Below are 57,671 nucleotides of genomic sequence, written 5' to 3' on the forward strand. Positions count from 1 at the left end.
AAAATCGGCGCCGAACAGCTGGAACAGCTCGACGTGGAAGTGGCGCTTGTGGAAGGCGTCCCGCAGCGGGCCCGGCGCGAGAAAGCGGCAGGTGGTCTCGAACAGCCGCTCCGCACAACGCAGCCGGGTCGGGGGCGGGGCCTGATACGTGATGTTGCTGGAGTCCGCGCGGCGGACGGCGAAGTAGTGCGGCTGGTCGGCCAGCACGGAGATCCGGGCCGCGCGTACGCAGGCCTCCAGCACGAACGGCTGGTCGCTGAAGGCCGGCATGGTCTCGTCGTAGCGGATCCCGTGCTGCTCGATCAGGGAGCGGCGGAACAGCTTGGTGTTGGACAGCGCCCACGGCAGCCCGTCGCCGATCAGCCTGATGGCCGGCGCTGTACGGCTGAACACCCCGGTGGGTACCGTGCGTTCGCCGACCGGGACCATCTTGCACAGCAGCACGTCCGAGCGGCAGTTGTCGGCCATGGTCACCATGCGCTCCAGCGCCTCGGGCGCCAGATGGTCGTCGGCGCCGAGGAAGAAGACATAGCGCCCGCCGGCCAGCTCCAGACCCCGGTTGCAGGGGGCCGCGGGGCCGCCGGAGTTGGGCTGCCGGAGGGTGGTGAACAGGCCGGGGTGCAGCGCGGCGAAGCGTTGGATCTCCTCGGCGCTGCCGTCGGTGGAGCCGTCGTCGACGACGATCACCTCCATCCGCCGCTGTCCGATCGTCTGCTCGACGAGCGAGGAGAGGCAGCGGGTGAGGTACGGCATCGTGTTGTAGACGGCGACGACGACGCTGACGTCGGGACCCGCGTCGGGATCGGCACCGGGGCCAGGGTTCATGCGCGCACCACCCCCCGTCCGGCGCCGTCCCCGATGACCACCCGCCGCACTCCGGCCCACAGAGCCGGATCGGTGATCCGGCGGCCGTCGACCAGCACCCGTACGCCGGGCAGCCGGTCGGCGGACAGCTCGCGGTAGGCGGCGTGGTCGGTCTGCACCACAGCCGCGGTGACCGACTGGCCGGTATGCGGTCGCAGCCCCAGGTCGGCCAGCTCGTGCGGCTCGAACAGCGGGTCGGAGACGTACGGCCGCGCTCCCCGCTCGCGCAGCGCCCGCACCGTGGGGAAGACGCCGGAGAACGCGGTCTCCTTCACCCCGCCCCGGTAGGCCGCGCCCAGCACCAGCACCTCGGCCCCGGTCAGATCGCCGTAGGCGTCGGCGAGGAGGTCGACGGCGTGCTCGGGCATGGCCTCGTTGGTGCCGCGGGCGGCACGGACGACGTCCGCGTCCGGATCGTTCCACAGGTACATCCGGGGGTAGACGGGGATGCAGTGGCCGCCCACCGCGATGCCGGGGCGGTGGATGTGGCTGTAGGGCTGGGTGTTGCAGGCGTCGATGACGGCCTCGATGTCGACTCCGGACCGGTCGGCGAACCGGGCGAACTGGTTGGCCAGCGCGATGTTGACGTCCCGGTAGGTGGTCTCGGCCAGCTTCGCCAGCTCGGCGGCCTCAGCCGAGCCGAGGTCCCACACCCCGTTGGGGCGGGACAGCTCCTCGCGGACGTCGAAGTCCAGTACCGACTCGTAGAAGCGCACCCCGTCCTTGGCCGAGTGCGGGCCGATGCCGCCGACCAGCTTCGGGTAGCGGCGCAGATCGGCGAAGACCCGCCCGGTGAAGACCCGTTCGGGCGAGAAGACCAGCGAGAAGTCCCGCTCGGGCAGCAGGCCCGAGCCCTCGGCAAGCAGCGGCGCGAAGCGGTCGCGGGTAGTGCCGACCGGCAGCGTCGTCTCGTAGCTGACGAGGGTGCCGCCGCGCAGCCCGGCGGCGATGGCGCGGGTCGCGGCGTCCATCGCGCGGAAGTCGGGCGTGCCCCGTTCGTCGACGAACAGCGGTACGACCACCACGACGGCCTCCGCGTCGGCGACCGCTTCCGTGGTGTCCGTCGTCGCCGACAGCCGTCCCGCCGCCACCGACTCGGCCAGCAGTTCGTCCAGCCCCGCCTCACCGGGGAACGGCACCACTTTGTCGTTGACGCTCGCGACCACGCGCGCGTCGGTGTCCGCGCCCGTCACCCGGTGTCCCTTGGCCGCGAACTGGACGGCCAGTGGCAGCCCGATCTTCCCGAGCGCCACCACACAGATCCGCATTCCCGTCTCCTTCCGGCTGGTCCTGCTCCGGTCGCTCCTGTGCTGCCGTGTGCAGCAGCTGTGTGTAGATCCGGTCGAGCGTGCGGGCCTGCGTCTCCCAGGTCCACCGCTCCAGCAACCCCTGGCGCTCGTAGACCGCGCGGTAGCGCCGCGGGTCGCCGAGCACCGCCTGTACGGCGCGTACGTAGTCGGCGGTGTCCTCGGCACGGAAGACCTCGCCCTGGCCGGTCTCCAGGGTGGTGGTGGCCATCGTCTCGACGTCGCTGACCACCAGTGGCAGCCGGGCGTGCGCGTACTCGAAGAACTTGGTGATCAGCGCGATCTCGTGGTTCGTCCAGTGGTGCAGCGGAATCGCGCCCGCGTCCGCCTCCGCGAGGAAGGGGACCACCTGCTGGTAGGGCACGTACGGCAGCACATGCAACCGCTCCGCCACCCCCAGTGCCGCCGCCCGCGCACGCAGTTCACGCAGATACCCGGCGGCGGGCTTGGGCACCACCAGCGCCGTGTGCACGCCTGGCAGTTCGGGCAGCGCCTCCACCATCGTGGCCAGGCCGCGCTGCGGGGCGGCGGCGCCGCTGTAGACGACCAGCGGCGTCCCGGTGCCGATGCCGCACAGGGCACGCAGGCTGGGGACCCCGCCGGGCGCGCTGCGCCGGGTGGTGTGCGCCTCGGGCGCGTTGAGGACGACGGCCGGGTCCTCGGCCAGCCCGTGACTGCGGCGCAGCAGTTCGGCCGCCGTACGGGAGACGGTGACGGCGGCGTCGGCGTACGGCACGTACTCGCGCTCGTGCGCGATGTGCGCAGGCCGCCAGCGCACGTCGTTCGTCCACGGCCGCACCCCCGGCAGATACTCGTGCGCGTCCCACACCAGCTTCACCGGCCGGCCCTCGGCCATCGCGCGGATCTTGGCGCGTGCGCCGACGCCCACCATCCGGAAGTCGTTGGCGTGGATGATGTCGGGCCGCAGCTCGTCCACGACCCGGCCGTAGGCCAGTTCGAAGTCGTAGAGGCTCGGCCACAGCATGCGCCAGCAGCGCTCTTTGAGGGCCCGCTGCCAGAAGGCGACAGCGGCGCGGTCCAGCGGTCCTGCACCGCGCCGCCGGCAGCCCGTGTCGAGCTGTCGCTTACGGAAGCCCACCCAGCGCTGTACGAGCCGCGCGGCGGCGCGGGGCAGGGCGAGCTGCGCGGTGCCGTACACCCGCCGGGCGCCGTGCGCGGCCTCGGCTGTGAGGGCGGCGCGGCGGGTGCGCAGTTCGTCCCGCCACGCCTTGACGCGCTGCACGCGATAGGGGGCGGTGCCCGGCTTGTAGGCCAGCGGGCGGGTCAGCAGCGGGCGGCGGGTGGTGCGGGGCGGGTGGGCGAGCGGGGTGGGTACGGGCAGCAGCCGCACCTCCGCGTCACCGACCCGCCAGGAGGCGGGCCGTCCATCCGGTGAGCGGCCCAGCAGCGTGACCTCCCATCCGGCGTCGGCGGCCGAACGGGCCGTCTTCTGCACCCGGGAGTCGCCCACCACCCCGTTGCACACCAGCATCACGATCCGGCCCCGCCGCGGCCGGGTGGGCCGGTCCGGCGCCGGAGTACGGCTCGTCGCGGGGCCGCTGTCCAACTCCACAGGCTTCCCTCTCTGTTGTCGACTGCCGGCCGTCCCGGCGCTCAGCGCAGGAAGCCGTCCAGTACGTCGGCCGTGTAGGCGCCGTCGTGGTAGGTGCGTACGTACTCGGCGGACTCCTGCGCGGTCCGCATCGCGAGGTCCCGGTCCTCCAGCAGGGATTCCAGGGCACTGCGCAGCGTGCCGGGGGTGGCGTTGACGATGGGCGGGCGGATGCCGACCGACCGGTGCAGCCGCTCGTCCAGGAACGCGATGACGGGCCTGCCCGCGGCCATCCCCTCGCAGGCGAACGTCCCGTAGGTGCCGACCGCGAACTGGTCGACGACGATGTCCGCCTCCTTGACCAGCTCCCGCACCTCGGTCCAGGGCACCCCCGTCACCATCCGGAACTCGATCAGACCGCGCCGGTCCAGCTCCTCCAGCACCGGCACCACCTGCTCGGTGCCCTTCGTCCAGCGCTTGGAGGGCGCGTGCACCACCACCGGGCGGGCCCGCTCCATGGCGGGCCGCTCGCTCGCCCAGCTGTCGACGTCGACCACCAGCGGCGCCCAGCGCGCGCCGGGCAGCTCCTCCAGCAGATCGGGGGTCGTCACGAACTGGGGCAGCCCGCTCTGCGCCGCCATCCGCCGGTTGCGGGCGCTCTTCTTCGCCAGCGCCTTGAGTATCGTCTCGTCGGCGGCGTGGAAGAGGGAGTGCTCGTAGCGGCTCATGTGCCGCTGCGGGTCGCGTACGTCGCTGCCGTGCGCGAGCAGCGCCACCTTGATCCCGGCCGCGGACAGCGAGGGCAGGTCGTCCTGGATGTGGCCGCCGTTGAGCCGGCCCAGCGCCGGGGTGAAGGAGTCGGCGAGGTAGTGGGTGTAGGAGCCCAGCACCCGGCGGGCGCGGTCGAGTTGGAAGCCCAGGTCGCCGGTGCGCTCGCCGATGGCGTAGATGTCGGCCGGGTAGATGACGCTCTGGTCGTGGGTGTGCATCACGACCTCGGCCGACAGGTCCTGCCGCCGCTCGCACAGCGCCCGCGCGAACCCGGCCAGCTGGCCCGCCGAGTTGGCGCAGCCCAGGCCGAGCCGTACCGGGGTGCTGCCCAGCGACCGCCAGCCGGACGGCATCCCGCCCGGGGCGGCGGCGTCCTGGGACCGTGCCCGGCCGGGGGCGGCCAGTCCGGGCTGTTCGGAGGCCGACCATGGCACGCTGCGCGGCGCCAGCCGGGCCGCAGCGGCGGGGCCCGCGAGGCGCTCGTAGAGGTCCAGCAGCCCGGCCGACTGCTGCTCCCAGGACAGCTCCCGCAGCAGCGGCTCGGTGATCCGTGCGGCCAGGGTGCTCCGTCCGGCGAGGCCGCGCTGCACGGCGGCGACGAAGGAGGCGACGTCCTCGGTGACGAACACCTCGCCCACACCGGTGCGTTCGACGAAGTTGCGCAGCGTCCGCACCCCGCTGGTGATCAACGGCAGTCCGGCGTGCAGATACTCGGCCGCCTTGGTGGGCAGCGAGATCTCGCAGTTGGGCACGTGCCGGAAGCAGATCAGCCCGAGGTCGGCCGAGGAGAGATAGTCGGGCACCTGTTCCTGCGGCACATACGGCACCACATGGACCCGCTGCCGCACACCCAGTTCCTCGGCGCGGGCGAGCAGCGCCTGGAGCGTGGCGTTCTGTTTGCCGGCGACCAGCGCGAGGTGGGCGTGCGGCAGTTCGGCCAGCCCCTCGACGGCGGTGTCCAGGCCGCGCTCGGGGCCGATCCAGCCCGCGTAGACGAGCAGCGGCACGTCCGGGCTGAGCCCGCAGGCGTCCCGTACGGAGACGCACTCGTCGGCGCAGGCGCTGACGGTCTCGCGCACCGGCGCGTTGGCGACCACCAGCGGCTCGGCGGGCAGCGCGTAGGCCTCCCGCAGGATGCCGGCCAGCTCCCCGGAGACGGTGACCACGGCGTCGGCCCGGCCGATGAACTCCTCCTCCACACCGGGGAAGGCGCTGGCCCGCACCGCGTCCGGCCACTCGACCCCGCGAACGTACTCGTGCGCGTCGTACAGCCAGCGGGTGGGCAGGCCGCGGGCGCGCAGCCGGGCGGCGCTGCGCGCACCGACGGCGATCATCAGATGGTCGTTGGCGTGGATGACGTCCGGCTCGATCTCCTCGATGACCGGGCCGAACGCCAGGTCGATGTCGAGGAGTTCGGGCCAGTCGGTGCGCCAGTCGCCGGTGGGCTGCGGCGCGCCCGCGACCCGGCGGCGCTCCCACCGGTAGGCGCGCCCCCGGCCCTTGTGCGCGTAACGGCGCACCCGCACCCAGCCCCTGAGGGCTTCGCGGGTCAGCTGCCGGGCGAGCGCGGCCCGCAGCGCCTCTGGCGTGCGCGGACCCTCCGGCGCGGGCCGCCCGGCCGGGGAGGGGGCGCTCAGCCAGCCCACCCGCGCCGTGTGCTCGCGCACCCACGCGGCGTGCGCGGCGCGTGCCCGTACCCAGGCCGCGTCGTCGGGCAGCCCGAACTGGGTGATGCGGCTGCGCAGCTGGGGGCGGCGGCGCTCGGCGGCGACGACGGCCCGCATATGCGCCGAGACCGGCACCTTGATGACGCGGACCGGGCCGAGCACCGACTCCTCGCGCCGCTTGGACGGGCTGCGGCCCACCAGCGTCACGTCCCAGCCCGCCCGGGCCGCGGCGATCGCGGTCTTCTGCACCCGCGAGTCGCCCACGATGGTGTTGCCCACGACGACCGCCAGCCGCGGCCGGCCCCGGGGGCGCTCCGCACCGGCGCGCGCGGCGCTCTCGCCCATCCGCCCCTCGGCCGCGTGGGGCGCCTCGGGTGCGTTGCTGCCGCGCGCCGACAGGCGCCGGATGATGCGGTGCGTCTGCTTCATGCCGGGTGCTCCGCGATGGTGGGTGCCGACGGGTCACGTTCGGGGACGGCGGCCGGGGGCGGGGTGAGAACGGCGGAGGCGATCCCCAGGGGCGCCACCGGCTCCACGGACTCCCCGGGCGCCACCGGTTCCGCGGACTCGACGGACCCGACGGGTACGGCCGGGGCCGCCTCGCGGGCCGACTCCAGCACCGCGGCCGACACCTGTACCGTCCGCAGCCCCTCGCGGGCCGTGACGATGCCGCTGCCCTCGCCCGTGCCGCTGCGTACGGCGTCGCGGAACCGCTCGTGCTCGACGACCAGCGGCTCCCGCTTGGGGAAGGCGTAGCGAACGGTGTCGCCCTCGGCCACCCCGCGGAAGGCGCGCAGGGCCTCCCACTCGGTGGCCACGGCGCCGTTGGCGTGGAAGGTCAGATCGGCGGTGAGGGTGTCCGCGACGAAGCAGCCCCGCTCCCCGGTGACGGCGGTGAAGCGCTCCTTGAGCGGGCTGAGCCAGTTCACCAGGTGGCTGACCATCGTGCCGTCGGTCAGCGAGCCGACGACCGCGACCATGTCCTCGTGCTCCCGGCCGCTCTTGGAGACGGTACGGGCCGACAGCGAGGTGTACGCCTGCCCGGTGATCCAGCTCGTCAGATCGATGTCGTGGGTGGCCAGGTCCTTGACCACGCCGACGTCGGCGATGCGGTGCGGGAAGGGCCCCTGGCGGCGGGTGACGACCTGGAAGACCTCCCCCAACTCCCCCGCCTCCAGCCGCGTCCGCAGCTGCTGCAGCGCCGGGTTGAACCGCTCCACATGGCCGACCCCGGCCACCAGCCCGCGCTCCTCGAAGGCGTGCACCAGCCGCCGCGCCGCCTCCGGCGTGTGCGCCAGCGGCTTCTCGATGAGCGCGCACACATCGTGCGCCGCCAGTTGCAGGCCGACCTCCTCGTGCAACGCCGTCGGACAGGCGACCACCGCGTAGTCGACGCCCAGCACCAGCAGATCGGCCACCTCGGGCAGCACCGGTACGCCGAGCATGACGGGCACGTGTCCGTGCGGGTCGCCCGCGGGATCGACGACGCCGACGAACTCCACGCCGTCCAGCGAGGCGAGGATCCGCGCGTGGTTGCGGCCCATCGCACCCAGCCCGATCAGCCCGGCCCGCAGCCGCCGCCCGCCGGGGCGATGCTCGATCAGCTGCTCGGCCGGTACGGGAGGGACATCCGGCTCGGGTCCGTGCGTCCGCCGGGGCGCGTCGGCGGTCTTGGGGGCGTTGGCCGTGGGGGCGACCGGGGCTTTCGTCGCCGTGGTCGCAGTCGTTTCTGTCGCCGTGGTCGCAGTCGCTCCTGTCGCAGTCGTCGCAGTCGTTTCTGCCACCGTCGTCGCAGTCACTTCTGTCGCCGTCGTCCCAGTCGTTTCTGCCGTCGTCGTTCCTGTCGCCGTCATCGCGTCACTCCCGCCTTGCTCGCCGCGCTGTTGGCGGCCGCCACGATCTGGTCCAGGTCGCCCGGGGTGAGCGAGGGGTGTACGGGGAGGGAGAGCACCTCGGCGGCGGCCTGGTCGGTGACCGGGAGGTCCGCGCCCAAGTGCGCGTAGGGCTTCAGCCGGTGGATGGGCGTCGGGTAGTAGACGGCGCACCCCACGCCCGCTGCCTGCATCTCGCGCTGCACCGCGTCCCGTACGGCAGCACCACCGGGGACCCGCACCGTGTACTGGTGGTAGACGTGCCGCGCGCCGTCGGCCACCCGGGGGGTGATCAGCCCGCCGGTCAGGCCCGCGTCGAGCGCCTTGGCATTGGTACGGCGCTGCTCGGTCCACTCCGGCAGCCGTTCCAGCTGGACGCGGCCGATGGCGGCCGCCACATCGGTCATCCGCATATTGGCGCCGACGATCTCGTTCTCGTACCGCTGCTCCATGCCCTGGTTGCGCAGCAGCCGCAGGGTGCGGGCCCGCTCCCCGTCGGGCACGACGACGAGGCCGCCCTCCAGGGTGTGCATGTTCTTGGTCGGATAGAAGCTGAAGCACGCCGCGTCCCCGAAGGCACCCACCGGGCGGCCGTGCAGCGCCGCCGCGTGCGCCTGGCAGGCGTCCTCCACGACGGCCAGCCCGTGCCGCTGCGCCAGCTGGGTCAGCCGGCCCATCGGCGCCGGATGGCCGTACAGATGCACCGGCATCAGTGCGGCCGTACGCGGCCCGACGGCCTCCGCTGCGGCGTCCGGGTCGAGACAGTAGGTCTCCGGATCGATCTCCGCGAAGACCGGTTCGGCACCGGCCAGCCGTACCGCGTTGGCCGTCGCGGCGAACGAGAACGAGGGGACGACCACCTCGTCGCCCGGCCCGATGCCGAGCGCGAGCAGCGCCAGGTGCAGCGCGGAGGTGCCCGAGTTCACGGCGACGCACGGGCGGCCCTCGACCAGCGCCGCGAACTCCTCCTCGAACGCCGCGACTTCGGGGCCCTGCACCACGCGGCCGTCGCGCAGCACCCGTACGGCCGCGGCGACCTCGTCGTTACCGATCACGGGTTTGGCGGCCGGGATCGCGGGCCTGGCAGTCGTGGGCTCGGCAGCCGTCGTCATGTCTTTTCGCAGCCCTTGCATGGCGGATGCCCTCCGGTTCCCCCGGCAGATTCATCCCTATGTGGACCCGGATCCGGCCCCCCTCTTGCATGATTTGCGTACAAATCACCCGTATTGCCCAAGAGGAGGCCCAGAGCGAGGGCTGCGACCTCTACGCACCGTCACTTCATGGGCTACACCTCGCGGAGCGTGACGGCGCCACCGGCGCCCCCGTCCCCGCCCTGCTCCGCGCACTCCTGGTACCGCTCACCCGTCCTGGGGCACTCCCACTCCCCCGGCCGCTCCGGCACCGGGCGCAGCCGCACCCCCGCCCGGCCCACCCAGCCGATACGGCGCGCCGGCACCCCCGCGACGAGGCCGAAGTCGGGCACGTCGGCAGTCACCACGGCGCCCGCCGCCACCATCGCCCAGCGGCCGATCCGCACCGGCGCCACACACACCGACCGCGCGCCCAGGGAGGCGCCGTCGGCGACCGTGACCCCCACCGCCTCCCAGTCGCCCGCCCGCTTGAGCGCACCGTCCGGGTCCACCGCGCGCGGGGCACGGTCGTTGGTGAGGACGACGGCGGGCCCGACGAAGACACCCTCGCCCAGTACGGCCGGTTCGTAGACGAGGGCGTGGTTCTGCAGCTTGCAGCGCGCCCCGATCCGGACGCCCGCGCCGATGTAGGCACCGCGGCCGACCACACACTCCGCGCCGAGTTCGGCACCCTCACGCACCTGGGCGAGCTCCCACACGGTGCTGCCGTCGCCGACGACGGCCTGCCCGGAGACCTGCGCACCGGGCATGACGCGGAAGCCACCGGGGCGGGTGTGGTGCGGGGCGCTGAACGAGGAGGCCGGGGCGGGGGTCGGAGTGGGGGGCGGGGTGGGGGTGGCGTCGGCGGCGGTCATGGAGGGCTCGCTTTCTGTTGCGTACGGATCGGGAGACGGCCCGGTTCGGTTCGTTCGGATTGAGATCCGATTCGGTCGATTTGGGAGACGGTCCGAGCCGAGAATGGCCACGCCCCCCGGCGTGTCCGGCGACCGGCGCGCCGCGCGGTGCGTCGACTCCGCCCGCTGCCCCGGGTCACCGTTCCGCCAGCCGGGTGAGCGCCGCAGAGAGGCGCGCTGCACGCGTGGTGGTCCGGCTGAGCCGGAGGGAAGGTGACGGTATGTCCCGACCCGATGAGCTCCCCGCCCCCCAACCGGCTGAAGGACCACGGGCATTCGCCCTGCCCGGCACGCTGGCCCAGCGCTGGAACGCGCTCGTTGTCGCCGCCTGCGGTGCGACGGTCCTCGTCCTGGGGTACCGGCACCGCTGGACGAACGACGACGCGCTGATCTACACCCGCGCCGTTCGCCAGATCCTCGCCGGGAACGGTCCCGTCTACAACGTCGGCGAACGCGTCGAGACCTCCACCGGGACACTGTGGCAGTGGCTGCTCGCGGCGGGCAGCACCGTTCCCGGAGTGGACGACCCGCTGCGGCTGGCGGTGGCACTCGGACTGCTGCTGACCGTGGCGGGCTTCCTGCTCGCCCTGGACGGCACCCGCCGGATGATCCGGCTGCGCCGCCCCGCGGGCGCGCTGCTGCCCGCGGGCGTGCTGGTGCTGCTTCCGCTGACCGCGACCTGGGACTACGCGACGTCCGGACTGGAGACCGGGCTCACCTTCGGCTACCTGGGCGGCTCCTGGTGGCTGCTGGTCCAGGCCAGGGCGGCACCCGGCCCGGATGCCGCCTCCGGTGGCCGGTCGCTCCGGTCGCTGTACGCGATCGCGTTCGCGCTCGGTCTCGGCCCGCTGGTGCGGCCTGACCTCGCGCTCGTCAGCGCGGTGTTCCTGGTCGCGCTGTGGCTGATGCGACGGCCCACCCTGCGCACCACCCTCGGCTGGGCGGCCGCCGCGCTGGCGCTGCCCGTGGCGTACGAGGTCTTCCGCGCCGGGTACTACGGCGTGCTCGTCCCGCTCCCGGCCATCGCCAAGGAAGCCTCGGGCACCCAGTGGGAGTACGGCTTCGGCTATCTGCTCAACACCCTCGACCCGTATGTGCTGTGGGTACCGCTCGGTCTCCTCGCCGCGTTCGGGCTGTACGAGCTGGTACGGGCCCGGGTACGGCACGCGCCCGGCCGGCCGGCGCCGGACGCGCGCACGGCGGACGCCGCGCTGAGGGGGGCTCCCGTGCTCGCGGGGCTGCTGTCGGCGTTCTTCGTCGTCAAGGTCGGCGGCGACTTCATGCACGGCAGGATGGTGCTGCCCGCGCTCTTCCTGGTGCTGCTGCCGGTCTTCCTGCTGCCGCTCGGGCGCGTGACGGCAGGGCTGGTCTCAGGGGTGGGAATCTGGAGCCTCGTCTGCCTCTTCGCGCTCCGTCCGCCGTACGAGAGCCCCGACGACGGGCGGATCATCTTCGACTCGCACACCGTCTACCAGATTGCCCTCGGCGCACGGCACCCAGTGAGCCAGCACGCCCACACCACGAAGCCGCGCGGCTTCAACGAGGCGGCCCGCCGCGCCGTCCGCGAAGGCAAGCACACGCTGGTACTGCGGATGGGCAACGCCAGCTACCCGCTGCTGCCGCTGGCGCCGCATGTGAGGGCACCGGTCGGCGGTGCGGAGGCGCGGCTGGGGCTGGCCGGCGCCTCGCTCCCCCTGGACGGACTCGCCGTCGACCTCCTCGGCCTGGGCAACCCGCTGGGAGCCCACACCGAACCGGTCACCCACACCAAGGCGGGGCACGAGAAGCCGCTGGACCGCGCGTGGATCCTCGCCGACCTGACGGCACCGGGCACGCCGGTCCCCTCCGGGGTCGACCCGCGCCGGGTACGAGCCGCCCGCCACGCCCTCACCTGCGGCCCCCTCCCCGACCTCCTCGCCTCCGCCCGCGCCCCCCTCACCCCCACCCGCTTCTTGACCAACCTCCGCGGCGCCTGGTCCCGCACCCACCTCCGCATCCCCCCAAACCCGATGGACGCCGAACGCCATCTCTGCTGACCCCCCTCGCGAGAGAGAGCCGCTCCATCCCCCTCAATCCCGCCGCGACGGCGGCGCACCCCAACGACGCGGATCGGCGGTGCCGGACTTCCCGCCCTGCGGGTCGGTTCGGCACCGCCGATCACGTCCGTCGGACGACTCGCCGCTGCGGCGGGAAGGGGGTGGCCGCAATCTCGGTGGCCCCATAGAGCGCGGCGAAACGGGCGGAGGCCCGCTCAGCGGCGGGCGCGGCGGAGGGCGCGGGTCATCAGTGGGGGGAGGAGGTCGGCGGCGAGGCGGCGCGCGGCGGCCGCGCGGGGGGCGAGTTTCGCGGCGGCGGCGCCCGCAGCAGCGGCGCCCGCGGCGGAAGCGTGCCGCGAGACGGGCAGGCCCGGCGGGTCGGCCTTGCGCGCTCCCACCAGCAGCAGCCGTTGCCCCGCGACCTCCTGCCACTGCAGCCAGCACTTGCCGCGCGCCCGCAGCTCCGCGTGCAGCGCGTCCTGCCAGGGCCGCGCATCCCCCCAGGTGCCGTAGAACTTGTTGCTCGAGACGCACACCGGCCGCAGCCCGCTCTCCAGCACGGCCTGCCAGGTGGCGCAGGCGACGCCGGGTGTGTGGTCCGAACGGTAGTCGTCCAGTACGACGAGCCCGTCAGGAGCGAGGACGTCCCGCGCTGCCGCGATGTCCCCGTGCACGTGCTCGTACAGGTGCGAGGCGTCCACATGGACGAAGCGGCAGCTGCCGTCCTCGACCTCGCCTGGCACCACTGTCGTCGGCGCCTGCAGGATCCGCGGCAGCTCGTCGTGGAACGACAGATAGTTGGCCTCGAAGGCCCGCCGGGTGAGCGTCGAGTACGAGTGCCGCATCTCGCGACCGTTGGCCTCGTCGGGCGCGGCGTCGGAGTCGAACAGGTCGCAGACGGTGAACCGTTCCCCGGGGGTGTCCAGGTAGGCGCCCATGAGTACGGCGCTCTTGCCCATGTAGGCGCCCATTTCCAGCAGGTCGCCGCGGAGTTCGAGGTCCCGCTGCCGGGACAGGAACCAGTCGAAGAGGATCAGGTCGGTGCGGTAGAACCAGCCGGGCACCTCGTCGAAGGTCCGGGGCTTGGGCAGACCCTGGGGAGCGGCCGGGGGAGCCTGGTCGGACGTGGCTGTGGTCGTCATGGGGAGGGGGTCTCCTTGGGACGGGTACGTACGTGGGGGGCGTCCTCGGCCCTGTATAGGGGGCCGCGGCGACCCGGCGCACTCCCGGGCGGCGCCGATCGGCAGAGCTTCGGCACGCCGCCGTCCGAGGGCCATCCGGAATTCAGCCACCGTTCGGTGCCCCTTCCGGCCCGCAGACCCCACCCGCCAGGGCCGCCGAAGCGGAGCCCCGCCATCTCGGAGCAGCCACCCCGCGGACCCGCCATCCGCCGCAGAACAGCCATGCACCCCGGGCCTGCCGCCCCCTGCGGATCAGCCCTGCGTCTCGGACCGGCCACCCACCTGCGGACCCGCCATCCCCCCACCGCACGGCAACCGCACACAGCGGACCCGCCGCCCACAGGTCACCCGCCCATCGCAAGCCAGTCGCCCGTGGGCCGGCCGGCTGCCGGGATACCGCCACCCGCCACAGACCGGCCACCGGCGTCCGGCCCCGCCGCGCCGGGCACCATGACGCCCGGGCCCGGGGCGCCGGGCCCCGCAGCGCCCGGCACCATCGCCCCGGACACCGTCGCGCCCCCGCCCACCCCGCCCGGCGCCCGCACACCCGCGCCCGCGCCCGCGCCCGGTCCGGCACCCGCCTCCGCACCCGGCGCGCCCGGCGCCGCCGCTCCCGCCGCCTGCGCATCCGGCGTCGCCCCGTCGGCCCGTACCGGCCGTCCGCGCAGCCACCCGGGGAAGGGAGGTTCGACGAGCGGCCACAGCACCTGCCGTACATGGGGCAGCCCCAGCAGCACGGCGAGTCCGCAGGCCAGCACCGTCGTGCCCACCACAGCGAGCAGGCCACCGGTGAGTACGGCCTGGTATCCGCCGGCTTTCTCGACGGCCTTGACGACGAGTCCGTGCAGCAGGAACGGATACAGTGCGCAGGCGCCCAGCACGGTGTACCCGGTGCGGTGCGCGGGGACGAGCGCGAGGAACGCGGCGACGAGCACCGCGCCGACGGCGAACAGCCCGAGCCGTACGCCCACGTACAGCAGCGGTCGCATGCCCAGCTCGTGGGCGCCCGCCTCCATCAGCAGCCAGTCGAGGCTCACCCGGGGCGCCGCCCACCAGGCGCCCACCGCGGCGGCGGCCATCACGGGCAGCGCCCATCTGCGCGCGGCACGGTGGCGCAGCGGGCGCAGTTGGTCGGCGCGCAGCCGCAGGCCCAGCACGAACCAGGGCCAGTACATCAGCAGCTGGGGCAGCGCGAGCTCGTTCCCCAGGTCAGTGAACCCGGCGCCGACGGACAGCGCAGCGGCGAAGACCACCGGCCAGCGGACGGCCCGCCACAGCGGCGCGGTCAGCCGCCAGACGAACAGCGCCGCCAGGAACCAGCACACGAAGGCGGGCCGGGTGGGGGTGACGGTGAACGGCCGGTCCCAGAACAGTGTCTCCATCCCCGCGTAGGCCGCCTCGAAGACGAGATACGGCACCAGCACATGGGTCAGCAGTCTGCGGATCTGGTCCGGCCGTGCGGTGAAGCTCCGGGAGAGGTGGCCGCACAGCAGCGCCAGTGCGGGCAGATGAAAGGAGTAGACCAGCAGCGAGGCCGCCTCGACGCCGCGCATCGCGTCGGCGACGGGCGTCCAGTTGTGCCCCAGGACGACGAGGACGACGAGCAGGAACCGCGCGTTGTCGAGGAAGGGGTCGCGCCCGCCCGGCCGGCCCGCCGCCGACGCCCCGTTGGGCCGCCGTACCCGCGCTCGTCCCGGCGTACGCGAGGACTCCGGGCCCGTCCGGTCGCCGCCGCGTGGCCCGCGCACGCCGTACGACTCCCACAGGGCTCCCGCGTCCCGGCCGCCGCGCGGACGCCGGGCGCCCGAGGACGACGGCGCGGACGCGGGGGCGGGGAGCCCGGATGCGGGCGGATGCGGTCCCGGGGGCACTTCGGGGTCGCCGTCCGCCGGGCCCGGGAAGGGGCGCGCGGACTGCGGGAAGGGCCCCACGGCGGACGCCGCGGGGGCGGCCGGCGCCGAGGCGAAGTGGTCCGGTGGCGCCCCGCGCGGCGGGGCCGCCGCGGGAGAGGAGGGCCGGGCAGCGGCGTCGTGCGCCGTGCTACCGGGCATCGCGAAGCTGTCGGTGAAAGGATCCCAGGCCATCACGCCGTCCTTGGCTCACTCGTTCCGGGCGAGCTTCCCCGGCGCCGCGACCCGTTCAGGCCCGGCACCGGTGGCTCGATGAGGGGCCGCGCGAGCCGCCGTACGGGCGCGGTCGACAGCAGTACGGCGACGGCGGCTCCGCAGGCCGTCAGCAGGGCGACACCGAGAAGGCCCAGTGGGCGCAACGGTGCGTCCCAGCCGTAGGCGTGCGCGGCAGTGGTCAGCAGTCCGTGCAGCAGATACGGGTACAGGGTCACGGCCCCGAACGCGGTCAGCCATCGGGTGCGCCGGGGCACCAGGGCCAGGAAGGCGCCGGTCATCAGCGCCGTCACCGCGAACAGGCCGAGCCGTACCAGCAGATAGGGCAGGGTGCCCACCCCCAGCTCGGCCTGTCCGTAACTCATCCACAGCCAGTGCACATCGGTGAACGGCGCCACCGTGTACGCCGCGAGGCCGCCCGCCACGAGCACCGGCGGGGCGCACCAGCGCAGCACCCTGCTCTCGCGCAGCCGTGCGAAGTGGGCGGGCCGCAGGGCCAGCCCGAGCACGAACCACGGCAGGAACATCAGCACCCGGGGCAGCGCCAGGTCGTACGCCATGGTGGAGGTGCCCGCCGCGAGCGAGACGAGCGCGGCGACCGGCACCGGCCAGGGGATCACCCGCCACAGGGGCACGGTCAGCCGCCAGACGAACAGCGCCGCCAGGAACCAGCACACGAACGTGGGTTCGGTCAGGGTGAGCCGGAACGGCTTGCCCCAGACGGCGGCCTCGACCGCGCTGTAGAGAACCTCGAAGACGAGGTAGGGCACCAGCACCCCGGCCACCAGCCTGCGCAGCTGCGCGGGCCTTCCGGTGAAGCCGCGCGAGAAGTAGCCGCTCAGCAGGATGAAGGCGGGCATATGGAAGGAGCAGATCCACAGGTACCCGGCCTTGACGGTGCGGGAGCCCTCCACCAGTCCCATCGGCCAGGTGTGGCCGATGACGACGAGCACGATCAGCAGGAACTTCGCGTTGTCGAGGAACGGATCCCGAGCCGGCCGACCAGCGCCGTCCGCCTCCCGCACGACGACCCGGGCCGCATCCTGCCCGACGGACTCGTGTACCGCGGACTCGGGCCCAGCGGCCCCGGGCCCCGCGGACTCGGGCCCGCACTCGTGTCCCGCTGTCTCAGGCCCCGCCGTCTCCGCCCCCGCAGCGCGCGGTTCGCCGGACGGCGTCCCCGTGGGCACGCCGTCCTCGGCGGGCACGCCGCTGCCGCCCGCTCCGGCTGGGTCGATGATCTTCGAGGCCATTGATCTGACAGTAAGCGCGGCTCGTCCCCATTCGGTCGCGGCATGCCGCCCGGGGGGCCGAACGAGGGACATACGAGTGTTAAGAACGCGTCCACCCCCTTTCCGCACCTCAAATAGTCGGTGGGAAACGGCTGATGTCGAGCGTGCAGCACAGAGAAGGGGAAGCCGCGGATGAAGATCGTGTTCCTGCTGGACAACGCCTATGGAATCGGCGGGACGATCAGGTCGACGGTGAACCTCTCCGGAGCGCTTGCCGAGCGGCATCAGGTGGAGGTCGTCAGCCTCCGCAGGTCGCGCGAGGAGCCCGCCCTCGCCTTCGACCCACGTGTCTCCCTGACCTCTCTCATCGATCTGCGCCGCTCCTCCCCCGACTACGACGGGGACGACCCGGACTACCACCGGCCGAGCGAGCGCTTCACCGAGGGCCGCGACCACTTCGAGCGCCGCATCGCCACCCGGCTGGGCGATCTGCGGATGCGGGAGCTGCTGGAGAACCTGGAGGCGGACGTCGTCATCGGCACCCGGCCGAAGATCAACGACTATCTCGCCGGGTACGGCACCGACCGCTACGTCCGCATCGGGCAGGAGCACCTCACCCACTCGATGCACAGCGACCACGTCCGCACCCACCAGGACGCCGCCCTCGCCCACCTGGACGCGTTCGTCACCGTCTCCTACGCGGACGCCGCCGACTACCGCGCCGCCCTGCCCGACGTACGGACCGAGATCGTCTGCGTGCCCAACGCCGTGCCCGCGCCGCAGGTCGAGCCCTCCGACGGGCAGGCCAAGCTGATCGTCGCCGCCGGCCGGCTCATCAAGGTCAAGCGGTACGACCGGCTGCTGCGCGCCTTCGCGCTCGTCGCGGACAAGCACCCGGACTGGACGCTGCGGCTGTACGGACGGGGCCCGCAGCAGAACGTGCTGCGGACAATCCTGAACGAACTCGGCCTCTACGACCGCGCGTTCCTGATGGGCGCCCACTCCCCCATCGAGACGGAGTGGGCCAAGGGCGCCATCGCGGCCGTCTCCTCCGACGGCGAGTCCTTCGGTATGACCCTGGTGGAGGCCATGCACTGCGGCGTCCCGGTCGTCAGCACCGACTGCCCATACGGCCCTGGCGAGATCATCGCCAACGGTCAGGACGGGCTGCTCGCCCCGCTGGGCGAGAACGAGGACGTGACCGTACGCGCCTACGCCGACGCCCTGCTGCACCTCGTCGAGGACCCGGCCCTGCGCTCCGCCATGAGTGCGGCGGCGCTGGAGAAGGCAGCCCGCTACTGCCCCCAGCGCATCGCGGGCGAGTACGAGAACCTGATGACCCGCCTTCTGGCGGGCCGCCCCGGCGCCGGAGCACGCGCGCCCGCTCCGGTCCCGGGCAGGACCGGAGCGGACACCGCGCCGACGGCCGACATGCCCCGTAAGCGCGCCGCGCCGGCCAAGTCCCGCACCCCCACCTCACGCAGGGGCGGACGCGCACGCGTCGAACGGACCGTGCGCCGCCTCACGCCCCGCGCCCTCTTCCCCGCCCTGCGCCCCCTCGTACGCACTCTGCGGCAGGGCCCGGGCGCGCGACGGGCGAGCGGGATCAAGGGACTGCCGCGCCCGCTCGCCCACGTGAGGGTCGAGGGAGACGGGGCGCTGCTGGTACGGCTGCACGCCGATTCCCTCCCCAGCAGCGCGGCCGTACTCTCCCTGCGCCCCCAGCGGGACGGTGCGGAGCCGGTCCGCGTCCCGCTGCCGCCGCGCGACCGGGCGGACGCGGACGGCTGGGCCGAACTCCGGCTGACGCGCGCGGAGGTGGAGCTGTTCGAGGGGCGGTGGGACGTCTACGTGGAGCGCACCTCGGACGGTGCGAGCCAGCAGATCAAGGCGCTCATGGTGGAGACGGCACGGCTGCTCACCCTGCCCGAGCCGCTCGACCCCGACGGCATGCTCCGGTCCTGGATCCCGTACGCCACCGGCGACGGCCACCTCGCCCTGCGCAGCTGGTCCCGCGCCCGGCACGCGGAGGTCACCTCGATCGCGCTGGGCGAGCACGGCTACACGCTCACGGCGCGGCTGTACGGAACGTTCCCGCGCCCCGCGCTGTCGCGGCGGACCCGCGAACTGTGCGGCGGGCCCGTGCTGGTGGCGGTGCCGCGCGACAACCCGCGCCAGGCGTTCGAGTTCCCCGGCCGCTGGGACGGCGACGAGGAGAACGCCACGGTGCGCATGGAGCTGCCCTACGAGCTGCCGGCCGCGTTCTCCGACGGCTGTCCCGAGGGCGTGTGGGACCTGTCGCTGCGCCCCGGGCTCGGTCCCGAACGGGTGCGGCTGGGACGGGTGCTGGGAGACCTCGCGGACCGCAAGAAGACCGACGTCACCCCGCGCGCCCGGCTGGGCGACACCGACCAGGTCGTCCAGCTGTACTTCTCCGTCAACAACAACCTCGTCCTGACGCTGAAGACCCTCCCCGCGCCCAAGCCGGAGCAGGCGGAGCAGACGGAAGAGAGTGCTACTGCCGCGGACGCGCAGAGCCCTCAGAGCCGCTCGTCCTCCCCCAGCACCTCGGCCACCGCCTGACCCTGCTCGGACTCCACCGCCTGACCCCGCTCGCTCTCCCCCGTACGGCACTCGGCCGCCCGCATGCGCTGCTCGCGGGCCTCGGCCGCCTGCGCCAGTGCCTGGACCGCGCGGTTGAAGCGGACGAGGGAGGGCGGCTCGGCCGGGCCGAGCAGCCGGACCTTCAGCGCGGCACGCGCCGGGGCCAGCGTGTCCTCCTCCGGGTGGCGTACGGAGTGCAGCAGTCCGGGAATGCCCGAGCCGTCCGGGCCCAGGATGGTCGCCGCACGGACGGTGGGGCAGGCCGAGCGGAAGCTGTCGTCGTCCATCCCGCTGGTGTTGGTGACGGCGTACGGCTTCTCGCTGCTGAGGTAGTCCGAGACGACGGAGGAGACGTCCGAGACCAGCACATCGGCCTCGTTGAAGCAGCCGAACAGGCTGGGCCGGGAGCGGGTGATGACGCGGTGCTGCCAGGGGGGCTTCGCCGCCCAATACGCCTCCTCCCACGTCCGCAGGGCCTCGGCCGCCACCTGGGCGCGGCCCGGCTCCGGCGCCGACTGGCGCAGCATCCGCTCCACCTCGTCGGCGTGCCGCCGCACATCGGCGCGGGTCAGCGCCTTCAGTTCGCGGGCCGCTTCCTCCAGCGCCGCGACCGCCTCCGGGCTCGGCTCCTCGCCGTCCCGCTCGGCGTTGGCCTCGCGGACCAGCGCGCGGATCCGCCGGTCGGCGGCCCCGGCCCGCGGGTCGATGGTGCCGGTCATCGGGTGCGGCTTGTACAGCAGCCGTACCTTGGGGTCGGCCAGCAGCGCCTGGACGATGTTCTCACCCGCCAGGACCACGGAGGTGTGGCCCGGATCGTCCGTGTAACCCTCCCAGGTGGGGGCGTAGAGAACGGTGAGATACCCGGCGCGGTCGCCCACCGCGCGAGCACCGGCCGGCTGGATGGGCGCGAGCTGCGGGCGGCCCACCTCGACCACGTCCTTGTCCTCCACCCCGATGCACGCCTGCGCGTACCGCTCCCGCGCGGCTTCCCCGGCAACCCACACCTGGTCGTACGCCTTGGCGTACGGGTTGCAGGAGGAGAGCTTGTCGGACTCCCCGTGGTTGATGAAGGCGTGCTTGAGAGTGGGGATACGCAGCACCTGTGCCGTCTTGCCGGAGTTGGCCGGGTGCAGCAGCACCTTGAGCGTGGAGTGCTCCAGCCGCATCAGATGCGTGACCTTGGGGATGCAGACGATCGGGATGTCGGTGGCGTCGATCTTCTGCACCATGAACCGCTCACGCAGCACGATCAACGGCCGCCCGTCCAGCTCGGCCAGGGTGCTCAGCCACATGTTCGCCTGGTACGCGGATGACGCGCCGCCGGAGAAGTACATGCCCACGGTCGGTCTGTACTCCGCCAGCCACTGGTCCAGCCACGCCAGCGCCTCCTCCTCGCCGACGACCTGCTTGCCGGGCAGCAGCCAGGTGGCCAGCCATCCGGTACCGGCCAGCACCCCGACAGCGCAGCTCCAGACGGCGGCCTGCGCCCACCCCAGCTCGCCCGTCATTGCCGAGGCGCCAATCCCGGCTGTCGTCAGCACCGAGACGCCGGTCAGCCGCAGCGTCGCCCGCTTCACGAACAGCGCGGGCGGCGAGGAGGACAGCCGCAGCGCGGAAGCGTCGATGTTGCGGGTGACGACCGGCAGCCGCCGCCGGGTACGCACCGCACCCGCGATCGCCTGGCAGAAGAAGTGCAGCGCCCAGCACAGCAGCACGGCGCCCAGCAGCAGCGCACCGGCCCCACCGGGACGCAGCACATCCAGCCTGCCGAGGCCGCCGAGCAGCAGTGCGTCCCGCAGCATCTGCCGTGCGGGCGGGGTGAACTGCGCCCGGCGCAGCTGCCGCGTCATCTTCCGGGCCCGGGAGGGCATCAGCACCTCGGTCAGCAGGCCGAGCACCGCGCCGAAGACGACGAAGGGGGCGTGCGCGTCGACGATGCCCGCCACCTGGAGCAGATAGCCGCCGCCCAACAGCAGCAACGCGGAGACGGACTTCGACCGGCGCCGCGCCAGGGCGGCGCGGCGCTGCCGCTGGAGGGCGGTTTCGATGCTCTCCGCCTCGCCCTCGTCCCCGCTCTCGCCTTCGCCGCCGTCGCGGTGGCCGTCGCCGCCGGTCGCCGCGGCGGAGCGGCTGCCATCGGCCACCGGGTCGAGCACCAGGGTGTCGGCCGTGTTCGCGGCATCCGCAGCGCCGTCCCCGACAGCGCCGCTCTCTTCGTTCGCGCCGCCGTCGTCGTTCGCGTCGTCCACACCGTTAACCAGCGCACCCACACTTCACGGTAGGCAGACCCGGAGTGGCCCGTCGCGCCGCAGAGGGCCGAACGCGTGACCGCCGCTGGGGCCGGCGTTGTCGGCCTTCTGCGGGCACGTCGTGGTCGCTCGCGCAGTTCCCCGCGCCCCTTCCGGGGCGCGGGGAACAATCAGCGGTTGCTGCGAAGCAAAGTGCGCATTGTCCGCATCGCCACCGACAGGTTCGCCAGGTCGAACGTCTCCGACGACTGGATCTCGTCCAGGGTGGCCCGGGCGCGGACGAGGATTGCGTGGTTCTTCTCCTCCCACGCCTTGTACCGCTGCTCCGCCGTCGCGGCACCGTCGCCGGCGCCCAGCACATCGGCCGTCAGCAGCTGGTGTGCCGCGTAGAGGTCCTCACGAATGGAGGAGCGGGCCATGGACTGCCAGCGGTCGGCGCGCGGCAGCTCGCTGACGCGGCCCTGCAGCTGGGTGATGCCGAGCCGGTCGGCCAGGTCGAAGTAGACCTCGGCGACGTCCATCAGGTCCTTGTCGGTACGGCCCGCGACGGCCACCACGTCCAGCGCGGAGAACGCCGCGGCCGAGCCGGCGATGCGCAGCGCCAGGTCCCCGGGGACACCGGCGCCCGCCAGCTTGTCGTAGACCCGCTGGTGCCACTTGAGGTCGTCGCCCTTGAGCAGCTTGGGCAGCTCGGCCCAGACCGTCTCGACCCGGTCGGAGAACAGCTCGATGGTGTCGGCGAGCGCCAGCGGCTGCGGACGGTTGTTGAGCAGCCAGCGGGTGCCGCGCTCGACGAGCTGCCGGGAGCGCAGCCGGATGTCGGTGAGCACGCCTGCCGCGACCTCGTTGTCCAGCGCCTCGACCTCGTCCCAGATGTCGCCGAGCCGGAAGATGGCCCGCGCCGCGGTGTGGGCGCGCACGATCTCCTCCGTGGACGCCCCGGACTCCTCCTTCATCCGGTGCACGAAGGTCGAACCCGCGGTGTTGACCGTGTCGTTGACCAGCAGCGTGGTGATGATCTCCCGGCGCAGGGCGTGGTTGGCGATCTGCTGGGCGAACCGCTCGCGCAGCGCCTCGGGGAAGTAGGCGTACAGCAGCCGTTCCAGATAGGGGTCGTCCGGCAGCGAGGTGCCGATCAGCTCACCCGTGATGTTGATCTTGGTGTAGGCGAGCATCACCGCGATCTCCGGCTGGGTCAGCCCCTGGCCGTTGCCGCGCCGGTCACGGATCTGCCGGTCCGAGGGCAGGAACTCCAGCGCCCGGTCGAGCTTGCCCTCCTTGGACAGCCTGCGCATCTGCCGCTGGCTGGCCAGCAGCAGACTCGGCGCCTGGGCGAGGGAGTTGGCCAGCGCCGCGTTCTGCGCGTAGTTGTTGCGCAGCACCAGCGCGCCGACCTCGTCGGTCATCTCGGCCAGCAGGGCGTTGCGCTGCTTGACGGTCATATCGCCGTCGGCCACCACGGAGTTCAGCAGGATCTTGATGTTCACCTCGTGGTCGGAGGTGTCCACACCGGCGCTGTTGTCGATCGCGTCGGTGTTGATCCGGCCGCCGTTCACGGCGAACTCGATCCGGCCCAGCTGGGTGCAGCCGAGGTTGCCGCCCTCGCCGACGACCTTCACCCGCAGATCCTGGCCGTCCACCCGGATCGCGTCGTTGGCCTTGTCGCCGACATCCGCGTCGCTCTCCGTCGACGCCTTGACGTAGGTGCCGATGCCGCCGTTCCACAGCAGGTCGACGGGGGCGGTCAGGATGGCGCGCATCAGCTCGGCGGGGGTCATCTTGGTGACGCCCGCCTCGATGCCCAGCGCCTCGCGCACCTGCGGGGTGATCGGCACCGACTTGGCGCTGCGCGGGTGGATGCCTCCACCGGCCGAGATCAGCTCGGGGTTGTAGTCCGCCCAGGACGAGCGCGCCATCTCGAACAGCCGGCGGCGCTCCGCGTAGGAGGTGGCCGCGTCCGGTTCGGGGTCCAGGAAGATGTGCCGGTGGTCGAAGGCGGCCACCAGCCGGATGTGCTCGGAGAGCAGCATGCCGTTGCCGAACACATCGCCCGACATGTCACCGACGCCGACGACGGTGAAGTCCTCGGTCTGGGTGTCGTGGCCCAGCTCGCGGAAGTGCCGCTTGACGGACTCCCAGGCGCCGCGCGCGGTGATGCCCATGCCCTTGTGGTCGTAGCCCGCCGAGCCGCCGGAGGCGAAGGCATCGCCCAGCCAGTAGCCGTAGGCCTGGGCCACCTCGTTGGCGATGTCGGAGAAGGTGGCGGTGCCCTTGTCGGCCGCGACGACGAGGTAGGTGTCGTCCTCGTCGTGCCGCACCACGTCCTTGGGGTGCTCGACCTCCCCGGAGACGAGGTTGTCGGTGACGTCCAGCAGTCCGGAGATGAACGTCTTGTAGCAGGCGATGCCCTCGGCCTGCCAGGCGTCGCGGTCGGTGGCCGGGTCCGGCAGCTGCTTGCCGACGAAGCCGCCCTTGGCACCCACCGGCACGATGACGGTGTTCTTCACCTCCTGCGCCTTGACCAGGCCCAGGATCTCCGTACGGAAGTCCTCGCGCCGGTCGGACCAGCGCAGACCGCCGCGTGCGACCTTGCCGAACCGCAGGTGGACGCCCTCCACGCGGGGCGAGTACACCCAGATCTCGAACTGGGGCCGCGGCGCGGGCAGGTCCGGGATGGCCTGCGGGTCCAGCTTCATCGACACATAGGTGTGCGGCTTGCCGTCGCTGGCGAGCTGGAAGTAGTTGGTGCGCAGGGTGGCGTTGATGACGGTGAGGAAGGAGCGCAGGATGCGGTCCTCGTCCAGGCTCGCCACCTGGTCCAGCGCGCCGTTCAGCTCCTCCAGGATGCCGTCCGTCAGCTCGTGCCCGGCCCACCTGCGAGCCGGGTCCAGCCGGGCCTCGAACAGGTTGACCAGCAGCCGGGTGGTGTGCACGTTTCCGCGCAGGGTGTCCTCGATGTAGGCCTGGCTGAAGGTCGAGCCGGCCTGCCGCAGATACTTCGCGTACGCGCGCAGCACCATCGCCTGCCGCCAGGTCAGCCCCGCGGAGAGCACCAGCGCGTTCAACCCGTCGTTCTCCGCACGCCCTGTCCACACCGCGGCGAACGCCTCCTGGAAGCGCTCGCGGGTCTCCTCCTCGAGACCGCGCCGGCCGTCCGGCATCCGCAGCCCGAAGTCGTAGATCCAGGCGTGCGAACGGTCGGCGCAGCGCAGCTCGTACGGCCGCTCGTCCACCACCTCGACGCCCATCGCCTGCAAACCGGGCAGGACGGCCGAGAGGGAGACCGGGCTGCCGGTCCGGTACATCTTGAACCGGCGCTCACCGGGACCCGCGCCGACCGGCTCGTACAGGCTGAGCGAGAAGTCGTTCTCCTTGCCTCCCTGCACCAGCTGTTCCAGGTGCTGGAGGTCGGCGACGGCGGCGCGCGGCGAGAAGTCCGCCTTGTAGCCCTCGGGGAAGGCCCGCGCGTACTTCTGCGCCAGCTCGGCGGCCTGCTCCTCACCGCACTCGGCGACCAGCGCCTCGTTGAAGCCGTCCGCCCACGAGCGCGCCGCCTCGGCCAGCCGCGACTCGATCCGCTCGATCTCCGCGTCCGTCAGCTCCGCGAGCTGGGCCCCGGGCTTCACCCGGATCACGAAGTGCAGCCGGGAGAGCACCGATTCGGTGTTCCACGCGGTGAAGTCGACGCTGGTGCCGCCCAGCTCCTCGGTGAGGATCTCGGTCAGCCGCAGCCGCACCGCGGTCGTGTAGCGGTCGCGGGGGAGGTAGACCAGCGCCGAGTAGTACCGCCCGTACTCGTCCTTGCGCAGGTAGAGCCGCAGCTTGCGGCGCTCCTGGAGGTAGAGGACGGAGGTGACGATGGACCGCAGCTCCTCGACCGAGGTCTGGAACAGTTCGTCGCGCGGGTACGTCTCCAGGATCTGCAGCAGGTCACGCCCGGCGTGGCTGTCGGGTGTGAAGCCCGCGCTCTCCAGCACGTCGGCGACCTTGCGCCGCACGACGGGGACCCGGCGCACCGACTCGGTGTAGGCGGCCGACGAGAACAGACCGAGGAAGCGGCGCTCCCCGATGACGTTCCCCGCCTCGTCGAACTTCTTGACGCCGACGTAGTCCAGATACGACGAACGGTGCACTGTCGCGCGGCTGTTCGCCTTGGTGAGCACCAGCATCCGGTGCTCCCGCGCCTTGGCCCGCGCGTCGGCGGGCAGCCGGTTGAAGGACGGTGAGACCGGGTGGCTGTCCTCCGTGCTGCGCTGCGGGTCGGCGCGCAGGATGCCAAGCCCGGTGCCGGGCAGCGGGGCGAGGCTCAGCTCCTCGCCGTCGGCGCCGGCCTTCTCCCGCTCGCTCGTGACGTCCAGCTCGTACTCGCGGTAGCCGAGGAAGGTGAAGTGGTCGTCGGCCAGCCAGCGCAGCAGCTCCCTGGCCTCCTCGATCTCCTCCTCGGGGAGCTCGTCGGTGGGCTCGTCGGGCAGGTCGTCGGCGATCCGGAGCGCCGCGCCGCGCATCTTCTGCCAGTCCTCGACGGCCTCCCGCACATCGGAGAGGATCCGGCGCAGGTCGGCGGCGATCTGCTTGAGGTCGTCGCGGTCGGTCTCGCGGTCGATCTCGACGTGGATCCAGGACTCGACCAGCGCGTCGTGCGGCAGCTCGCCGCCCGCTGCCTTCTTGTCCTTGCCCTTCTTCCTGGCCGTGGCCTTCTTCGCACCCTGGGTGGCCCGGGTGTCGGGAAGCTGGGTGTCCGGCATCTGCCCGAGGTCGTCCCGGCCCGCCGAGAGCACCTCCAGCAGCTTTCCGGTCAGATCCCGCCGGACCACCATCTGCGGGTGGATCACGGCATGGATGCCGCGGCCCTGCCGGGAGAGCTCGTTGGTGACCGAGTCGACCAGGAACGGCATGTCGTCGGTGACGACCTCGACCACCGAGTGCGTGCACGACCAGCCGTTCTCGTCGATCGACGGCGAGTACACGCGGACGTTGGCCGTGCCCTGCGGCCGCTCCTCGGCGAGCCGGTAGTGGGCGAGTGCGCCGCCGAGGACGTCGACCGGGTCGCGGTCGGTGAGGTCCTCCGGCGCCGTGTGCAGGTAGTACCGCTGGAGATACGCGCCAAGGGCGTCGTCCTGGGGCCCCTGGACCGGGTGGCGCCCCTGGGCCGGGCTTCGTTCAGCCACCCGGGCGGCTTCCGCCAGCCGCTCGGCTTTTGCTTCATCCAGCTTGCTCTGCATGTCCTCTGGCTCCTGTCGCGCGCCGTTGCGTGACGTCGGGAAAATGAAGGCACGGCACCGGAATGACGCGGGGTGTCCGCTCGGGTCCGCCGCTGTGCCGGGAGAGACGACCAGCGGCGCCCCACCCGCGGTCACGCGAGGGGCGCTGTACGGAGGGGCGCCCTGAAGCGGATCCTCCGGTGGATATCGCGCTGATCACGTAGGTAAGGCTATCGCTCCTGGGCACCGGAGTGTCATGGGCCTTGTTTGTACAGATAGCGAGCGCAATTTGTACGGATAGCTGGCACACATAGATCATCTTCGCCGATCCGACCAGCTGGGGAAGGGCCGGGGAAACTCTTGGCAAAACGGCGATCGCGGGGCACGTTGACACAGACGGTACCGGCACCCCGGGCGGTTCCCGTCCGGGGCGCCCCCCGGGAGGTGGAGGCAGCATGACGGCGAACATCCTGCTCGTGACCGGCGACGCGGCCGAGTCCCTGGAGGTGCTCTACCCCTACCAGCGGCTGCGGGAGGAGGGCTACACCGTGCACATCGCCGCGCCCACCCGCAAGAGGCTGCGCTTCGTCGTCCACGACTTCGAGGAGGGCTACGACACCTACACCGAGAAGCCCGGCTACACCTGGCCCGCCGATCTCGCCTTCTCCGAGATCGACCCCGGGCAGTACGCGGGCGTGGTCATCCCCGGCGGCCGGGCGCCGGAGTACCTGCGCAACGATCCCGAGCTGCGCAAGGTGCTGAAGGCGTTCTTCGACGCGGACAAACCCGTCGCCCAGATCTGCCACGGGCCGCTGCTGACCGCCGCCGTTGGCGTGCTGAGCGGGCGACGGGTCACCGCCTACCCGGCGCTGGAAATGGACATGCAGACGGCGGGCGCCGACTTCCAGGACGCGGAGGTCGTCGTGGACGGCCCCCTGGTCTCCTCCCGCGCCTGGCCCGACCACTCCGCCTGGATGCGGGAGTTCCTGACGGTACTGCGGGCGAGGGAGTGAGCCGAAGAGGAGGTGCCCCTGTCCGCCGTCCGCGGGCTGCGGGTGCGTCGTGGCCGGTCGCGCAGTTCCCCGCGCCCCTTACGGGGCACAGCCCCTACGCGGGGTACGCAGCTGCTAGAGGGCCGCCAGCTCCTCCGCCGTCTCGACGGCCTCATGCAACGTGTCGACCACCGGCACCCCCGCCTCCTCCAAGCTGGCCCTGCTGTGCGAGCCGCCGGTGAACAACACCGCTCTCGCCCCCGCGTGCGCAGCAGCCAGCGCATCGTCCACCGCGTCCCCGATCACCACCGTCCGGGCCGGATCGACACCGCTCAGCGCTGCCAGGTGGCGCACCATCTGGGCCGCCTTGCCGCCGCCGGACGGCCCGACAGCGCCGTCGACGCGGTCGAAATGCCCGTCGATGCCGTACGTACGCAGCAGGGGCAGCAGCCTGTCGTGCGGGGCCAGCGAACACAGCGACTGGGTGCGGCCCGCCTCGCGCCGGGCCGCCAGCAGCTCGGCGGCGCCCTCGGCCAGACCCGCGGCGGAGACCCGGGCCCAGTAGTGCCGGTGGAAGGTCTCGTCCATGATCTGCCACTCGCTGTCGGTGGGCAGCCGGCCGATCAGCCGCTCGTAGAAGCGCGGCACCGGGACGCAGTACAGCTCCCGGTATCTCTCCAGCGTGATGGCCGGAAGACCGAGCTCGTCGAACGCGGCGTTCGTCGCGTCGAGGACAGTGTGGATGTCGTGCAGCAGCGTGCCGTTCCAGTCCCACACGATGTGTGCGGACCTTGTTTTTCGCCCCAAGACCATGCCTTCGACGGTAGGAGAGGGCACTGACAACGCGACACCGATTTCTGGCCGCCACTCGCCGGGGAAACCGGAGAAGCCGCTGGTCAACCGCTGATCAGCCGACCAGCGCCGGGATCTCCTGAGTCGCGAACCACAGCAGTTCGTGGTCATCGGCGCGGTCCACGACCTGCTGCGCCTTCTCGTCACCGCGCAGAGCGGCGGACAGCGCGCCGACCGCCGCCGTCACGTCGTCGACCGCTTCCTCGGCGTCGAGATGGACGGCCGCGGCCTTGGTCAGCGGGACAGCGGCGGTCAGCCGCACCCGGCCGACTCCCTCGTCCCCGTCCGCGCCGTTCCCGGCCTCGTCGCCCTCATCGGCCCCGGCGACGGCCGCGTCAGCGGCCTCCGCCACGACGACCACCCGGCGCCGCGCGGCCTCGTGCTGCTCGGCCAGCAACCGCAGCGAGGCCCCCGCCGCCTGCCGCAGCGCCGCGTACTCCAGGTCTTCCTCGTCCTCCGCACCCCACCAGGCGCGCAGCCCGGGAGTGACCGCGTACGCCTCGACGGGCGCCGGTCCCAGCTCACCCGCACCGTGTGCCTCGCTCAGTGCGGGCAGGGTCAGGGGGACATAGACACGCATGGGCTGCCGCTTTCGTGTATCGCCGGGGACCGTATGCCCCGTCAGCATACGGGCCGGGCGGCTGCGCAGCCCTTCCCGACGGCTCCACGAACCCGCAGGTAGCGGTGGTGCGACGTCAACGCAGAACGCCTGCACCCACCGGATAGGGGAACTTCCCGCACCCCCTCCCGCACCCTCCCCGGCGCATTGCGGCCCGCCGCACTCCGCGGCTACAACCGTTCCCGTCAGCCAGTTACCGCCCGGTATCAATCCGCCGGGCCCGGCACACCACCACGGGGGACCCATGACGAGGCCCGTCTCCGAGTCGGCATCCGGACGCCAGCCACGCAGGCGCACCCCGCGCACGGCACCCTCCCGGCCGCCGACCCGGCGGGACAGCCGCCGCCCCGCCGACGCGGCCCTGCGTGCCGCCGCACACCGCGCCCGCGAGCGCCGGCCACCGTTCTGGTTCGCGCACCGCCTGCTGCTGGTGCTGAGCGGTCAGAGCCCGGTCCACACACTGCTCGCGCACGCCAGGGGCCCGGCGTACGACCGGCTGACCGCCCTCGCCCCACTGGCACCCCTGCGCCCCCGCGGCTCGGACCGTACGACGCCCGTCGTACTGGAAGCACGCGGCACCCAGCCGCGCGACGGCGTCATCGAAGCCTTCGCCCGCATCGCCACCGGCGCCCACCAGCGCGCCATGGCCTTCCGCCTGGAGTGGTGCTCCGACAACCGCTGGCGCTGCACAGCCGTCGAGCTGGACGTTACGCCCTGACGCGGTGACGTGCCCGGAAAGGGGCGCGGGGAACAACGCGACAAGCCACGACGATCCGCAGCCCGCGACCGACAGAAAGGGGCACCCTCTTGCCAGCAAAAAGGGCCGGGCACCAAGTGCCCGGCCCTCACGCTGTGCGGCTACTTCCGCTTCTTACGCCCCTTCTGGGCCTTCCGCCGCTCCGCGCGGGTGAGGCCGTCGGCAGGCGAGCGGACCGGGCCGCCGTCGTCCGCCGGGGTGCCGTTGTCCGAGGTGTCGAGGTCGCGCTCGACCACGCCGCCCTCCGCGGTGGGCGCCGAGAAGTGCAGCCGGTCGGGACGCTGCGGCTGGTCCAGCCCCTTCGCATGGATGGCCGGAGCCGCACCGGCGGGCACCGCGTCGCGCGGGCCCTCCTTCTCCAGGGACGGCGCCGGGGCCGCCTCCTCGACCGGGACCTCCTCGACCTGCTGCTCGACCTGGACCTCCAGGTTGAACAGATAGCCGACGGACTCCTCCTTGATGCCGTCCATCATGGCCTGGAACATGTCGTAGCCCTCCCGCTGGTACTCGACCAGCGGGTCCTTCTGGGCCATCGCACGCAGACCGATGCCCTCCTGGAGGTAGTCCATCTCGTACAGGTGCTCACGCCACTTGCGGTCGAGCACCGACAGCACCACGCGCCGCTCCAGCTCGCGCATGATGTCGGAGCCCAGCTCCTTCTCCCGCGCGTCGTACTGCTCGTGGATGTCGTCCTTGATGGCCTCGATGATGAAGTCCGCCGTCAGACCCTCGCGGTCGCCCGCGGCCTCCTCCAGCTCCTCGATGGTCACCTGCACCGGGTAGAGCTGCTTGAAGGCGCCCCACAGCCGGTCCAGGTCCCACTCCTCGGCGAAGCCCTCGACGGTCTCGGCCTGGACGTACGCCTCGATCGTGTCGTCCATGAAGTGCCGCACCTGCTCGTGCAGGTCCTCGCCCTCCAGGACGCGGCGGCGCTCGCCGTAGATGACCTCGCGCTGCCGGTTGAGCACCTCGTCGTACTTGAGGACGTTCTTCCGGATCTCGAAGTTCTGCTGCTCGACCTGGGACTGCGCGGAGGCGATGGCGCGGGTCACCATCTTGTTCTCGATCGGGACGTCGTCCGGGACGTTCGCCATCGCCATCACGCGCTCCACCATCTGCGCCTTGAACAGCCGCATCAGGTCGTCGCCCAGCGAGAGGTAGAAGCGGGACTCGCCCGGGTCGCCCTGGCGGCCCGAGCGGCCGCGCAGCTGGTTGTCGATCCGGCGCGACTCATGCCGCTCGGTGCCCAGCACATAGAGGCCGCCCAGCTCCTTGACCTCGTCTACGGCGGCCTTGACCGACTTCTCGGCCTTCTCCAGCGCGGCGGGCAGCGCGGCCGCCCACTCCTCCGGGTGCTCGTTCGGGTCGAGACCGCGCTCGCGCAGCTCGTTCTCCGCCATGCCCTCGGCGTTGCCGCCGAGCTTGATGTCCGTACCACGACCGGCCATGTTGGTGGCGACCGTCACGGCGCCCTTGCGGCCCGCCTCGGCGACGATCAGCGCCTCACGCTCGTGGTTCTTCGCGTTGAGCACCTGGTGCGGGACACCGCGCTTGGTGAGCTGCTTGGAGAGGTACTCCGACTTCTCCACCGAGGTGGTGCCGACCAGGATCGGCTGGCCGATCTCGTGCTTCTCCACGATGTCGTCGACGACCGCGTCGAACTTGGCGACCTCGGTGCGGTAGATCAGGTCGGCCTGGTCCTTACGGGCCAGCGGCCGGTTGGTCGGAATGGGGACGACGCCGAGCTTGTAGATCTGGTGGAACTCGGCTGCCTCGGTCATCGCCGTACCGGTCATGCCCGACAGCGTCTTGTAGAGGCGGAAGAAGTTCTGGAGGGTGATCGTGGCGAGCGTCTGGTTCTCGTCCTTGATCTCCACCCCCTCCTTGGCCTCGATCGCCTGGTGCATGCCCTCGTTGTAGCGGCGGCCGGCGAGGATACGGCCGGTGTGCTCGTCCACGATCATGACTTCGCCGTCGAGGACGACGTAGTCCTTGTCGTTCTTGTAGAGCTCCTTGGCCTTGATCGCGTTGTTGAGGTAGCCCACCAACGGGGTGTTGACCGACTCGTAGAGGTTGTCGATGCCCAGCCAGTCCTCGACCTTGGCGACGCCGGACTCGTGGATGGCGACCGTGCGCTTCTTCTCGTCGACCTCGTAGTCGCCCGTCTCCGGCTTCTGGGTGCGCGGGTCGCCGGGCTGGCCCCGCTCCAGCCGCTTGACCAGCTTCGCGAAGTCGCTGTACCACTTCGTGGCCTGGTCGGCGGGGCCGGAGATGATCAGCGGCGTACGGGCCTCGTCGATGAGGATGGAGTCGACCTCGTCGACGATGGCGAAGTTGTGGCCCCGCTGCACCAGTTCGTCCTTCGACCACGCCATGTTGTCGCGCAGGTAGTCGAAACCGAACTCGTTGTTCGTGCCGTAGGTGATGTCGCACGCGTACTGCTCGCGGCGCTCGGCCGGGGACATGTTGGCGACGATGCAGCCGACCGTCAGCCCGAGGAAGCGGTGCACCCGGCCCATCCACTCGGAGTCGCGCTGCGCCAGGTAGTCGTTGACCGTGATGATGTGCACACCGTCGCCCGACAGTGCGTTCAGGTACGCGGGCAGCGTGCCCACCAGCGTCTTGCCCTCACCGGTCTTCATCTCGGCGACGTAGCCGAGGTGCAGCGCTGCGCCACCCATCAGCTGCACGTCGTAGTGCCGCTCGCCCAGCACCCGCTTGGCGGCCTCGCGGACCGTCGCGAACGCCTCCGGCATCAGGTCGTCGAGGCTTTCGCCGTCGGCGTACCGCTCCTTGTACTCGTCCGTGAGTGCCCGCAGCTCGGCGTCCGACAGGTCGACGAAGTCCTCTTCGATGGAATTCACCTGCCGCGCGATGCGGTCCAGCTTGCGCAGGATCTTCCCTTCACCTGCACGCATGAGCTTGCCGAAGACGGACACTTAGGGTGGCTCCTTGCCGGTCGGGCCTGGCACGGTCTGCACGGTCAGTGCGGATGGTCGGTGCGGATACCGGCGAAGATCACCGATTTCGGCGAAGATCACCGAGGTCCTCTCCTTGCCGAGGGCCAATACCGCACCGGCCATCGTATGCGAGGGACGACTGCCCCTGTACCCCCAACGTGCCGGAGCCCCGGAAGGTGCCGGAGGCCCCCACGGCACAATCAGGTCATGGAGCCCATCACACTGCACACCGAGCGGCTCGTACTGCGCCCCTTCGAGGAGCGGGACGAGGCAGCAGTCGCCGCCGCGTGCGACGATCCGGACATCCAGCGCTTCGTACCGGTGCCTGAGCCCTACACACTCAAGGATGCCGAAGACTTCGTCCGGAACGTGAGCCCGGCCGGCTGGCGGGACGACACGGCGTACAACTTCGGCATCTTCACCCACGACGGCGCTCTGGCGGGCGCCATCGGCCTGGTCCAGCTGCGCAACGCCGAGCGCCAGGCCGAGCTGGGCTTCTGGACAGCACGCGACCACCGGCGCAAGGGCTATACGGCAGAGGCCGGACGCGCGGTCGTCGAGTGGGCCTTCACCGCGCTGGAGGTGGAACGGCTGGAGTGGGTCGCCCAGGTCGAGAACGAGGGGTCACGCGCTGTCGCGCTCCGGCTCGGCTTCGTGGAGGAGGGCATACAGCGGGCACGCATCGTGCAGAGAGGAACACGCCGCGACGCCCGCATCGCCGCCCTCCTCCCCTCCGACTGGGGATACGGATTCCGGACGCCGTATCTGCCCTCCCAGCAGGGATAGCGCGGGCGGGGACAGAAGGGAACGGCTGGCCGGCGCAGGCCCCGGAAGAGGGGGCCGGCAGGGCGCGGTTCCGGACGGGAAGTGCGTTGTCAGTGGCCCCACTTAGGGTGGCCCGCATGACGACTGGCCTGTCCACCACCGCCGTTCCCCACGACACCGCCCCTGCGCCGACGCCGCAGCTCTCCCTCTCCGCAGACGAGGCCCGGCGGATCGTGCTGCGGGCCCAGGGGCTGCTGGGCGCCCAGGACCGGCGGGCAGGAGTGCGCGGAATGCTGCGACGGCTGGGCGCGGTGCAGCTGGACACGATCTCGGTGCTGGCCCGGTCGCACGAACTGGTGCCTTACGCCCGGCTGGGTCCGGTGGGCCGGCAGGCGGTGGAGTCGGCCTACTGGTCGGAGTCGCACAGCTTCGAGTACTGGTCGCACGCCGCGTGTGTGCTGCCGATCGAGGAGTGGCCGCACTTCGCCTTCCGCCGCCGCGCCTTCCGTGCCCGGGGCCACCGTTGGCACCAGATGCAGGACCGCGAGGGCTCCTGCGCCGCCGTCCGCACCCGCCTCGCGGCCGAGGGCCCGCTGACCACGGCCGGCCTGGGCGGAGGCCGCAACGGGGGCGAGTGGTGGGACTGGTCCGAGAGCAAGATCGCGGTGGAGTGGCTGCTGGACATCGGCGAGGTCGTCGTCACCGAGCGGCGCGGCTGGAAGCGCGTCTACGACCTGGCGGAGCGCGCCGTCCCCGAGTCCCTGTTCCACGACGACCTGGACGATCGCGAGTGCCTGCGCCGCCTGGTGGCACAGGCCGGCGCCGCGCTGGGCGTCGCCACCCGTTCCGATCTGGCCGACTACCACCGGCTCAAGAACGAGCAGGTCGACTCGGTGCTGGCGGACACCGGGCTGGTCCCGGTCCAGGTGCAGGGCTGGTCCAGGCCCGCCTGGGCCGACCCAGCAGCCCTGGAGAGCACCCCGCGCGGCCGGCACCGCACCACGCTGCTCTCGCCGTTCGACTCCCTCATCTGGGACCGCCCCCGCACCGAGCGCCTCTTCGGTTTCATACACCGGCTGGAGGCGTACGTGCCGAAGCCGAAGCGGGTGCACGGCTACTTCGCGATGCCCCTGCTCGCGGGCGGAAAGCTCGTCGGCCGCGTCGACCCGGCACGCGAGGGCACCACTCTCGTCGCCCGCCAGCTCTCGCTGGAGAGCCCGAAAGCCGTGGAGCCGATGGCGCAGGCGCTGTCGGAAGCCGCCGCGTGGGTGGGCTGCGACGCGGTACGGGTGGAACGCTGCGCCCCCGAGGAGCTGCGTCCCCGGCTCAGGGACGCCCTCGACGCGCTGGGCCTGTAAAACAGACCGCCTGGGCCCCAACAGACCGGTCCGCGCCGGAGCGGGACTCAGCGGGCGTCCCAGCGGGCTCCTCAGCGGATCTCGAGGATCTTCTCCCGCATCGCGTAGACCACCGCTTCCATCCGGGAGTGCAGCTGGAGCTTCTCCAGGATGTTGCGTACATGGTTCTTCACGGTGTTCTCGCTGATGAACAGCTCTTTGGCGATATCCCGGTTGTTCATCCCGGTGGCCACCAGCTTGAGCACCTCCAACTCCCGGTCGGTGAGCTTGGGCGCGGGGACCAGCTTGCTCTCGTCGGTGCGCTGGATCATCGACTTGAACTCGGTGAGCAGCTTCGCCGCCATCGACGGACTGATCTGCGACTGCCCGTCGGCCACGGCCCGGATCGCCGTGGAGACCTCGTCCGTGGAGATCTCCTTGAGCAGATAACCGGTGGCCCCCGCCTTGATGGCGTCGTAGAGATCGGCCTCCTCATCGCTGATCGTCAGCATGATGATCTTCGCGCTGGGGGCCACCTCCTTGATGGAGGTGCACGCCTCGATCCCGCCCCGCTTCGGCATCCGCACATCCATCAGCACGATGTCCGGCAGCAGGTCCGCCGCCTTGTCGACCGCCTCGGCCCCGTCCGCGGCCTCCCCGACGACCTGGATGTCCTCCTCCTGCGCCAGCACGATCTCCAGACCACGCCGGAAGAGCGCGTGGTCGTCGACGACCAGCACCCGGATCGGCTCCTTGCGCCGCTCCCGCTCCAGCGGCTCCTCCTCCGCCCCCGGGCCCGGGTGTGCGTCGGGCATGGGCATCACGGGCCCGAAGCTGTCCACCATCGTTCCTCCCCCTGCACCCTGGTCTCCCACCAACCCAGCTACGGCCAAAGGCGGTTGGCGTGGGTCTTGATGTTACTCATGCCGACGCCCCCGGCCGGGTCCCGAGATCCGGCCGGGGGCGCGAACATCAAGCCGGTGGCGCACAGGGCTGTGCCAGGCCCGTGCTGGGCTGCCCGTAATGGGCCGTGCCGGTCTGCCGCCGTTCGGCGTCAGCCACCCAGCGCCCCGCCCGCTCCGGGCGGCGGCTCCTGGACGAACGGGTCCGGCTCCAGATGAATCACGCCGTAGTCATAGCCGTGCCGCCGGTAGACGACACTGGGCTGCTTGGTCTCGGAGTCGACGAACAGATAGAAGTCGTGGCCCACCAACTCCATCTCGTACAGCGCCTGGTCGAGCGTCATGGGTGCCGCCGCGTGCGTCTTCTCCCGGACGACCAGCGGCCCTTCGCCCCGTACCTCCAGCGGTCCCATCCTGGTGACCACGGGCTGACCGTCGGCCTCCGGGGGAGCGGCCACCGATCCGGCAGCCGCGTCGAGTTCTCCGTTCAGTTCCGACGCGAGGTGGGCGGTTGCCGCGGCCACACTCATCGGTGTGCGGGCTCCGCCGCGGTGGACCCGACGCTTGTCGGCCTGCTTGCGCAGCCGGGCCTCCAGCTTGCTGGTGGCCAGGTCGAGCGCCGCGTACGGGTCGGAGGCGGCTGCCTCCGCACGAATGACCGGTCCGCGCGTACGCAGGGTGATCTCCACCCTGTCGGAACGGTCGGCCTGCCGGGGGTTGTGTTCCTTGGCCACCTCGACCTCAAGGTTGATCACCTTGCCGTCGAGTTTCTGAACCTTCTCCAGCTTGTCGGCCACGTGCTTGCGGAACCGGTCGGGCACCTCTGTCTTTCGGCCCTTGACGACGATGTCCACGCAGAACTCCGTTCCCGGACAGTCCCACTTCTCGGTGTGGACCGTCCTTGGTGCACTGACGCCGGAGGCTCGGCCTCCCGCCGTTGGCTCTCCGGCTCGAGGTCGGCTTGCGAGTTTCACCTCCTTCTCCCCCAGAGGGGAGATCGCCACCCAATCCGAACGTACCTCCAGCGGGGGATGCTCGGCACCCCCTACCGGCACGTACCTCCGATCAGGCGAGTCAACCCTGGTACCACCAGCAACGATGTCGTCGATCCGATAGTTCCACCACGGTCACCCCGGGCAACTTTGCGTTCCTCCAGGTCACCCGTCCGAGCGGACCGCGAGCACTGCGGCCGTAGCCCCTCCTCCCAAGGCCCGTGCCGCCTCCGTGAGCGACACACCCGTTGTCATCACATCGTCCACCAGCACGACCCGGCCCGCACCCAGCAGCCGCGCGCCGCCTGGCACCATCTCCAGGGCTCCGGCAAGATTCGCGGTCCGCTGTGCCGCCGTCAGCCCCGACTGGTCGACGACCCTCCGTCGTTGGCGCAGCACGGGCAGCACCCGTACCGCCATGCCCTCCCTTCTGAGCGTCCGGGCGGCCTCCCGCGCCATGCGCCGTACCGGGTCGTGCCCCCGCCCCGCGACTGCCCGGCGCGCTGAGGGCACCGGCACAAGCGTGACCGGCGCCCGGCGCCGTGGGGACGGGCCGCCGTCCCGGGAGGGCGGCCCGCGCCGAGCGGGGGCAGTGGGCACCGAGGCAGGCGCGGAGGTCTCCGGCGCGTGCGAGGCCATCAGGACGGCGCGGGCGAGCACCGCTCCCAGCGGCGCGGCCAGCCCGAGGGCACCGCGCTCCTTGTGAGCGAGCAGCGCGGCTCGGGCCTCGTCGGTGTACGTGAGCGCTCCGTACACCCGAGGCAGTCCGGACGGTACGCGCGAGGGCCACACCCGCCGCGGCACCGCGCCATTCAGCACGCTGCTGCACTCTTCGCACAAGCGGTCCCGCTCTCGCGGACGACCGCAACCGGCACACCTCATGGGCAGCACCAGACCTGCGATTTCCCGCCGAAGTCCCTGCCAGAACCTCGGCATGACCCCCACTTTGGCATCCGGGGCGCGCCGCCACCACCCCTGTGGATAACTTCCGCGGCGGCACCGCGCCCAGCTCGAACACCGGCCTCACGAAAGGGAATTGCCGCAGGTCAGCGGATCGCTGGACAGCTCAGCGGCGCGTGCGGACAACTCGGTGGCGCGTGCGGACAACTCGGCGGCGCGGCCGGACGACCCCGCGGCTCAGCCGCTGGCGCCCCGGACATCCGGGCGGCCCGCCCGGACAACCCGACGACGCGGCCCGACAACCCCACGGCTCAGCCGCCCGGCCCTCACCAGTTCACCGGCTCCGCGCGGCGCGGCCCACCAGCCGCGCGGGCGCAACCCACCGGTTCACCCCGGGTAAGCAGGGGCCGAGCCGTTCTCCGTCAGCATCTTCCAGTTCGCGTCGGGAGGCAGCCGCACGATCCCGTCCTCGGAGTCGGCGAGCAGCGGCTTGCTCTCGTCCTCCGAGGCGGCGACCCCCGTGACATCGGTGATCCCCGGGAGGGTCGGCTGGTCCGAGACCGAGCCGTCGGTCTCCATGTACTGCAACTGCTGCACGCTCCCGGACTCCCGCCCCACCACTACGAGCCGGCTGCCGCCCGCCCACGAGGCCGCTGAGACATCCACCAGCTGGGGTGCCACGGGGCGCAGTTGCTCCACCGTCACCCGGGGCTTCTTCAGCGTGCCCTCACGCACCACACGGCCGAGCTGGAGCGAGGTGTGCCCGTCGCGCGCCCGCACGCGCAGCGCGATCCGCACCCCGTCGGAGGAGATCCGCAGCGACTCGATGCGCTCCCCCTTGTCCAGATCCGGCACACGTACCTCGTCGGGCCGCTCCTTGCCGCTGCGCAGCCGCAGCAGCCGGGTGTTGTCCGGGTCACGGTCGGCCACCCACAGATCGCCGAGCCCGTCCCAGCTGGGCGCCGTCAGCCGGTCGTTCTCGTTCTTGGCCTTGCTGGTGAGTACGGGCTCGCCGAGTGTCGTGGCCGCGCTCCCCTCCAGGGAGGCGACGTAGAGCCCGCGTCGCCCGCGCGAAACGGCGGCGCCCTCGCTCTCGATCCGGTTCACCGCGACCGCGCCCATCTCCACCTGCCCGCTGCCCAGCGGGCCTTCGACCGGGCGCGGCGGCTCGTTCTTGCGCAGGAAGGCGGCGACCCGGTGATCCTCGTCCACGAAGTACGCGTTCTTCGCACTGCCGTTGAGCCGTCCCGGCTGGTAGACGGCGGCCTGTTCCCGCGTCTGTGCGCACAGCTGGCGGTCCTTGGGGCCCACCAGTTCCACCTTGCCGACCTTCGCCGACGCCTGGTCCTGCACCGTGTACAGCACCTGCGCCGCCATCCGCATGCACTGCTTGCCCCCAGCAGTGGCCCCCCGGGCGTTCAGCCGTACCCGCAGCACTCCGGAATCGTCCACCGAGAGGTGCTGTCCGCGCGCCAGGCGAGTGCCGCGCGGGAACGCGCTGTTGACCACGGGGTCGATCCATCCGGACGGCCCCTGCAACAGCGCGGAGACGGTCCTGGTGACCGGGTCGATACGGCGACGCAGATAGACCGGATCGGCGACGAGCACGTTCTGACCATCCGTGATCGATTCCGCGTCAGGTCCGAGCTGCGCGTAGTAATACGTGTTGATGGGGCGGTAGATGCGCTGGAAATCGGACTCGCCGAGCACGAGACCGTCCGGCATCTCGTCGATCCGCCACTCCCCGTCAACTTTGGTCAGGTGGAAAATCTCGCTGTAGTCGCCTTTGGAGGGCGAGTAGGCGTGCTTGCTGTCCACGTCGGCCATCCGGGCACCGGAGACCTCCACGGAGTAGCCGTCCTCGTTGGCCGGACGGAGTCGCCGCGGCGCCTTCACCGCACTCGGCCCCTCTGAGAGCACGGTCGTCGACGCGAACGGGTCCCAGCGGCGGGCCAGGCTACGGGTCAGATACTCGCGCGCGGTGGGAAAGGTGGCCTCATCGCTGGTCGTCGCCTCCAGGAAGCCCCGTACGATCTGGGTCGGCGCCTCGCCCTTCTGCGGGCTGACGCTGTAGACCCGCACCTGGGAGTCGCCGTCGGCGTGGTGCGAGGAGCTGACGTGCTTGACGTTGCCGCCGTCCGGCATCGACGCGCATCCGGCCAGCAGCGTCCCGCACGCGGCGAGCACAACCAGCGCGCGCTGCCGCCGCAGTGCGCCTCCCCGGGTCTTCGTACGCCCCTCGGCGGCCCTCATCCGCGCTCCCCTCCGGACCGTCCTGCTCGCTCGTCGTTCCGCGCGCCCTCGGCGACCCTGCCCGCCGCCACCGGCGATGCGCCCCCTGGTGCTGCCGGCCGCTCCCGCTCGCGCGCCCGCTCCCGCTTCCTGCGCGAGTCCTCAGGCTCCAACCGCAGCGGCGATCCGCGCAGCGGCTCCCCCGCCGTACAGGGCAGCACGAGCAGGAACTGCGAACCGTCCCCCGGCGCGCCCCAGGCCCGCAGCCACCCCCCGTGCAACCGGGCGTCCTCCAGGGCGATCGACAGCCCCAGCCCCGTACCGCCCGTCGTACGGGCCCGCGCCGGGTCGGCACGCCAGAAGCGGTTGAATACGCGCTCCGCCTCGCCCTCCTTGAGGCCGACGCCATAGTCCCGTACGGCCAACGCCACCGCACCGCCGCCGGTCGCCAGCCGCACCACGACGTCGCCGCCCTCACCGTGCTCGACGGCGTTGTCGACCAGGTTGCGCAGCACCCGCTCGATCCTGCGGCCGTCCACCTCCGCGATCACGGGCTGCTCGGCACCCCGTACGAGGATCCTGCTGCCCTTGCGCTCGGCGAGCGGCTCACAGCCCTCGACGACACGGTGCACCACATCGCGCAGATCGACGGCGCTCGCCTCCAGATTGGCGGCGCCCGCGTCGAACCGGCTGATCTCCAGCAGGTCGGCCAGCAGCGACTCGAACCGGTCGAGCTGCCCGAGTAGCAGTTCGGCCGAGCGGGCGGTCGCCGGATCGAAGTCCTCGCGCGCCTCATGGATGACGTCGGCCGCCATCCGCACCGTCGTCAGCGGTGTCCGCAGCTCATGCGAGACGTCCGAGACGAAGCGACGCTGCATGCGGGACAGCTCCTCCAGCTGCTGGATCTTGACCTGAAGGTTCTGCGCCATTTTGTTGAAGGATTCCCCCAAACGGGCGATGTCGTCCTCGCCGGTGACCTTCATCCGCTCCTGGAGCCGCCCGGCCGCCAGCCGCTCGGAGATCCCGGCAGCCATCCGTACGGGTGTCACCACCTGCCGCACCACCAGCCACGCGATCGCGCCCAGCAGCACCACGACGAACACCCCGGCGGTCGCCAGCGTGCCCTTGACCAGGCTCAACGACTCCTCCTCCTGGGTGAAGGGGAAGACGTAGTAGAGCTGGAAGGGATTACCGCGCGCGTCGTTGAGGCGCTTGCCGACGATCAGCGCCGGATCGCTGCTGTGGTCCTGCCGGTAGACGCGCGCGTAGCGGCGGTGCGGCCCCGGCTCGTCGTCGAGGGCCTTGCGCAGGTCCGCGGGGATGCTCTCCTCGGGGCGGATGTCGCCGGAGGAGCGTGGGCCACGGGTGGTGAGGTTGCTGTTGCCGAGGAACGGCGACTCGTCGTTGTCGGAGCCGAGTGCCACCACCGAGTAGACGCCCTGGCCGCCGCTGGCGAGCTGCTCGACCAGGTTGTTCAGCCAGGTGCCGGAGTTCTGGGCACTTCTGCTGCCACGGATGCCGTCCTCACCGCTGGGCCCGCTGCCCGCGCTGTCGGCCATCCGCTCGGCGGCCGAGAACCCTCCCGACGCCTGGCTCTGCGCGGTCTGCTCCTTGGCCTCCAGCAGACCGTTGCGGACCTGCCCGATGACGACGAGCCCCAGCAGCAGCACGACCCCGAGCGAGAGCAGCAGCGTGGCCACCACCACCCGGAGCTGGATGTTCCGCCGCCACAGCCGCATCACCGGCAACAACGGCCTGCGCACCCACCGCACGAAGAAGCGCACCATAGGGCGCGCGCCGGGACCGGTCGCGCCCTCGGGGAGGAGGCCGTCGGAGAAGAGGACACCACTTCGCCACAAACGCCCGAATTTGGAGATATCGGACTCGCGGCCCGTGCCCCGCCCCGCCGCCGAACCCCCACCGGCGCGGTGCGGTGCGGTGTTACGGGTCATCTCAGCTGGGCCCGGCCTTGTATCCCACGCCGCGCACGGTCACCACGATCTCCGGCCGCTCCGGGTCCTTCTCGACCTTGGAGCGCAGCCGCTGCACATGGACGTTGACCAGCCGGGTGTCCGCCGCGTGCCGGTACCCCCACACCTGCTCCAGCAGCACCTCACGGGTGAAGACCTGCCACGGCTTGCGCGCCAGCGCCACCAGGAGATCGAACTCGAGCGGAGTCAAAGCTATGGACTGGCCGTTCCGCTTCACCGAGTGCCCCGCCACATCGATCACCAGATCGCCGATGGCCAGCTGCTCCGGCGCCGGCTCCTCGGAACGCCGCAGCCGCGCCCTGATCCGCGCCACCAGCTCCTTCGGCTTGAACGGCTTGACGATGTAGTCGTCAGCCCCCGACTCCAGCCCGACCACGACATCGACCGTGTCGCTCTTGGCGGTGAGCATGACCACCGGCACCCCGGACTCGGCGCGGATCAGACGGCACACCTCGATACCGTCCCTCCCGGGCAGCATCAGATCGAGCAGCACCAGGTCCGGCTTGGTCTCACGGAAGGCGGCAAGCGCCTTGTCGCCGTCCGCGACGAACGACGGTTCAAAACCTTCTCCGCGCAGCACAATGCCGAGCATCTCTGCCAGTGCGGTGTCGTCATCGACGACAAGGACGCGTCCCTTCATGACTTCATCATCCCATTAGCCGATCGCGACGCCCTCCTACGTGATGTGGAACACAGTTCCGCGATCCTCCCGGGCGTCACGGGAGAGGCCACCCCCTCATCCGTCACCACAGCCGTGACCAGCGCGGACGGCGTCACATCGAACGCAGGATTGTAGGCGTGCGCCCCCACAGGAGCCAGCGCCGCACCCACTCCCGGCCCCCCTCCCGAGGCCGCCCCGGGCACCCCGGGGCCCCGCACCCCTGCCCACGGTCCCTCGGTCACCTCGTGCACGGCCCGCTGCTCCACTTCGATCCCGCTGCCCGACTCCGTGTCCAGGTCGATCGTCGTCACCGGAGCCACCACCACGAACGGCACCCCGTGATGCCCGGCCAGCACCGCCAGCGAATACGTACCGACCTTGTTCGCGACCGAACCGTCCGCCGCGATCCGGTCGGCCCCCACCAGCACCGCATCCACCTCACCCGCCGCGAACAGTGACCCCGCGGCACTGTCCGCCAGCACGCTGTAAGCCATCCCCGCCTCGGCCGCCTCGTACGCCGTCAGCCGCGCCCCCTGCAACAGCGGCCTCGTCTCCCCCACCCACAGCCGCCGCAGCTCACCGGCACGGTGTACCGCCTTGACGACGGCCAACGCCGTGCCGGCCCCGCCGGAGACCAATCTCCCGGTGTTGCAGTGCGTCAGGATCCGCAGCCCGCCCCCGGGCACCAACTCCGCCAGCAGCGCACTTCCGTGCTCCGCTATCCGGTCACTCGCCTCGGCGTCCTCCTGGTGCAGCGCCCGCGCCTCAGCCAGCGCCTGAGCAGCAGCATCAGCATCCCCGTCGCCTGCCCTGACCGCCGCCCGGTACGCGGCCTCCACCCGTCGCGCCCCGTACGCGAGATTCACCGCCGTCGGCCGCGCCTGCGCCAACTGCTCCGCGGCATCGGCCACATCGAACCCACGCGCCGCCGCCAACGCGACCCCGTACCCCCCGGCAATGCCCAGAACCGGCGCGCCCCGCACCGCCAGCGCCCGGATCGCGTCCACCAGCGCAGGCACATCCGTACACACCAGCTCGGCCTCCTCCGCGGGCAGCCGAGTCTGGTCGAGGAGCACGACGACGGGCCCCTCGGGCAACTCCTCGTAACGGATCACGGGCACACACTCTTCAGCCATCCGTCCAGTCTGCCTGCTCAGCGCAGGCCCCTTGAAGAGCGTCGCCCGCTACCGCCCGACCCCATCCACACCGCCCCGTGGCACGATGGGCAACCCACCAGGCACGGGACTACCCACACGAGGTGACCTCACGTGAACGACTCCCCGGGCTCGGCTTCGCCCGGATCCGCTTCGCCCGACCCCCGCCCCTCCGGCAACCCCGGAAAGGACGACGAGAACATCCCGGGCGACGACACGGAGCGCACCACATCCGAGGCAGCACCCCGCCCGGTGGCAGCCGACCGCCCCCGCAACTGGGCCGCCGACCAGCCGCCCGCCGCTCCGCCCGGCCGGACCTGGGGCGACCAGGACGGAACCACAGGTCGGCGCAAGGGCCGAGGCCCCATCCCGAGGCAGCACCCCGGCGGCCCCCAAGGCCAGGCACGGGGGTGGGCCACCCAGCCCACCGGCACCGGCCCCCAGCGCGGCTGGAACAGCCCGGGCCCGAACTCCGGCTGGAGCCGAGCCCCACAGGCCGCCAAACCCGGCGTCATCCCGCTCCGCCCCCTGGGCATCGGCGAGATCCTGGACGGCTCCGTCCGCGCCATGCGTACCCACTGGCGCACCGCGCTGGGCATCTCCCTCGTCGTCGCGGTCCTCACCGAGCTGGTAACGGTGATCACCACGCGCCTCTGGTTCGGCGACACCGGCGACCTCCAAGCCCTCGCCGAGAAGGACCAGCCCAGCCTTGAGGACGTGAACAACGCCCTCACCGGCAACCTCGGCAGCTTCACAGTGATGGGCATCGTCGGCATGCTCGGCACCGTGATCGCCACCGCCCTGCTGACCGTGGTCGTCAGCCGCGCGGTCCTCGGCCACCCGGTCACCCTCGGCGAGGCATGGCGGAGCGCACGCCCTCAGCTGCTGCGCCTACTCGGCCTGCTGCTCCTGATCCCCCTCCTGGTCTCCCTCGTCCTCCTCGGCTGCCTGCTCCCCGGCATCCTCACCGCGCTCGCGGGCCCTTCCGGCCTGGCGATTTTGCTGCTCTCCCTCGGCGTGCTCGCCGGCATCGCCGCAGCCGCCTGGGTCTGGGTCCAGTTCTGCCTCGCGCCCCCGGCCCTGATGCTGGAGAAGCAGGGCCTGATCGCCTCCATGCGCCGCTCGGCCAAGTTGGTACGCGGCAGCTGGTGGCGCGTCCTGGGCGTTCAGCTCCTCACTCTCCTGCTGGTCTTCGCCGTCTCCTTCGTCGTCTCGGTGCCGACCACCGCCATCTCCGCCCTCACCGACCCGTCCGCCGCCAGCTGGACATCCCTCATCATCAGCGGCATCGGCTCGGCCCTCGCCTCGGCCATCTCCCTCCCCCTCAGCGCGGGCATCACCGCCCTCCTCTACCTCGACCAGCGCATCCGCCGCGAGGCCCTCGACCTCGAACTCGCCCGCGCAGCAGGCGTCCCCGGCTTCGAACGCCCCGCCTCGGAAAGCTGACACCCCGACAGCAGTACGCCAACGCTCTGCACCAGGCAGCGAACGACGACGAGAGCGAATGCCCTGTCGCCGGACGGCTGAGCGCTGGCCATGCGCTCAGCTGTCGCGCTTGCTTCGGTCTCACCCAGTAGTGGAAGCCTCGCGGCGGCCCGCCCCGGGCCGCCGCCCGCGTCACGCGTCGCGGGCCTACGACCCACACGCGTGAGGACCGGGCCAGGGCGAACACAGACTCAGAAACAGGCTCGGGGCCTGCCCTTTCGAAAAGGGGGGGAGTTGTAGGTGACGCCCCGCCTGGAAAAGGGAACAGGACAAGAATTTGGGCATAAAAATAGCCCCGTTGGCGTGAGCCAACGGGGCTATCTCTCAAAGTGAGTTCGGCGGTGTCCTACTCTCCCACACACTCCCGCATGCAGTACCATCGGCGCTGAAAGGCTTAGCTTCCGGGTTCGGAATGTAACCGGGCGTTTCCCTCACGCTATGACCACCGAAACACGGCGAAACACACAACCAGCAACACACTTGATTCAAATGTGTCTGGGGTTGTTGTCTCAGAACCAACACAGTGGACGCGAGCATCTACGGACAAGCCCTCGGCCTATTAGTACCGGTCACCTCCACCCATTACTGGGCTTCCAGATCCGGCCTATCAACCCCGTCATCTCCAGGGAGCCTTAACCCCTCCAAGGGGGTGGGAGTCCTCATCTCGAAGCAGGCTTCCCGCTTAGATGCTTTCAGCGGTTATCCTTCCCGAACGTAGCCAACCAGCCATGCCCTTGGCAGAACAACTGGCACACCAGAGGTCCGTCCGTCCCGGTCCTCTCGTACTAGGGACAGCCCTTCTCAAGACTCCTACGCGCGCAGCGGATAGGGACCGAACTGTCTCACGACGTTCTAAACCCAGCTCGCGTACCGCTTTAATGGGCGAACAGCCCAACCCTTGGGACCGACTCCAGCCCCAGGATGCGACGAGCCGACATCGAGGTGCCAAACCATCCCGTCGATATGGACTCTTGGGGAAGATCAGCCTGTTATCCCCGGGGTACCTTTTATCCGTTGAGCGACGGCGCTTCCACAAGCCACCGCCGGATCACTAGTCCCGACTTTCGTCCCTGCTCGACCCGTCAGTCTCACAGTCAAGCTCCCTTGTGCACTTACACTCACCACCTGATGACCAACCAGGCTGAGGGAACCTTTGGGCGCCTCCGTTACCCTTTAGGAGGCAACCGCCCCAGTTAAACTACCCACCAGACACTGTCCCCGATCCGGATCACGGACCCAGGTTAGACATCCAGCACGACCAGAGTGGTATTTCAACAACGACTCCACAACCACTGGCGTGGCCGCTTCACAGTCTCCCACCTATCCTACACAAGCCGAACCGAACACCAATATCAAGCTGTAGTAAAGGTCCCGGGGTCTTTCCGTCCTGCTGCGCGAAACGAGCATCTTTACTCGTACTGCAATTTCACCGGGCCTATGGTTGAGACAGTCAAGAAGTCGTTACGCCATTCGTGCAGGTCGGAACTTACCCGACAAGGAATTTCGCTACCTTAGGATGGTTATAGTTACCACCGCCGTTTACTGGCGCTTAAGTTCTCAGCTTCACCAGGATCGAAACCCTGACTAACCGGTCCCCTTAACGTTCCAGCACCGGGCAGGCGTCAGTCCGTATACATCGCCTTACGGCTTCGCACGGACCTGTGTTTTTAGTAAACAGTCGCTTCTCGCTGGTCTCTGCGGCCACCCCCAGCTCACACCGCACGGGTGATCACCAGAAATGGCCCCCCTTCTCCCGAAGTTACGGGGGCATTTTGCCGAGTTCCTTAACCATAGTTCACCCGAACGCCTCGGTATTCTCTACCAGACCACCTGAGTCGGTTTAGGGTACGGGCCGCCACACAACTCGCTAGAGGCTTTTCTCGACAGCACAGGATCACCCACTTCACCACAAACGGCTCGGCATCAGGTCTCACCCCTCATGCCAGGCGGATTTCCCTACCCGACGGGCTACACCCTTACCCCGGGACAACCATCGCCCGGGCTGGACTACCTCACTGCGTCACCCCATCACTCACCTACTACAAGCTCGGGCCGTCGGCTCCACCACAACTCCTTCACCCGAAGGATCCAGAGCGGCTTCACGGACTTAGCATCACCTGATTCGATGTTTGACGCTGCATAGCGGGTACCGGAATATCAACCGGTTCTCCATCGACTACGCCTGTCGGCCTCGCCTTAGGTCCCGACTTACCCTGGGCAGATCAGCTTGACCCAGGAACCCTTAGTCAATCGGCGCACACGTTTCTCACGCATGTATCGCTACTCATGCCTGCATTCTCACTCGTGAACCATCCACAACTCGCTTCCACGGCTGCTTCACCCGGCACACGACGCTCCCCTACCCACCACAACAGGCGTTAGCCCTTCACGTTGCAGTGACACGACTTCGGCGGTGTACTTGAGCCCCGCTACATTATCGGCGCGGAATCACTTGACCAGTGAGCTATTACGCACTCTTTCAAGGATGGCTGCTTCTAAGCCAACCTCCTGGTTGTCCCTGCGACTCCACATCCTTTCCCACTTAGCACACGCTTAGGGGCCTTAGTCGATGCTCTGGGCTGTTTCCCTCTCGACCATGGAGCTTATCCCCCACAGTCTCACTGCCGCGCTCTCACTTACCGGCATTCGGAGTTTGGCTAAGGTCAGTAACCCGGTAGGGCCCATCGCCTATCCAGTGCTCTACCTCCGGCAAGAAACACACGACGCTGCACCTAAATGCATTTCGGGGAGAACCAGCTATCACGGAGTTTGATTGGCCTTTCACCCCTAACCACAGGTCATCCCCCAGGTTTTCAACCCTGGTGGGTTCGGGCCTCCACACGGTCTTACCCGCGCTTCACCCTGCCCATGGCTAGATCACTCCGCTTCGGGTCTTGAACACGCTACTGGGTCGCCCTCTTCGGACTCGCTTTCGCTACGGCTCCCCCACACGGGTTAACCTCGCAACATGCCGCAAACTCGCAGGCTCATTCTTCAAAAGGCACGCAGTCACGACACCAAGTGCAAACACTTGATGCGACGCTCCCACGGCTTGTAGGCACACGGTTTCAGGTACTCTTTCACTCCGCTCCCGCGGTACTTTTCACCATTCCCTCACGGTACTATCCGCTATCGGTCACCAGGGAATATTTAGGCTTGACGGGTGGTCCCGCCAGATTCACACAGGATTTCTCGGGCCCCATGCTACTTGGGAGTCCCACAAACGAGTTGCCAACATTTCAGCTACGGGGGTCTTACCCTCTACGCCGGGCCTTTCGCATGCCCTTCGCCTACATCGACAATTTCTTACTCGTCCAGCAGCCGGCAGACCACTGAAGTGGAATCCCACAACCCCGCATGCGCAACCCCTGCCGGGTCTCACACACATACGGTTTAGCCTCCTCCGGTTTCGCTCACCACTACTCCCGGAATCACGGTTGTTTTCTCTTCCTACGGGTACTGAGATGTTTCACTTCCCCGCGTTCCCTCCACACCGCCTATACATTCAGCGGCAGGTGACAGCCCATGACGACTGCCGGGTTCCCCCATTCGGACACCCCCGGATCACAGCTCGGTTGACAGCTCCCCGGGGCCTATCGCGGCCTCCCACGTCCTTCATCGGTTCCTGGTGCCAAGGCATCCACCGTGCGCCCTTAAAAACTTGGCCACAGATGCTCGCGTCCACTGTGCAGTTCTCAAACAACAACCAGCCACCCACCACCCCCAACAGAAGCTGGAGTTCACTGGGACCGGCAACCGAAGGAACAAGCTCAACAGCCCGTACCCTCAGACACCCAACAGCGCGCCCAGCCCAGCCAGTACAGGTTTCCGTGTTCCACGCTCCGAGGAGCAGTACTAGCGAAACCCGTCTGAACCAGGCTGAATAGTCAACGTTCCACCCATGAGCAACCCACCGCGAGTCGTTCGCTCGCGTAGTGGGCCTCTGGACCGCCGAAGCGGCCAAAGATGCTCCTTAGAAAGGAGGTGATCCAGCCGCACCTTCCGGTACGGCTACCTTGTTACGACTTCGTCCCAATCGCCAGTCCCACCTTCGACGATTCCCTCCCCACAAGGGGGTTGGGCCACCGGCTTCGGGTGTTACCGACTTTCGTGACGTGACGGGCGGTGTGTACAAGGCCCGGGAACGTATTCACCGCAGCAATGCTGATCTGCGATTACTAGCGACTCCGACTTCATGGGGTCGAGTTGCAGACCCCAATCCGAACTGAGACCGGCTTTTTGAGATTCGCTCCACCTCACGGCATCGCAGCTCATTGTACCGGCCATTGTAGCACGTGTGCAGCCCAAGACATAAGGGGCATGATGACTTGACGTCGTCCCCACCTTCCTCCGAGTTGACCCCGGCAGTCTCCCGTGAGTCCCCAACCTCCCGAAGGAGTTGCTGGCAACACAGGACAAGGGTTGCGCTCGTTGCGGGACTTAACCCAACATCTCACGACACGAGCTGACGACAGCCATGCACCACCTGTACACCGACCACAAGGGGGCCCCTGTCTCCAGAGGTTTCCGGTGTATGTCAAGCCTTGGTAAGGTTCTTCGCGTTGCGTCGAATTAAGCCACATGCTCCGCCGCTTGTGCGGGCCCCCGTCAATTCCTTTGAGTTTTAGCCTTGCGGCCGTACTCCCCAGGCGGGGCACTTAATGCGTTAGCTGCGGCACGGACCACGTGGAATGCGGCCCACACCTAGTGCCCAACGTTTACGGCGTGGACTACCAGGGTATCTAATCCTGTTCGCTCCCCACGCTTTCGCTCCTCAGCGTCAGTATCGGCCCAGAGATCCGCCTTCGCCACCGGTGTTCCTCCTGATATCTGCGCATTTCACCGCTACACCAGGAATTCCGATCTCCCCTGCCGAACTCCAGCCTGCCCGTATCGAATGCAGACCCGGGGTTAAGCCCCGGGCTTTCACATCCGACGCGACAAGCCGCCTACGAGCTCTTTACGCCCAATAATTCCGGACAACGCTCGCACCCTACGTATTACCGCGGCTGCTGGCACGTAGTTAGCCGGTGCTTCTTCTGCAGGTACCGTCACTTACGCTTCTTCCCTGCTGAAAGAGGTTTACAACCCGAAGGCCGTCATCCCTCACGCGGCGTCGCTGCATCAGGCTTTCGCCCATTGTGCAATATTCCCCACTGCTGCCTCCCGTAGGAGTCTGGGCCGTGTCTCAGTCCCAGTGTGGCCGGTCGCCCTCTCAGGCCGGCTACCCGTCGTCGCCTTGGTAGGCCATCACCCCACCAACAAGCTGATAGGCCGCGGGCTCATCCTGCACCGCCGGAGCTTTCCACACGGAGATCATGCGATCCCGTGTCATATCCGGTATTAGACCCCGTTTCCAGGGCTTGTCCCAGAGTGCAGGGCAGATTGCCCACGTGTTACTCACCCGTTCGCCACTAATCCCCGACCGAAGCCGGTTCATCGTTCGACTTGCATGTGTTAAGCACGCCGCCAGCGTTCGTCCTGAGCCAGGATCAAACTCTCCGTGAATGCTTCAATTCGCGGAAGAGCGGAACCAGGAGAGGAATAATCCCCCGGTCCACAGCGTCCTCGCTGTATTTTTTTCAAAGGAACCTCAACTCGCCTTCGGCGAGTCGGGGTATCAACATATCTGGCGTTGACTTTTGGCACGCTGTTGAGTTCTCAAGGAACGGACGCTTCCTTCAAAACCGTTTCACCGGTTTCTCCGGACGTTTGCCCTTTCGGTGTTTCCGACTCTATCAGATCGAATCTGCTTGGAGTTCGGAGGGCTTCTCGCGTAAGAATTCCGTCACCGGATTTCTCGGTTCGAAGCGGAGAAGAAACTAACTGCTGCTGCCGAGCTTGTCCAACTCTAGGCAACCGTTCGAATCTACTGCCCGCAGTTCGCCGCGTCAACGGCTTTCCGGGGGCGGAGAGGACAGTAGCAGGTTCCCTGCCGTCCGCGCACATCATGCGGCAGTCGTCGGCCCTTCGGAGCAGTCCGACACGGCGATGTCACCGGTTTCGCCCACTTGACCGCCCGTCAGCCGACGGCGCAGGGGCGTGGTCAGGGCCGGTTCCGCCGGAACGCCGCCGGCCGTCAGTCGAAGACCGAGGGTGGTGACTCGAGGTCTTCCAGCTCGATGCCGGGGGCTGCGAGGACGACGTCGCCGGCGATGTGCACCGCGTGCTGCTCCCCCGTCTCCAGGTCGTTGACCTGGTAGTTGTCCACGACGAGAGGGCCGTTGTCAGTGGTGTGTGTTTCGCTGTTCAACAGCCCCCAGGACTGGTCGAGAGTGCGGGGGGCGAGGACGGGGGGTGTGAACGCGACGAGGCGTACGCGAGTGGGCCGATCACCGGGGGCCGGGCGCAGCAGCCGTGAGGTCGCGACGAGGAATGCGGGGGATGCCCCGGTGAAGGAGTGCGCGGCGACGTTGCCCTCTTGGGCTTGCTCGCCTGCGGGGTCGGAGCGCACCCAGGTGACGCCGTCCAGCGCCGCACCGCGGATCTGCCAGTTCGCGGCGTGGAGTTCGAGACGGATCGGGCGGCCGAGTTCGTCGAGGGTGAGGTCGACGGAGCCCGTGTGCTCTCCCGAGGGGGTGGTGAGTTGGGAGACGTAGCGCCAGCCGGAGGGGCCGGTGGCGCAGTGGAAGTGCTCTTCGCCGAGGAAGGTGTGGTCGTGCGGATCGTGAAGCGAATATCGGCCGCGGGGCATGGGCGGTGTCCGGGGTTGGTGCGGTGACGGACAGGCCCCCGCCGGGGGCGGGGGCCTGGGGCCGGTCTGTCTCCCGGCCGGCCCGGCGGTTGAGCTGCCGGGCCGGGCGCGGGTGGGTCAGATGCGGCGGGTCAGGAACGGATCGGTTCCGGGATCAGTAGCGGTAGTGGTCCGGCTTGTACGGGCCCTCGACCGGGACGCCGATGTAGGCCGCCTGCTCCGGGCGGAGCGTGGTCAGCTTGGCGCCGAGTGCCTCGAGGTGGAGGCGGGCGACCTTCTCGTCGAGGTGCTTGGGCAGGACGTAGACGTCGGTCGGGTACGACTCGGGCTTGGTGAACAGCTCGATCTGGGCGATCGTCTGGTTCGCGAAGCTGTTGGACATCACGAACGAGGGGTGTCCGGTGGCGTTGCCCAGGTTCAGCAGGCGGCCCTCGGACAGGACGATGATGGTCTTGCCGTCCGGGAAGGTCCAGGTGTGGACCTGCGGCTTGACCTCGTCCTTGACGATGCCGTCGATGGCGGCGAGACCGGCCATGTCGATCTCGTTGTCGAAGTGGCCGATGTTGCCGACGATGGCCTGGTGCTTCATCTTGGCCATGTCCGAGGCCATGATGATGTCCTTGTTGCCCGTGGTGGTGATGAAGATGTCGGCGGTCTCGACGACGTCATCCAGGGTCACCACCTGGTAGCCGTCCATGGCCGCCTGGAGGGCGCAGATCGGGTCGATCTCGGTGATCAGGACGCGGGCGCCCTGGCCGCGCAGGGACTCGGCACAGCCCTTGCCGACATCGCCGTAGCCGCAGACGACGGCGACCTTGCCGCCGATGAGGACGTCGGTGGCGCGGTTGATGCCGTCGATCAGCGAGTGGCGGCAGCCGTACTTGTTGTCGAACTTCGACTTGGTGACGGCGTCGTTGACGTTGATCGCCGGGAAGAGCAGCGTGCCTGCCTGCTGCATCTCGTAGAGGCGGTGGACGCCGGTGGTGGTCTCCTCGGTGACGCCGCGGATCTCGGAGGAGAGCTGCGTCCACTTCTGCGGGTTCTCGCTCAGGGTGCGGTTGAGGAGCTGGAGGATGACGCGGTGCTCGTCGTTCTCGGCGGTGTCCACCGAGGGTGCGGCGCCGGCCTTCTCGTACTCGACGCCCTTGTGGACGAGGAGGGTGGCGTCACCGCCGTCGTCGAGGATCATGTTCGGGCCGCCGGTGGTGGCGTTCGGCCAGGTGAGGGCCTGCTCCGTGCACCACCAGTACTCCTCCAGGGTCTCGCCCTTCCAGGCGAAGACCGGGATGCCCTGCGGGTTGTCCGGGGTGCCGTCGGGGCCGACGGCGACGGCTGCTGCGGCGTGGTCCTGGGTGGAGAAGATGTTGCAGGAGGCCCAGCGGACCTCGGCTCCCAGAGCGACCAGCGTTTCGATGAGCACGGCCGTCTGCACGGTCATGTGCAGGGAGCCGGTGATGCGGGCGCCTGCCAGGGGCTGGTCCGCGGCGTATTCCTTGCGGATCGCCATCAGGCCGGGCATCTCATGCTCGGCCAGCGTGATCTCCTTGCGGCCGAAGGCCGCCAGCGAGAGGTCCGCGACCTTGAAGTCCTGGCCGGTCGTGGAGGTCGTCGTCATTGCGAGCTGCTCCTCGGTGTCGAGATATAAGGCTGGCTGGTCCGTGCTGCGGCGCGGGGCGGTGTGGTGCCGGTCGCGCGGAGGCGCACATCGTGGCCGGGCACACTCGTCCCCTGCTCGCAGCTCAGTCCGTCGGAGGCCCTCTCTCCCTCGGTGGCCCGCGGTGCGGGCCGCCCGACCGCCATCAGCAGCGACGTCTGGCTCTACGAATCTACACCGCCCGTCCAGGGGACAAGACGGGCGCCGCTGACAGCAAGTACGCCCTGGGGTCGGTTTTCGGCCGCTTGCTTTTTTGGCCGTGCGACTGGTTCGGTGCACCCTGCGGCCTCTGCGACTGCGACTGCGATGGCGCGAGAACGCACCCCCTCCACACACTGGCCGAGCTAGGAGTTCCCACGTGACCAGTCCTGCCGATCCCCGTGACGGAGCGGCTCCCCCGGCCGGGCCGGGGCTGAAACTGCTCGCCGTGACGGCGTGCCCCACCGGTATCGCTCATACGTACATGGCGGCGGAAAAACTGACCCAGGCCGCGCAGGCCCGTGGTATTGCCATGAAGGTCGAGACCCAAGGCTCCATCGGGGCTGAGAACGTCTTGACCGACAACGATGTCAGCGCCGCGGACGGCGTGATTGTCGCCGCCGACAAGGACGTGGACCTCAGCCGGTTCGGCGGCAAGCGCGTGCTGGTCGTCGGCGTGGCGGAAGGCATCAGCGACCCGGACGGCCTCATCGACCGCGTACGCCAGGCGCCCGTCCATGAAGGCGGAGCTGCCTCGTCCCCTGGCGGGGACGGCCGGGGCGGAACCGGCAGCGGTGGGCCGGGAGGCGGTGCGGGCGGTTCCGGGGCTGCCGGAGCGCCGTCGGGTCCCGCGGGGGCCAAGAGCCGGGAGCGCAGCGTCGGCTACAAGGCGCTGATGAACGGCGTCTCGTACATGATCCCGTTCGTGGTCGTCGGCGGGCTGCTGATAGCCGTCTCGCTCGCCCTCGGCGGGCACCCGCAGGCCGACGGCGGTCTGGTGATACCCGACGGCAGCTTCTGGAAGCACGTGAACGACATCGGCACCATCGGGTTCACGCTGATGGTGCCGATCCTCTCCGGCTACATCGCCTATGCGATCGGCGACCGCCCGGCCCTGGTGCCGGGCATGATCGGTGGCTGGATCGCCAATACGGGCGAGCTGTACGACTCCAAGTCCGGGGCGGGCTTCATCGGGGCGATCGTGACCGGGTTCCTGGCCGGTTATCTGGTCCGCTGGATCAAGCTGGTGCCGGTCTCCCGGTTTGTGCGGCCGATCATGCCGATCATCGTGATCCCGATCGTGGCGACCTCCGCGCTCGGGCTGTTCTTCATCTACGTCATCGGCAAGCCGATCTCCTGGGTCTTCGAGAACCTGACCGACTTCCTGGGCAGCATGACCGGTACCAGTGCGGCGCTGCTGGGCGTGGTGCTCGGGCTGATGATCGCGTTCGACATGGGCGGCCCGGTCAACAAGACCGCGTTCCTGTTCGGGACCGGGCTGGTCTCCAAGAGCCCTGAGGTGATGGGGATGTGCGCGGCGGCCATCCCGGTGCCGCCGCTGGGCCAGGGTCTGGCGACACTGCTGCGCAGCAGGTTCTACTCCGACCAGGAGCGGGAGACCGGCCTGGCCGCGCTGTTCATGGGCTTCTTCGGCATCACGGAGGGCGCCATCCCCTTCGCCGCCGCCCGGCCGGCCACGGTGATCCCGGCGAACATGCTCGGTGGTGCGGTCGCGGGCGGTGTCGCGGGGCTGGCCTCGGTCGCGGACAACGTGCCGCACGGCGGGCCGATCGTGGCCGTGCTGGGCGCGATCGACGGGGTGGCGCTGTTCTTCGTGGCGGTCCTGATCGGTACGGCGGTCACGGCTCTGACCACGGCCGGGCTGGTGACGCTCGGGGCACGTCGTTCCGGGCGCGGCTCCGCCGAAATGGATAGCGCGCAGGCGGCTCGTGCGGAGCGTACGGAAGCCGAGGTGGCTGTCGCGGCGGTGCAACAGTCGGTCGTAACGCCTCGGGACGGTGCAGCAGTGCGCCCACAGGACGGTGCAGCAGTGCCACCTCAGGGCGCGACAGACAGCACAGCAGCGGGGACGGAAGCCGGCGCAGCGACGGACGAGGTGCTGCTGGGGTACCTCACCGCGGACACCGTCAGCGAGCAGCTCTCCGCGGTCGACAAGGACGCCGGTATCCGGGAGATGGCCGCGCTATTGGGGCGCAGCGGCAAGGTCGCCGACAGCGCGGCGCTCGTGCGGGCAGCGCTCGCCCGGGAGGAGCAGGGCACTACGGGGCTCGGCGAGGAGATCGCCATCCCGCACGCCAAGACGGACGCGGTCACCGCACCTGTCGTCGGGTTCGCACGGTCGGCGGAGGGCATCGAGTGGGGCGCGCTGGACGGGACGAAGGCGCGACTGGTGTTCATGATCGCGGTGCCTGAGGCGGCAGCCGGTGACGAGCATCTGCGCATCCTGGCGCTGCTGTCCCGCAAGCTGATGGACCCCGCGTTCCGTACGCGTCTGCTGGAGGCGTCCGACAAGGAGACGGTGCTGAACACGCTCGCCGAGATCGAGTGAGGCAGCACAACTGAGCCCCATCGCGCGGAGGGCCCGCCCCGAATCCTGGGGCGGGCCCTCCTGGTGTTGCCGCTGGGGTGCGGTCAGGCGCTCGGGCCTGTCGCGCCCGACGGTTCGGAGGCGGACTCCGTCTCGCTCTCCTGGGCGCGGTAGATGTCCGGCTCCAGGTAGATGACCCGGGCGATCGGTACGGCTTCGCGGACGCGGTTCTCGGCGGCGTCGATGGCACGGGCGATCTTTCCGGCCGTGTCGTCGTGCTGGACGGCCACCTTGGCGGCCACCAGGAGCTCTTCGGGCCCCAGGTGCAGTGTGCGCATGTGGATGACGCTGGTGACGGTCTCACCGTCGACGAGCGCGACGCGGATCTTGTCCCGGTCGGCCGGGTCGGCGGACTCGCCGAGCAGCAGCGACTTGGTCTCCACCGCGAGCACCAGCGCGATGACGACGAGCAGCGCGCCGATGCACATGGTGCCCACGCCGTCCCAGACGCCGTTGCCGGTCACGAGCGCCAGGCTGACGCCGACGAGAGCCAGGATGAGGCCCACGAGCGCGCCGAGGTCCTCCAGCAGGACGACGGGCAGTTCGGGCGCCTTGGCGCGGCGGACGAACTGGCTCCAGCTGTGCTTGCCGCGAACCGCGTTGGACTCCTGGATGGCGGTCCTGAAGGAGAAGGTTTCGGCGATTATGGCGAAGACGAGTACGCCGACCGGCCAGTACCAGGCTTCGACTTCGTGTGGGTGAGCGATCTTCTCGTAGCCCTCGTACAGCGCGAAGACGCCACCGACGGTGAACAGGACGATGGAGACCAGAAAACCGTAGATGTAGCGCTCGCGGCCGTAGCCGAACGGATGCTCCTCGCTGGCTTCCTTCTTGGCCTTCTTCCCGCCCAGCAGGAGCAGCGCCTGGTTTCCTGAGTCGGCGACAGAGTGGACGCCTTCCGCCAGCATCGAGGCCGAGCCGCTGAAGCCCGCTGCGACGAACTTGGCGACGGCGATGGCCAGGTTGGCGCCCAGCGCGGCGACAATCGCCTTTGTTCCGCCTGATGCACTCACGTGTCCGGGGTCCTTCCTGCTGCTGTGCGGCCGTCCGGTCAGACGGCCACGGTGGCGCGGAAGAGCGTACCGTCACCCGAGATCTGTACCGGCTCTCCGGCCGCAACATATGCGGACTGTCCAGGTGCGAGGCTCAGATCCTCCCCGCCGTCCCCGTCGTGCAGTACGACGGCTCCCGCTGTGCACAGCAGGATCTGGACGGCAGGCGCCTGCAGTGAGTGCGGTGCGGCGCCGGGGACGAGGACGAAGCGGGAGAGCCGGAATTCGCCGACAGGTGTCTCGTAGACCTCCTCGCCGCCCGCGTCGTCCGCCTCGGGCCGCAGGACGCCGGGTTCCGTCGGCTCGAAGCGGACGATGCGCAGGAGTTCGGGCACGTCCACGTGCTTGGGCGTCAGACCGCAGCGCAGCACGTTGTCGGAGTT

34 protein-coding genes and 3 rRNA genes (2 of these 37 only partly in view) are annotated in these 57,671 nt (G+C 70.2%); 8 read left to right on the forward strand and 29 right to left on the reverse strand.

Annotation, left to right across the window (positions count from 1 at the left end; all coding sequences use genetic code 11):
* The 7 genes from ACQEU8_RS31830 to ACQEU8_RS31860 all read right to left on the reverse strand — a co-directional run.
* Nucleotides 1-825: the 5' portion of a glycosyltransferase family 2 protein gene (locus tag ACQEU8_RS31830; RefSeq protein WP_433107235.1), read on the reverse strand. Its footprint begins 291 nt before the window's first position; only the first 825 of its 1,116 coding nucleotides appear in the window; the start codon lies at nt 823-825; its stop codon lies off the left edge, out of view.
* Nucleotides 822-2,102 carry a nucleotide sugar dehydrogenase gene (locus ACQEU8_RS31835; RefSeq protein ID WP_433108868.1) on the reverse strand — a complete coding sequence of 427 codons (1,281 nt, stop codon included), beginning with the start codon at nt 2,100-2,102 and terminating at the stop codon, nt 822-824. The genes ACQEU8_RS31830 and ACQEU8_RS31835 overlap by 4 nt, the downstream gene beginning before the upstream one ends.
* Nucleotides 1,987-3,744, reverse strand: a complete 1,758-nt coding sequence (locus ACQEU8_RS31840) for a glycosyltransferase family 4 protein (protein WP_433107237.1) — start codon at nt 3,742-3,744, stop codon at nt 1,987-1,989. Before ACQEU8_RS31840 ends, ACQEU8_RS31835 begins: the two co-directional genes overlap by 116 nt.
* 41 nt (nt 3,745-3,785) lie before the next feature.
* On the reverse strand, nt 3,786-6,590 hold the full coding sequence (locus ACQEU8_RS31845; RefSeq protein ID WP_433107239.1) for a glycosyltransferase family 4 protein: 2,805 nt from the start codon (nt 6,588-6,590) through the stop codon (nt 3,786-3,788).
* The gene (locus ACQEU8_RS31850; protein WP_433108870.1) at nt 6,587-7,762 is read right to left on the reverse strand and encodes a Gfo/Idh/MocA family oxidoreductase; all 1,176 of its coding nucleotides are present in this window, start codon (nt 7,760-7,762) and stop codon (nt 6,587-6,589) included. Before ACQEU8_RS31850 ends, ACQEU8_RS31845 begins: the two co-directional genes overlap by 4 nt.
* Nucleotides 7,763-8,010: 248 nt before the next feature.
* On the reverse strand, nt 8,011-9,144 hold the full coding sequence (locus tag ACQEU8_RS31855) for a DegT/DnrJ/EryC1/StrS family aminotransferase (RefSeq protein WP_433107241.1): 1,134 nt from the start codon (nt 9,142-9,144) through the stop codon (nt 8,011-8,013).
* A gap of 173 nt (nt 9,145-9,317) precedes the next feature.
* Nucleotides 9,318-10,037: an acyltransferase gene (locus tag ACQEU8_RS31860; RefSeq protein ID WP_433107243.1), complete on the reverse strand. Its 720-nt coding sequence runs from the start codon at nt 10,035-10,037 to the stop codon at nt 9,318-9,320.
* A 260-nt stretch (nt 10,038-10,297) separates the two neighbouring features.
* Between ACQEU8_RS31860 and ACQEU8_RS31865 the strand changes: the two genes are divergently transcribed.
* Nucleotides 10,298-12,112 (forward strand): hypothetical protein, encoded by a 1,815-nt coding sequence (locus ACQEU8_RS31865; RefSeq protein ID WP_433107245.1) that lies wholly within the window; start codon nt 10,298-10,300, stop codon nt 12,110-12,112.
* 215 nt (nt 12,113-12,327) lie between these two features.
* Here ACQEU8_RS31865 and ACQEU8_RS31870 read toward each other — a convergent pair whose 3' ends face one another.
* The 3 genes from ACQEU8_RS31870 to ACQEU8_RS31880 all read right to left on the reverse strand — a co-directional run bounded on the left by ACQEU8_RS31870 (nt 12,328) and on the right by ACQEU8_RS31880 (nt 16,669).
* Nucleotides 12,328-13,254: a class I SAM-dependent methyltransferase gene (locus ACQEU8_RS31870; protein ID WP_433107247.1), complete on the reverse strand. Its 927-nt coding sequence runs from the start codon at nt 13,252-13,254 to the stop codon at nt 12,328-12,330.
* A 383-nt stretch (nt 13,255-13,637) separates the two neighbouring features.
* Entirely contained in the window at nt 13,638-15,377 is a 1,740-nt protein-coding gene (locus ACQEU8_RS31875; RefSeq protein WP_433107249.1) for an acyltransferase family protein, read from the reverse strand.
* Entirely contained in the window at nt 15,377-16,669 is a 1,293-nt protein-coding gene (locus ACQEU8_RS31880) for an acyltransferase family protein (RefSeq protein ID WP_433107251.1), read from the reverse strand. The genes ACQEU8_RS31875 and ACQEU8_RS31880 overlap by 1 nt, the downstream gene beginning before the upstream one ends.
* A 171-nt stretch (nt 16,670-16,840) precedes the next feature.
* On the opposite strand from ACQEU8_RS31880, the gene ACQEU8_RS31885 reads away from it, so the two are divergent.
* The gene (locus tag ACQEU8_RS31885) at nt 16,841-19,231 is read left to right on the forward strand and encodes a glycosyltransferase (protein WP_433107253.1); all 2,391 of its coding nucleotides are present in this window, start codon (nt 16,841-16,843) and stop codon (nt 19,229-19,231) included.
* On the opposite strand, the gene ACQEU8_RS31890 is transcribed toward ACQEU8_RS31885, so the two are convergent.
* Together ACQEU8_RS31890 and ACQEU8_RS31895 are read right to left on the reverse strand one after the other, a co-directional pair.
* Nucleotides 19,189-21,501, reverse strand: coding sequence for a hypothetical protein (locus tag ACQEU8_RS31890; protein ID WP_433107255.1), 2,313 nt, complete (start codon nt 21,499-21,501; stop codon nt 19,189-19,191). The genes ACQEU8_RS31885 and ACQEU8_RS31890 overlap by 43 nt on opposite strands.
* A gap of 170 nt (nt 21,502-21,671) precedes the next feature.
* Complete coding sequence (locus tag ACQEU8_RS31895; RefSeq protein ID WP_433107258.1) at nt 21,672-26,723, reverse strand: NAD-glutamate dehydrogenase; 5,052 nt, start codon at nt 26,721-26,723, stop codon at nt 21,672-21,674.
* 434 nt (nt 26,724-27,157) lie between these two features.
* Between ACQEU8_RS31895 and ACQEU8_RS31900 the strand changes: the two genes are divergently transcribed.
* Nucleotides 27,158-27,715 (forward strand): DJ-1/PfpI family protein, encoded by a 558-nt coding sequence (locus ACQEU8_RS31900; RefSeq protein WP_433107260.1) that lies wholly within the window; start codon nt 27,158-27,160, stop codon nt 27,713-27,715.
* A 114-nt stretch (nt 27,716-27,829) separates the two neighbouring features.
* On the opposite strand, the gene ACQEU8_RS31905 is transcribed toward ACQEU8_RS31900, so the two are convergent.
* Nucleotides 27,830-28,507 carry an HAD family hydrolase gene (locus ACQEU8_RS31905; RefSeq protein WP_433107262.1) on the reverse strand — a complete coding sequence of 226 codons (678 nt, stop codon included), beginning with the start codon at nt 28,505-28,507 and terminating at the stop codon, nt 27,830-27,832.
* A gap of 94 nt (nt 28,508-28,601) precedes the next feature.
* Nucleotides 28,602-29,126, reverse strand: coding sequence for a DUF6912 family protein (locus tag ACQEU8_RS31910; protein WP_433107264.1), 525 nt, complete (start codon nt 29,124-29,126; stop codon nt 28,602-28,604).
* A gap of 283 nt (nt 29,127-29,409) precedes the next feature.
* Here ACQEU8_RS31910 and ACQEU8_RS31915 point away from each other — a divergent pair, with 283 nt between their 5' ends.
* The gene (locus tag ACQEU8_RS31915; protein WP_433107266.1) at nt 29,410-29,883 is read left to right on the forward strand and encodes an Rv3235 family protein; all 474 of its coding nucleotides are present in this window, start codon (nt 29,410-29,412) and stop codon (nt 29,881-29,883) included.
* Nucleotides 29,884-30,023: 140 nt separating this feature from the next.
* Here ACQEU8_RS31915 and secA read toward each other — a convergent pair whose 3' ends face one another.
* Nucleotides 30,024-32,861 carry a preprotein translocase subunit SecA gene (gene secA, locus ACQEU8_RS31920; protein ID WP_433107268.1) on the reverse strand — a complete coding sequence of 946 codons (2,838 nt, stop codon included), beginning with the start codon at nt 32,859-32,861 and terminating at the stop codon, nt 30,024-30,026.
* Nucleotides 32,862-33,089: 228 nt separating this feature from the next.
* On the opposite strand from secA, the gene ACQEU8_RS31925 reads away from it, so the two are divergent.
* Both ACQEU8_RS31925 and ACQEU8_RS31930 read left to right on the forward strand, forming a co-directional pair.
* Nucleotides 33,090-33,668 carry a GNAT family N-acetyltransferase gene (locus tag ACQEU8_RS31925; protein ID WP_433107270.1) on the forward strand — a complete coding sequence of 193 codons (579 nt, stop codon included), beginning with the start codon at nt 33,090-33,092 and terminating at the stop codon, nt 33,666-33,668.
* 116 nt (nt 33,669-33,784) lie between these two features.
* The gene (locus ACQEU8_RS31930; protein WP_433107272.1) at nt 33,785-35,005 is read left to right on the forward strand and encodes a winged helix-turn-helix domain-containing protein; all 1,221 of its coding nucleotides are present in this window, start codon (nt 33,785-33,787) and stop codon (nt 35,003-35,005) included.
* 71 nt (nt 35,006-35,076) lie between these two features.
* On the opposite strand, the gene ACQEU8_RS31935 is transcribed toward ACQEU8_RS31930, so the two are convergent.
* The 7 genes from ACQEU8_RS31935 to mtnA form a co-directional block, all read right to left on the reverse strand.
* A complete protein-coding gene (locus ACQEU8_RS31935; protein ID WP_433107274.1) occupies nt 35,077-35,829 on the reverse strand; it encodes a response regulator in 753 nt (250 codons plus the stop codon).
* A gap of 209 nt (nt 35,830-36,038) precedes the next feature.
* Nucleotides 36,039-36,740, reverse strand: coding sequence for a ribosome hibernation-promoting factor, HPF/YfiA family (hpf, locus tag ACQEU8_RS31940; protein WP_433107276.1), 702 nt, complete (start codon nt 36,738-36,740; stop codon nt 36,039-36,041).
* Between the two features lie 303 nt (nt 36,741-37,043).
* Nucleotides 37,044-37,634: a ComF family protein gene (locus ACQEU8_RS31945; RefSeq protein WP_433107278.1), complete on the reverse strand. Its 591-nt coding sequence runs from the start codon at nt 37,632-37,634 to the stop codon at nt 37,044-37,046.
* A gap of 531 nt (nt 37,635-38,165) precedes the next feature.
* The gene (locus tag ACQEU8_RS31950; protein WP_433107280.1) at nt 38,166-40,031 is read right to left on the reverse strand and encodes an LpqB family beta-propeller domain-containing protein; all 1,866 of its coding nucleotides are present in this window, start codon (nt 40,029-40,031) and stop codon (nt 38,166-38,168) included.
* Entirely contained in the window at nt 40,028-41,962 is a 1,935-nt protein-coding gene (gene mtrB / locus ACQEU8_RS31955; RefSeq protein ID WP_433107282.1) for an MtrAB system histidine kinase MtrB, read from the reverse strand. The genes ACQEU8_RS31950 and mtrB overlap by 4 nt, the downstream gene beginning before the upstream one ends.
* A gap of 1 nt (nt 41,963) precedes the next feature.
* Entirely contained in the window at nt 41,964-42,641 is a 678-nt protein-coding gene (gene mtrA / locus ACQEU8_RS31960; RefSeq protein WP_433107284.1) for a two-component system response regulator MtrA, read from the reverse strand.
* Nucleotides 42,638-43,798 carry an S-methyl-5-thioribose-1-phosphate isomerase gene (gene mtnA, locus ACQEU8_RS31965; RefSeq protein WP_433107286.1) on the reverse strand — a complete coding sequence of 387 codons (1,161 nt, stop codon included), beginning with the start codon at nt 43,796-43,798 and terminating at the stop codon, nt 42,638-42,640. Before mtnA ends, mtrA begins: the two co-directional genes overlap by 4 nt.
* Before the next feature lie 132 nt (nt 43,799-43,930).
* On the opposite strand from mtnA, the gene ACQEU8_RS31970 reads away from it, so the two are divergent.
* Nucleotides 43,931-45,262 (forward strand): hypothetical protein, encoded by a 1,332-nt coding sequence (locus tag ACQEU8_RS31970; protein ID WP_433107288.1) that lies wholly within the window; start codon nt 43,931-43,933, stop codon nt 45,260-45,262.
* A gap of 372 nt (nt 45,263-45,634) precedes the next feature.
* Here the strand turns inward: ACQEU8_RS31970 and rrf are convergent.
* The 5 genes from rrf to ahcY form a co-directional block, all read right to left on the reverse strand.
* Nucleotides 45,635-45,751: ribosomal RNA gene (gene rrf, locus ACQEU8_RS31975) — 5S ribosomal RNA — on the reverse strand.
* A gap of 89 nt (nt 45,752-45,840) precedes the next feature.
* Nucleotides 45,841-48,968, reverse strand: a 23S ribosomal RNA gene (locus ACQEU8_RS31980).
* Nucleotides 48,969-49,278: 310 nt separating this feature from the next.
* Nucleotides 49,279-50,809: ribosomal RNA gene (locus tag ACQEU8_RS31985) — 16S ribosomal RNA — on the reverse strand.
* Together the 16S, 23S and 5S rRNA genes form the textbook arrangement of a ribosomal RNA operon.
* A 571-nt stretch (nt 50,810-51,380) precedes the next feature.
* Nucleotides 51,381-51,995, reverse strand: a complete 615-nt coding sequence (locus tag ACQEU8_RS31990) for a hypothetical protein (protein ID WP_433107290.1) — start codon at nt 51,993-51,995, stop codon at nt 51,381-51,383.
* Nucleotides 51,996-52,149: 154 nt separating this feature from the next.
* Nucleotides 52,150-53,610, reverse strand: a complete 1,461-nt coding sequence (gene ahcY / locus ACQEU8_RS31995) for an adenosylhomocysteinase (RefSeq protein ID WP_433107292.1) — start codon at nt 53,608-53,610, stop codon at nt 52,150-52,152.
* Between the two features lie 397 nt (nt 53,611-54,007).
* Between ahcY and ACQEU8_RS32000 the strand changes: the two genes are divergently transcribed.
* On the forward strand, nt 54,008-56,197 hold the full coding sequence (locus ACQEU8_RS32000) for a fructose-specific PTS transporter subunit EIIC (protein ID WP_433107294.1): 2,190 nt from the start codon (nt 54,008-54,010) through the stop codon (nt 56,195-56,197).
* An 83-nt stretch (nt 56,198-56,280) separates the two neighbouring features.
* Here the strand turns inward: ACQEU8_RS32000 and ACQEU8_RS32005 are convergent, their stop codons facing one another.
* On the reverse strand, nt 56,281-57,249 hold the full coding sequence (locus ACQEU8_RS32005; RefSeq protein WP_433107296.1) for a cation diffusion facilitator family transporter: 969 nt from the start codon (nt 57,247-57,249) through the stop codon (nt 56,281-56,283).
* Nucleotides 57,250-57,287: 38 nt separating this feature from the next.
* Nucleotides 57,288-57,671, reverse strand: the final stretch of a protein-coding gene (manA, locus tag ACQEU8_RS32010) for a mannose-6-phosphate isomerase, class I (RefSeq protein WP_433107298.1). The gene runs 798 nt beyond the window's last position; 384 of the gene's 1,182 nt are visible here — the last part of the coding sequence; its start codon lies off the right edge, out of view; it ends in the stop codon at nt 57,288-57,290.

This window comes from Streptomyces sp. CA-250714, assembly GCF_050936705.1.
In the GTDB taxonomy this organism is placed as follows: domain Bacteria; phylum Actinomycetota; class Actinomycetes; order Streptomycetales; family Streptomycetaceae; genus Streptomyces.

Bases quoted from the DNA above. Each gene is read 5' to 3' on its own strand.
- ACQEU8_RS31845 (WP_433107239.1), bottom strand. From the start codon at position 6,590: ATGAAGCAGACGCACCGCATCATCCGGCGCCTGTCGGCGCGCGGCAGC.
- ACQEU8_RS31855 (WP_433107241.1), bottom strand. From the start codon at position 9,144: ATGACGACGGCTGCCGAGCCCACGACTGCCAGGCCCGCGATCCCGGCC.
- ACQEU8_RS31860 (WP_433107243.1), bottom strand. From the start codon at position 10,037: ATGACCGCCGCCGACGCCACCCCCACCCCGCCCCCCACTCCGACCCCC.
- ACQEU8_RS31865 (WP_433107245.1), top strand. From the start codon at position 10,298: ATGTCCCGACCCGATGAGCTCCCCGCCCCCCAACCGGCTGAAGGACCA.
- ACQEU8_RS31870 (WP_433107247.1), bottom strand. From the start codon at position 13,254: ATGACGACCACAGCCACGTCCGACCAGGCTCCCCCGGCCGCTCCCCAG.
- ACQEU8_RS31875 (WP_433107249.1), bottom strand. From the start codon at position 15,377: ATGGCCTGGGATCCTTTCACCGACAGCTTCGCGATGCCCGGTAGCACG.
- ACQEU8_RS31880 (WP_433107251.1), bottom strand. From the start codon at position 16,669: ATGGCCTCGAAGATCATCGACCCAGCCGGAGCGGGCGGCAGCGGCGTG.
- ACQEU8_RS31885 (WP_433107253.1), top strand. From the start codon at position 16,841: ATGAAGATCGTGTTCCTGCTGGACAACGCCTATGGAATCGGCGGGACG.
- ACQEU8_RS31895 (WP_433107258.1), bottom strand. From the start codon at position 26,723: ATGCAGAGCAAGCTGGATGAAGCAAAAGCCGAGCGGCTGGCGGAAGCC.
- ACQEU8_RS31900 (WP_433107260.1), top strand. From the start codon at position 27,158: ATGACGGCGAACATCCTGCTCGTGACCGGCGACGCGGCCGAGTCCCTG.
- ACQEU8_RS31905 (WP_433107262.1), bottom strand. From the start codon at position 28,507: ATGGTCTTGGGGCGAAAAACAAGGTCCGCACACATCGTGTGGGACTGG.
- ACQEU8_RS31910 (WP_433107264.1), bottom strand. From the start codon at position 29,126: ATGCGTGTCTATGTCCCCCTGACCCTGCCCGCACTGAGCGAGGCACAC.
- ACQEU8_RS31915 (WP_433107266.1), top strand. From the start codon at position 29,410: ATGACGAGGCCCGTCTCCGAGTCGGCATCCGGACGCCAGCCACGCAGG.
- ACQEU8_RS31925 (WP_433107270.1), top strand. From the start codon at position 33,090: ATGGAGCCCATCACACTGCACACCGAGCGGCTCGTACTGCGCCCCTTC.
- ACQEU8_RS31930 (WP_433107272.1), top strand. From the start codon at position 33,785: ATGACGACTGGCCTGTCCACCACCGCCGTTCCCCACGACACCGCCCCT.
- ACQEU8_RS31935 (WP_433107274.1), bottom strand. From the start codon at position 35,829: ATGGTGGACAGCTTCGGGCCCGTGATGCCCATGCCCGACGCACACCCG.
- ACQEU8_RS31950 (WP_433107280.1), bottom strand. From the start codon at position 40,031: ATGAGGGCCGCCGAGGGGCGTACGAAGACCCGGGGAGGCGCACTGCGG.
- mtrB (WP_433107282.1), bottom strand. From the start codon at position 41,962: ATGACCCGTAACACCGCACCGCACCGCGCCGGTGGGGGTTCGGCGGCG.
- mtrA (WP_433107284.1), bottom strand. From the start codon at position 42,641: ATGAAGGGACGCGTCCTTGTCGTCGATGACGACACCGCACTGGCAGAG.
- mtnA (WP_433107286.1), bottom strand. From the start codon at position 43,798: ATGGCTGAAGAGTGTGTGCCCGTGATCCGTTACGAGGAGTTGCCCGAG.
- ACQEU8_RS31990 (WP_433107290.1), bottom strand. From the start codon at position 51,995: ATGCCCCGCGGCCGATATTCGCTTCACGATCCGCACGACCACACCTTC.
- ahcY (WP_433107292.1), bottom strand. From the start codon at position 53,610: ATGACGACGACCTCCACGACCGGCCAGGACTTCAAGGTCGCGGACCTC.